This window comes from Sedimenticola sp., assembly GCF_050289425.1.
In the GTDB taxonomy this organism is placed as follows: domain Bacteria; phylum Pseudomonadota; class Gammaproteobacteria; order Chromatiales; family Chromatiaceae; genus Sedimenticola.
The window spans coordinates 5,199-62,869 of the sequence record NZ_JBNKFS010000016.1; the positions used below are offsets into that span (position 1 = coordinate 5,199).

The 57,671-nt window shown below is 58.5% G+C and carries 53 protein-coding genes (1 of these 53 only partly in view); 22 read left to right on the plus strand and 31 right to left on the minus strand.

Annotation, left to right across the window (positions count from 1 at the left end; translation table 11 throughout):
* Positions 1-244 (plus strand): SIMPL domain-containing protein (locus ACQY5R_RS12070; RefSeq protein ID WP_428608707.1); only part of this gene is annotated, 244 nt, incomplete at its 5' end.
* A gap of 84 nt (positions 245-328) precedes the next feature.
* The gene (locus tag ACQY5R_RS12075; protein WP_428608709.1) at positions 329-481 is read left to right on the plus strand and encodes a hypothetical protein; all 153 of its coding nucleotides are present in this window, start codon (positions 329-331) and stop codon (positions 479-481) included.
* A gap of 54 nt (positions 482-535) precedes the next feature.
* Here the strand turns inward: ACQY5R_RS12075 and msrA are convergent, their stop codons facing one another.
* Positions 536-1,111, minus strand: coding sequence for a peptide-methionine (S)-S-oxide reductase MsrA (gene msrA / locus ACQY5R_RS12080; RefSeq protein WP_428608712.1), 576 nt, complete (start codon positions 1,109-1,111; stop codon positions 536-538).
* Between the two features lie 92 nt (positions 1,112-1,203).
* Between msrA and ACQY5R_RS12085 the strand changes: the two genes are divergently transcribed.
* Complete coding sequence (locus ACQY5R_RS12085) at positions 1,204-2,502, plus strand: TAXI family TRAP transporter solute-binding subunit (RefSeq protein ID WP_428608715.1); 1,299 nt, start codon at positions 1,204-1,206, stop codon at positions 2,500-2,502.
* Between the two features lie 127 nt (positions 2,503-2,629).
* On the opposite strand, the gene ACQY5R_RS12090 is transcribed toward ACQY5R_RS12085, so the two are convergent.
* From ACQY5R_RS12090 to ACQY5R_RS12100, 3 genes are read right to left on the minus strand one after another with little or no spacing between them, the layout of a single operon-like run.
* Entirely contained in the window at positions 2,630-2,854 is a 225-nt protein-coding gene (locus ACQY5R_RS12090; RefSeq protein WP_428608718.1) for a hypothetical protein, read from the minus strand.
* Between the two features lie 36 nt (positions 2,855-2,890).
* On the minus strand, positions 2,891-3,247 hold the full coding sequence (locus ACQY5R_RS12095; RefSeq protein WP_428608720.1) for a TraR/DksA family transcriptional regulator: 357 nt from the start codon (positions 3,245-3,247) through the stop codon (positions 2,891-2,893).
* A complete protein-coding gene (locus ACQY5R_RS12100; RefSeq protein WP_428608723.1) occupies positions 3,234-4,109 on the minus strand; it encodes an HpcH/HpaI aldolase/citrate lyase family protein in 876 nt (291 codons plus the stop codon). Before ACQY5R_RS12100 ends, ACQY5R_RS12095 begins: the two co-directional genes overlap by 14 nt.
* 161 nt (positions 4,110-4,270) lie before the next feature.
* On the opposite strand from ACQY5R_RS12100, the gene ACQY5R_RS12105 reads away from it, so the two are divergent.
* The gene (locus ACQY5R_RS12105; RefSeq protein ID WP_428608726.1) at positions 4,271-5,248 is read left to right on the plus strand and encodes an ACP S-malonyltransferase; all 978 of its coding nucleotides are present in this window, start codon (positions 4,271-4,273) and stop codon (positions 5,246-5,248) included.
* Positions 5,249-5,550: 302 nt separating this feature from the next.
* Positions 5,551-7,302 carry an EAL domain-containing response regulator gene (locus ACQY5R_RS12110; RefSeq protein ID WP_428608729.1) on the plus strand — a complete coding sequence of 584 codons (1,752 nt, stop codon included), beginning with the start codon at positions 5,551-5,553 and terminating at the stop codon, positions 7,300-7,302.
* Between the two features lie 3 nt (positions 7,303-7,305).
* Here the strand turns inward: ACQY5R_RS12110 and ACQY5R_RS12115 are convergent, their stop codons facing one another.
* From ACQY5R_RS12115 to ACQY5R_RS12170, 12 genes are all read right to left on the minus strand, one after another.
* On the minus strand, positions 7,306-8,460 hold the full coding sequence (locus ACQY5R_RS12115; RefSeq protein WP_428608732.1) for an HD domain-containing phosphohydrolase: 1,155 nt from the start codon (positions 8,458-8,460) through the stop codon (positions 7,306-7,308).
* Complete coding sequence (locus tag ACQY5R_RS12120; protein WP_428608734.1) at positions 8,460-9,671, minus strand: HDOD domain-containing protein; 1,212 nt, start codon at positions 9,669-9,671, stop codon at positions 8,460-8,462. Before ACQY5R_RS12120 ends, ACQY5R_RS12115 begins: the two co-directional genes overlap by 1 nt.
* A 1-nt stretch (position 9,672) precedes the next feature.
* Positions 9,673-11,247, minus strand: coding sequence for a sensor histidine kinase (locus ACQY5R_RS12125; RefSeq protein ID WP_428608736.1), 1,575 nt, complete (start codon positions 11,245-11,247; stop codon positions 9,673-9,675).
* Between the two features lie 9 nt (positions 11,248-11,256).
* The gene (locus ACQY5R_RS12130; protein WP_428608738.1) at positions 11,257-13,440 is read right to left on the minus strand and encodes a PAS domain S-box protein; all 2,184 of its coding nucleotides are present in this window, start codon (positions 13,438-13,440) and stop codon (positions 11,257-11,259) included.
* A 254-nt stretch (positions 13,441-13,694) separates the two neighbouring features.
* The gene (locus ACQY5R_RS12135) at positions 13,695-14,141 is read right to left on the minus strand and encodes a YiiD C-terminal domain-containing protein (protein WP_428608740.1); all 447 of its coding nucleotides are present in this window, start codon (positions 14,139-14,141) and stop codon (positions 13,695-13,697) included.
* A gap of 12 nt (positions 14,142-14,153) precedes the next feature.
* Positions 14,154-14,792 carry a carbonate dehydratase gene (can, locus tag ACQY5R_RS12140; protein ID WP_428608742.1) on the minus strand — a complete coding sequence of 213 codons (639 nt, stop codon included), beginning with the start codon at positions 14,790-14,792 and terminating at the stop codon, positions 14,154-14,156.
* 78 nt (positions 14,793-14,870) lie between these two features.
* The gene (gene mce / locus ACQY5R_RS12145) at positions 14,871-15,269 is read right to left on the minus strand and encodes a methylmalonyl-CoA epimerase (RefSeq protein WP_428608745.1); all 399 of its coding nucleotides are present in this window, start codon (positions 15,267-15,269) and stop codon (positions 14,871-14,873) included.
* 80 nt (positions 15,270-15,349) lie between these two features.
* A complete protein-coding gene (meaB, locus tag ACQY5R_RS12150) occupies positions 15,350-16,342 on the minus strand; it encodes a methylmalonyl Co-A mutase-associated GTPase MeaB (RefSeq protein ID WP_428608747.1) in 993 nt (330 codons plus the stop codon).
* 221 nt (positions 16,343-16,563) lie between these two features.
* On the minus strand, positions 16,564-18,546 hold the full coding sequence (gene accC, locus ACQY5R_RS12155; RefSeq protein ID WP_428608749.1) for an acetyl-CoA carboxylase biotin carboxylase subunit: 1,983 nt from the start codon (positions 18,544-18,546) through the stop codon (positions 16,564-16,566).
* A 99-nt stretch (positions 18,547-18,645) separates the two neighbouring features.
* Positions 18,646-20,178 carry an acyl-CoA carboxylase subunit beta gene (locus tag ACQY5R_RS12160; protein ID WP_428608751.1) on the minus strand — a complete coding sequence of 511 codons (1,533 nt, stop codon included), beginning with the start codon at positions 20,176-20,178 and terminating at the stop codon, positions 18,646-18,648.
* Between the two features lie 81 nt (positions 20,179-20,259).
* Entirely contained in the window at positions 20,260-22,410 is a 2,151-nt protein-coding gene (gene scpA / locus ACQY5R_RS12165; RefSeq protein ID WP_428608754.1) for a methylmalonyl-CoA mutase, read from the minus strand.
* Between the two features lie 96 nt (positions 22,411-22,506).
* Complete coding sequence (locus tag ACQY5R_RS12170; protein ID WP_428608756.1) at positions 22,507-24,456, minus strand: propionyl-CoA synthetase; 1,950 nt, start codon at positions 24,454-24,456, stop codon at positions 22,507-22,509.
* A 311-nt stretch (positions 24,457-24,767) separates the two neighbouring features.
* On the opposite strand from ACQY5R_RS12170, the gene ACQY5R_RS12175 reads away from it, so the two are divergent.
* A complete protein-coding gene (locus ACQY5R_RS12175; protein WP_428608758.1) occupies positions 24,768-25,652 on the plus strand; it encodes an isocitrate lyase/PEP mutase family protein in 885 nt (294 codons plus the stop codon).
* Positions 25,653-25,721: 69 nt separating this feature from the next.
* Entirely contained in the window at positions 25,722-26,168 is a 447-nt protein-coding gene (locus tag ACQY5R_RS12180) for a hypothetical protein (protein WP_428608760.1), read from the plus strand.
* A gap of 12 nt (positions 26,169-26,180) precedes the next feature.
* Here ACQY5R_RS12180 and ACQY5R_RS12185 read toward each other — a convergent pair whose 3' ends face one another.
* Positions 26,181-26,921 (minus strand): OmpA family protein, encoded by a 741-nt coding sequence (locus tag ACQY5R_RS12185; protein ID WP_428608762.1) that lies wholly within the window; start codon positions 26,919-26,921, stop codon positions 26,181-26,183.
* A complete protein-coding gene (locus ACQY5R_RS12190) occupies positions 26,921-27,793 on the minus strand; it encodes a motility protein A (RefSeq protein WP_428608765.1) in 873 nt (290 codons plus the stop codon). The genes ACQY5R_RS12185 and ACQY5R_RS12190 overlap by 1 nt, the downstream gene beginning before the upstream one ends.
* A 307-nt stretch (positions 27,794-28,100) precedes the next feature.
* Here ACQY5R_RS12190 and ACQY5R_RS12195 point away from each other — a divergent pair, with 307 nt between their 5' ends.
* Together ACQY5R_RS12195 and ACQY5R_RS12200 are read left to right on the plus strand one after the other, a co-directional pair.
* The gene (locus ACQY5R_RS12195; protein WP_428608768.1) at positions 28,101-28,532 is read left to right on the plus strand and encodes a CBS domain-containing protein; all 432 of its coding nucleotides are present in this window, start codon (positions 28,101-28,103) and stop codon (positions 28,530-28,532) included.
* Between the two features lie 75 nt (positions 28,533-28,607).
* Entirely contained in the window at positions 28,608-29,285 is a 678-nt protein-coding gene (locus ACQY5R_RS12200) for an endonuclease I family protein (RefSeq protein ID WP_428608770.1), read from the plus strand.
* 85 nt (positions 29,286-29,370) lie between these two features.
* Here ACQY5R_RS12200 and ACQY5R_RS12205 read toward each other — a convergent pair whose 3' ends face one another.
* From ACQY5R_RS12205 to ACQY5R_RS12235, 7 genes are all read right to left on the minus strand, one after another.
* Positions 29,371-29,997 (minus strand): DsbA family protein, encoded by a 627-nt coding sequence (locus tag ACQY5R_RS12205; RefSeq protein ID WP_428608772.1) that lies wholly within the window; start codon positions 29,995-29,997, stop codon positions 29,371-29,373.
* Positions 29,998-30,027: 30 nt separating this feature from the next.
* Entirely contained in the window at positions 30,028-33,015 is a 2,988-nt protein-coding gene (locus ACQY5R_RS12210; protein WP_428608774.1) for a transporter substrate-binding domain-containing diguanylate cyclase, read from the minus strand.
* Positions 33,016-33,216: 201 nt separating this feature from the next.
* A complete protein-coding gene (locus tag ACQY5R_RS12215) occupies positions 33,217-34,521 on the minus strand; it encodes a hypothetical protein (RefSeq protein ID WP_428608776.1) in 1,305 nt (434 codons plus the stop codon).
* Between the two features lie 36 nt (positions 34,522-34,557).
* Complete coding sequence (locus tag ACQY5R_RS12220) at positions 34,558-35,664, minus strand: prephenate dehydrogenase/arogenate dehydrogenase family protein (protein WP_428608778.1); 1,107 nt, start codon at positions 35,662-35,664, stop codon at positions 34,558-34,560.
* Positions 35,665-35,762: 98 nt separating this feature from the next.
* Positions 35,763-36,377 carry a flavin reductase family protein gene (locus tag ACQY5R_RS12225; protein WP_428608781.1) on the minus strand — a complete coding sequence of 205 codons (615 nt, stop codon included), beginning with the start codon at positions 36,375-36,377 and terminating at the stop codon, positions 35,763-35,765.
* Positions 36,374-37,543, minus strand: a complete 1,170-nt coding sequence (locus tag ACQY5R_RS12230) for an alkaline phosphatase family protein (protein ID WP_428608784.1) — start codon at positions 37,541-37,543, stop codon at positions 36,374-36,376. Before ACQY5R_RS12230 ends, ACQY5R_RS12225 begins: the two co-directional genes overlap by 4 nt.
* Before the next feature lie 3 nt (positions 37,544-37,546).
* Positions 37,547-37,978: an FKBP-type peptidyl-prolyl cis-trans isomerase gene (locus tag ACQY5R_RS12235; RefSeq protein WP_428608787.1), complete on the minus strand. Its 432-nt coding sequence runs from the start codon at positions 37,976-37,978 to the stop codon at positions 37,547-37,549.
* Positions 37,979-38,169: 191 nt separating this feature from the next.
* Between ACQY5R_RS12235 and ACQY5R_RS12240 the strand changes: the two genes are divergently transcribed.
* On the plus strand, positions 38,170-38,772 hold the full coding sequence (locus tag ACQY5R_RS12240; RefSeq protein ID WP_428608789.1) for a TrmH family RNA methyltransferase: 603 nt from the start codon (positions 38,170-38,172) through the stop codon (positions 38,770-38,772).
* A 3-nt stretch (positions 38,773-38,775) separates the two neighbouring features.
* Here the strand turns inward: ACQY5R_RS12240 and ACQY5R_RS12245 are convergent, their stop codons facing one another.
* A complete protein-coding gene (locus ACQY5R_RS12245) occupies positions 38,776-40,374 on the minus strand; it encodes a PAS domain-containing protein (RefSeq protein ID WP_428608792.1) in 1,599 nt (532 codons plus the stop codon).
* Between the two features lie 243 nt (positions 40,375-40,617).
* Between ACQY5R_RS12245 and metH the strand changes: the two genes are divergently transcribed.
* Positions 40,618-44,319 (plus strand): methionine synthase, encoded by a 3,702-nt coding sequence (gene metH, locus ACQY5R_RS12250; protein ID WP_428608794.1) that lies wholly within the window; start codon positions 40,618-40,620, stop codon positions 44,317-44,319.
* 55 nt (positions 44,320-44,374) lie between these two features.
* On the opposite strand, the gene ACQY5R_RS12255 is transcribed toward metH, so the two are convergent.
* Complete coding sequence (locus ACQY5R_RS12255; protein ID WP_428608797.1) at positions 44,375-44,971, minus strand: cysteine hydrolase family protein; 597 nt, start codon at positions 44,969-44,971, stop codon at positions 44,375-44,377.
* Between the two features lie 94 nt (positions 44,972-45,065).
* Here ACQY5R_RS12255 and ACQY5R_RS12260 point away from each other — a divergent pair, with 94 nt between their 5' ends.
* Positions 45,066-45,935 carry a LysR family transcriptional regulator gene (locus ACQY5R_RS12260; protein ID WP_428608799.1) on the plus strand — a complete coding sequence of 290 codons (870 nt, stop codon included), beginning with the start codon at positions 45,066-45,068 and terminating at the stop codon, positions 45,933-45,935.
* Between the two features lie 159 nt (positions 45,936-46,094).
* Entirely contained in the window at positions 46,095-46,559 is a 465-nt protein-coding gene (locus tag ACQY5R_RS12265) for a peroxiredoxin (protein ID WP_428608801.1), read from the plus strand.
* Here the strand turns inward: ACQY5R_RS12265 and ACQY5R_RS12270 are convergent.
* On the minus strand, positions 46,542-47,243 hold the full coding sequence (locus ACQY5R_RS12270; RefSeq protein WP_428608803.1) for a pseudouridine synthase: 702 nt from the start codon (positions 47,241-47,243) through the stop codon (positions 46,542-46,544). The genes ACQY5R_RS12265 and ACQY5R_RS12270 overlap by 18 nt on opposite strands.
* Before the next feature lie 79 nt (positions 47,244-47,322).
* Here ACQY5R_RS12270 and ACQY5R_RS12275 point away from each other — a divergent pair, with 79 nt between their 5' ends.
* From ACQY5R_RS12275 to ACQY5R_RS12315, 9 genes are all read left to right on the plus strand, one after another.
* Positions 47,323-49,644 (plus strand): ATP-binding response regulator, encoded by a 2,322-nt coding sequence (locus ACQY5R_RS12275; protein WP_428608806.1) that lies wholly within the window; start codon positions 47,323-47,325, stop codon positions 49,642-49,644.
* Between the two features lie 64 nt (positions 49,645-49,708).
* A complete protein-coding gene (locus ACQY5R_RS12280; RefSeq protein WP_428608809.1) occupies positions 49,709-50,587 on the plus strand; it encodes a response regulator in 879 nt (292 codons plus the stop codon).
* Positions 50,588-50,606: 19 nt separating this feature from the next.
* Positions 50,607-50,948, plus strand: a complete 342-nt coding sequence (locus ACQY5R_RS12285) for an ArsR/SmtB family transcription factor (protein ID WP_428608811.1) — start codon at positions 50,607-50,609, stop codon at positions 50,946-50,948.
* Between the two features lie 54 nt (positions 50,949-51,002).
* Entirely contained in the window at positions 51,003-52,106 is a 1,104-nt protein-coding gene (zapE, locus tag ACQY5R_RS12290) for a cell division protein ZapE (RefSeq protein WP_428608814.1), read from the plus strand.
* Entirely contained in the window at positions 52,103-52,303 is a 201-nt protein-coding gene (locus ACQY5R_RS12295; RefSeq protein ID WP_428608816.1) for a SlyX family protein, read from the plus strand. Before zapE ends, ACQY5R_RS12295 begins: the two co-directional genes overlap by 4 nt.
* Positions 52,304-52,502: 199 nt before the next feature.
* The gene (locus ACQY5R_RS12300) at positions 52,503-52,724 is read left to right on the plus strand and encodes a hypothetical protein (RefSeq protein WP_428608818.1); all 222 of its coding nucleotides are present in this window, start codon (positions 52,503-52,505) and stop codon (positions 52,722-52,724) included.
* Between the two features lie 3 nt (positions 52,725-52,727).
* Positions 52,728-53,918 (plus strand): DUF2325 domain-containing protein, encoded by a 1,191-nt coding sequence (locus tag ACQY5R_RS12305; RefSeq protein WP_428608820.1) that lies wholly within the window; start codon positions 52,728-52,730, stop codon positions 53,916-53,918.
* 23 nt (positions 53,919-53,941) lie between these two features.
* Positions 53,942-54,082 carry a hypothetical protein gene (locus tag ACQY5R_RS12310; protein ID WP_428608823.1) on the plus strand — a complete coding sequence of 47 codons (141 nt, stop codon included), beginning with the start codon at positions 53,942-53,944 and terminating at the stop codon, positions 54,080-54,082.
* A 117-nt stretch (positions 54,083-54,199) separates the two neighbouring features.
* On the plus strand, positions 54,200-55,291 hold the full coding sequence (locus ACQY5R_RS12315; protein WP_428608825.1) for an Opr family porin: 1,092 nt from the start codon (positions 54,200-54,202) through the stop codon (positions 55,289-55,291).
* 324 nt (positions 55,292-55,615) lie between these two features.
* Here the strand turns inward: ACQY5R_RS12315 and hemE are convergent, their stop codons facing one another.
* From hemE to ACQY5R_RS12330, 3 genes are all read right to left on the minus strand, one after another.
* A complete protein-coding gene (gene hemE, locus ACQY5R_RS12320) occupies positions 55,616-56,713 on the minus strand; it encodes a uroporphyrinogen decarboxylase (protein ID WP_428608828.1) in 1,098 nt (365 codons plus the stop codon).
* A 151-nt stretch (positions 56,714-56,864) separates the two neighbouring features.
* Complete coding sequence (locus tag ACQY5R_RS12325; protein WP_428608831.1) at positions 56,865-57,389, minus strand: iron transporter; 525 nt, start codon at positions 57,387-57,389, stop codon at positions 56,865-56,867.
* An 84-nt stretch (positions 57,390-57,473) separates the two neighbouring features.
* Positions 57,474-57,671, minus strand: the end of a protein-coding gene (locus ACQY5R_RS12330) for a 4Fe-4S binding protein (protein ID WP_428608833.1). 1,239 nt of this gene lie beyond the right edge of the window; only the last 198 of its 1,437 coding nucleotides appear in the window; its start codon lies off the right edge, out of view; the stop codon is at positions 57,474-57,476.

Below are 57,671 nucleotides of genomic sequence, written 5' to 3' on the forward strand. Positions count from 1 at the left end.
GGAAAAACAGTTGATCCGCCAGGCCATTCAGCGATTCCAGGCACGGGCCGAGCTGGTGAGCAAAGAGATGGGGCAAAGCCGCTACCGACTGGTACAGATGAATATCAGCCATAACGGCGCGGCTCCGCCGCCCTATCCGATGCGGACGATGTCGCTACGCGCCGATACCGCCCCCGCCCTGGAGGCCGGCAGCCAGCGGCTGGAAGTGCAGATCAGCGGCACCATTGAGCTGCAAACCCCCTAAAATCTTGTTCACATTGTCTATGACAATCGACATCGTTCGGGCATCACAGACTCCGAGCCCTCTTCGCCTGACAAGCTGTGGACGTTGTATACCCAATACTTTTTCCAGGATGACATGACGCTGGCCCCGTTACGCCTGGCATTGCGTACCGTCGTGAGCGCCCTGCAGGATGAATTCAGGCGGGTCGACCAGTCACTCAATCTGGCCAAAAGCCGCGGCAGGAACCGCGTTGAATAAATTGAAGCAACGTAAGGGACGCACCAAGGCCTTCGCCACATAACGCACCCAATTTCAAACCACACCACTCGGGCAGGCCACGCCGGTTCCGCCCAATCCACAATAGCCGCCGGGATTTTTGGCCAGGTATTGCTGGTGGTACTCCTCGGCGTAGTAGAATGCCGGATCATCGACGATTTCGGTGGTAATTGGGCCATAGCCTCGTGCGGTAAGTGCCTGCTGGAAGGCGTCCCGCGACGCTTCAGCCTGCTGCCGCTGCGATGCACTGGTGACATAGATGCCGGAACGGTACTGGGTGCCGATATCGTTACCCTGACGCATACCCTGGGTCGGATCGTGACTCTCCCAGAACAGCTTCAGCAGCTCGGCATAACTGACCTGGGTCGGATCGAACAGCACCATCACCGCTTCCGCGTGCCCGGTGCTGCCACGACAAACTTGCTCATAGCTGGGATCAGCCAGGTGCCCGGCGGTATAACCGACTGCCGTGCTGTAGACCCCGGGCATCTCCCAGAAGCGCCGCTCTGCACCCCAGAAACAGCCCATAGCAAACAGGGCGCGTTCCAGTCCCGTCGGAAACGGCGGCAATAGCGGATGACCATTGACGAAGTGTTTGTTGGTGATCTGCATAGCGACCTCGGGAATCTGGGTTATAGTGAATAGCGCAAACTTTTTTGAGGCCTGACATCCGATCAGGCACGTCACTCTATCAGGATAGTGTCTTGGGTAAACAAAGCAAATCCAGTCAAGGCAAGGATCATCTGCATATTTTCGGCCCGGCGATCGTGTTGGTGATTCTCGGTTTCGTCCTCGCTTATCAATTCGTCAAACCGGCCCCACCCGATCATATCCGCTTGGCCACCGGCCAGCCGGATGGCGCCTACTATCTGTTTGGACAACAGTACCAAAAACGGCTGCAGGAGGAGCGAATCGATCTGGAGGTGATGACCACAGCCGGGTCGATCGACAATATCGGCCGGCTCATGCGCGGCGAGGCGGCCGCCGCTCTGGTACAGGGCGGCACAGCACAGAACGAAACCGGCCTGCTCTCTCTCGGCAGTCTCTACTTCGAACCGATCTGGGTATTTTTCCGCAAAGAGGCGCCGATCACCCGCTTGACCGACTTGCAGGACAAACGTACCGCTATCGGAACAGAGGGTAGTGGTACCCGGGCACTGGCGTTGCAACTGTTGGCGGACAACGACATCAATACCAGCAACAGCCCGCTGTTGGCGCTGGGTGGCCGCCAGGCGGCTGACGCGCTGCTCAGGGGTGAGATCGACAGCGCCTTCTTTGTCGCCTCCCCCATGTCGCCGGTGGTACGCGCCCTGCTGGATGCCGAACAAATCCAGCTGCTCAGTTTTGACCGGGCGGACGCCTATACCCGCACGCACCGCTTCCTCTCAGCGGTAAAGCTGCCGGAAGGGGTGATCAACCTGAAACGCAATCTACCCGATCGGCCAACCACCCTACTGGCCGCCAGCGCCAACCTTGTGGTACGAAATGACCTCCATCCGGCCTTGATGGATCTGCTGTTACAGGCGGCCCAGGGGGTGCACGGGAAGGGCGGCTGGTTTGAGGAGAGCGGACAGTTCCCATCCCCGACTTACCTGGTATACCCCCTCAGCAGCGCCGCCGAACGTTTCTACCAATACGGCCCACCGCTGTTGCAGCGCTACTTGCCGTTCTGGGCCGCCACCCTGGTGGATAGATTGAAAGTGATGCTGCTTCCGTTCCTGGCACTGATGATACCGCTGTCCAAGATCATGCCCCCGATCTATCGCTGGCGTATGCGTTCACGCATCTACCGCTGGTACCGCGAAGTACTGGCCATCGATCACCAACTGTTCAACACCGATGCCGACCTGGAGCCACTGCGGTCCGCCCTGGACAAGATCGAATACGATGTCTCCCATATCGATATCCCCCTCTCTTATGCCGAGGAGCTGTACGATCTGCGACTGCATATCAGCCTGATCCAGCAAAAACTAGAACGGCGTGCACGGGCGGATGCGCGCTGACGGTGGCGCAGGCGGGGAGTTAGGGGTACCCACGGGTTGCCCGGAGGCACTATTCGTCGAGAGGAAAGGGCAGGCACGGGGGCCTGCCCCTACAGTGGAACAATTGGGATCAGCTAACCCTGCCCGGTCAATCCAGTGCCGGTCCCAGGACAAAATCGAGGGCACGAAAACCGTGCGCCTCCAGGGCATCTTCGATATCGTCCCAGGTAAAATGGGGGTTCGCCTCTTCAGCCGCGGCAATGACGCCGGTGGCGTGCCGAAACGCCTCATGGGACTCCATATCCTCGGGAATCCGCACCAGCCGAATACCTCCCGGCTCCTTGCTGGGCAAAACCATCACATTGCAATTCATCAAACAGCGCTCCTCTGATTATCGGGTTAGCGGCGCTTAGTCACGCGGCTTTTCCTGTTCACTGGCACAACGGATACAAAGCGGAGCAGCCGGGTCGATCTCCAGCCGATTCTCGGCAATCTCCTCGTCGCACTCTACACAATATCCATAGGTCTGGTCCTTGATTCGGCTCAACGCCTGGACAATGCGTCTCAGTTCAAGGGCACGGCGACGCTGATTCTCCTGGGACATGGCTTGTTGCTGCAGGGCATCCATACGGGACAGCCGACCGACCCGGGTCTGATCCAGCTCCACGGTATCGGCCGCCTCCGCAGCCGTACCGGCCACCGCCATCAATTCGGCCTGCCTGGCCAACAGGCGCCGCCTGAAGCGTTCGCTGTCAGGAGCGGCCATGGATTGCCTCATGCATCGCCACCACACGCCGAGCTTCATCCACATGCAGGCTTTCCACCAGTCGGCCCTCCACCACGCAGACGCCACTGCCCACCTGCTGCGCTTGCTGCCAGGCGGCGATAATCTGCCGCGCCTGCTGCAAGGCGTCATCCGAGATACCGAACGCCCGGTTGGCCGCTTCGATCTGCTTGGGGTGGATCAGCGTCTTGCCGTCAAAACCCATATCCCGCCCCTGCTCACAAGCCGCCGCATAACCGCTGTCGTCTTGCAGGTCCAGATAGACGCCATCCAGAATATCCAGCCCCTGGGTACGGGCCGCCAACACACACAGGCCGAGGGCCGCCAACAATCCTTCGCGTCCCGGGGTATGCCGCACTCGCAACTCCTTGGCCAGGTCGGAGGTCCCCATCACAATCACTTGCAGACGTGGATGGGCGGCAACAATCCGCTGGATTTCCAGAATCCCACGCGGCGTCTCGGCCATGATCCAGAGCGGCAGGTCGCTTGGGGCACCCGCCTTATCCAGGGCGTCGCTGGCCCGCTTTACCATCTCCGGCGACTCCACCTTGGGCAGCAGAATGGCATCGACACCCCGCTGCGCCATCGCCTGTAAATCATCCTCGCCCCAGGCCGTGTCCAGCCCGTTGATGCGGACCACCCGCCAGCGATAGCCGTAGCCACCCTCAGACAACACCTGGGCCACGGTTTCCCGCGCGGTCGCCTTGGCATCGGGCGAAACGGCATCCTCCAGATCCAGAATCAAACCGTCGATCGGCAAGGTCCGGGCCTTTTCCAGCGCCCGTCGGTTGGAGCCGGGGGCATAGAGTACGGAACGAAGGGGGATATAGGGGCGCATGTTCATCGGTGATATCTGTCCGGTTGAAAAAAATCCCGCCGCCAGGAGGCCGGGAAAGAGGTTCTATCCTACCCGAACCCTTACCGGGAGCAAGGGCAATGCTTGTCCTGATTTGCAGAAATGTCTATCCTTCCCGCTCGCAATTTATCCCTATCAAGAGAAGCACCATGTCAGAAACCGCATCACGTCCCCTTTTTATATTCCCCGGCCAGGGCTCACAATACACCGGCATCGGTAGTGACCTGTGCGCCGAATACGCATCCGCCCGCCAGGTCTATGAACAGGCCAGCGATGTGCTCGGTTATGACATGGCCAAACTGTCGCTGGAAAACCCGGACGATCAGATCAACCTGACCCGCTACACCCAGCCGGTGTTGCTGACCCACCACATTGCCTGCCTGACGGTCTATCAGGAATTGGCGGCAACCCCGCTACAGCCCGTGGCGGCAGCCGGACACAGCTTGGGCGAATACAGCGCCCTGGTGGCGGCCGAGGCCCTCAGCTTCGAGGACGCCTTGAAACTGGTCGCCAAACGTGGCGAATTGATGGGCGATTTCGGTGAAGGTGAAATGGCCGCCCTCACGGTGGACCTGGAGACCGCCCGACCGCTGGCAGACAAGTATTTTTGCGGCATTGCCGGACTCAATCTGCCGGATCAGACAGTCGTGGGCGGCGCGGGCGCGGATCTGGATGCACTGGCCGCGGAGATGGCCGAACTGCTGCCGAAAAAGAAAGCGGTACGGCTGAAAACCGAAGGCGCCTTCCACACCTACTACATGGTGGAGGCGGCCCGCCGTTTCCGCGACGCCCTGGCCGAAGTGGCCTTTGCCCCCGCCAAGCTGAAGGTACTCTCCAACTATACCGGCGGCTTCCATGAAGCGGATGCCGAAACCATCAAATCCCGCCTCTTCTTCCAGCTGTTCCACCCGGTCAACTGGGTCGGCTGTATGCAGAGCGCACTGGATGACGGCATCGATCTGTTTGTTGAGTTCGGTGGCGGCATCGGCACCGGCGAGGGACCGGCCGAGAAGCGGCCTAATCTGGAGGGAATTATCAAGAAATTCACCCGCCGGGCCAGCCCACGTCCCGACTACATCCCGGCCATCAACCTGGCCTCGATCCGTACCGCCGCCGGCATTGAATAACGGCGCGCGTCGACTCATACACCCAAAGCCTCCCCCTTTCTGCTCGGCCGTCAAGCCGGGTAGAAGGGGGCACCACTCCCTCACACCACCGACCATCGGGCAATCTGCACCTATCGAGCCTTCCCCTCGGGCACAACAGGGAATTCCACCTATAATCTGGCCAGCACCAACAGCCGATACCGGGTGATCGGTGGGACACAGGTAGGCAAAACAGTAGTAAATTAAATCATTCAGCCGAGCTGCCGATATCACTCCATAGCTGGCTAATAAGATTGACATTTACCCGGGGAATGGAGAACCAAATGACTGAACGCATCCTGCTGGTAGACGATGAACCCTTTATCCTCTCCGGCTATCGTCGTGGCCTCGGCAAGCAATTCACCATCGATACCGCTACCAGTGGCACCGAAGCCCTGGAGATGTTTGGCCCGGAGGGCTCCAGTCCCTATGCGGTGGTGGTATCGGATATGCGTATGCCGGAAATGGACGGTGTGGAGCTGCTTGAGCGGTTGGCCGTCTCCCATCCCGAGGCCATACGCATCATGTTGACCGGCAACTCCGACCAACAGACCGCCATCAACGCGGTCAACCAGGGCCACGTCTTCAAATTCCTCTCCAAACCCTGCGCGGCGGCAGACCTTAAGGTGGCGCTGGAGGAGGCGTTGGAGCGGTATCGCAGCGAGCGGGAACGCGAGCGCATCGCCAAGCAGGATGCAGTCAAGGTTCAACACCTCAGCGCCAAGCTGATCCACCAGACCCGGCACGACATCCTCACCGGGCTGGCCAACCGACACGCCTTTGAACTGCGACTGAAAAACTCCCTGGAATCAGCCAAGCAGGAAGGGCGCCAGCACATCTTCTGTTTTATCGATATCGACCACTTTCACCGCATCAATGACGCCTGCGGCTACACCGCCGGCGACGAGCTGCTGCGCCAGCTGGGTGGACTGCTGTCACACCACCGACGCAGTGGGGATCTGGCAGCACGACTGGGCAGTGACCAGTTTGGCCTGATCCTGAGCGACTGTAACCTGCAGGATGGTCAGCAGATTATCCACACGCTGCATGAACAGATGAAACAGCATGTGTTTCACTGGGAAGAGAGCAGTTATGACCTGAGTGTCAGCATTGGCCTGGTGCCGGTCACCCGTGACAGCGACAGTGTTGCCGCCCTGTTCAGTGCCGCGGAAACCGCCTGCAATGTCGCCAAGGATGAAGGCCGCAACCAAGTGCATATCGGCGATGAGCAAGACTCACTGTTGACCCAGCGCTTGACCGAGATCCAGTGGATCAGCCGTATCAACAAGGCGCTGAAAGAGCACCGGTTCCGACTCTATTACCAGACCATCGAACCGATCAACCAGATCGACAACGAAGGGGAACACTACGAAATCCTGATCCGCATGCTGGGTGAAGAGGGGGAGATCATCCCGCCAGGCGAATTCCTGCCGGCTGCCGAACATTACCACCTCTCCCCACAGATCGACCGTTGGGTGATCCTCAACACCCTCGGCTGGCTCAACGACCACCCGGACCAACTGCAGGCGCTCTCGCTCTGCTCCATCAACCTCTCCGGCCTCTCCATCGGCGATAGAGAGATGCTGACATTCATACAGGAGACGCTGGAAAATTCGAACGTACCGCCCAGTAAGATCTGTCTTGAAGTCACGGAAACGGCCGCTATCGCCCACCTGGACGCCGCTGTAAAATTCATGCAGACCCTGAAGGCGATCGGTGTCCGCTTTTCCCTGGATGACTTCGGCACCGGACTCTCCTCATTTGCCTACCTGCGCACCCTGCCGGTGGATTTCCTCAAGATCGACGGTATGTTTGTACGGCACATCGCCCGCAATATTATCGACTGGACCCTAGTCAAGTCGATCAACGATATGGGGCAAATCATGGGTAAGCAGACCATTGCAGAATTTGTCGAAGACGAGGATATCTACAACCAACTGCATGAGATCGGCGCCAACTACGCCCAAGGTTACCTGTTGAGCAAGCCGAGCCCGTTGCTCGAGAAGGGAATATTACTGGTCGAGCAGGAGTCCTGAAGCTCAGCTTACCGGCATGGCTATCTTGATCGGTTCCTTGACCCGATGCACTTCGTGATAGTTCACCAACCGGTGGATCATGGTCTCCGTCAATTTCTGGCCGGCGGTGATCAGCGTATGCCCCTCCGCCGTCTCCACCGGATTGATCAGCACGGCGCCGGGTGTCAACGCCGCCACCATGACATGAATGGGAGGCAGCAGTTTCTCCTCCTCTTCCGCCGCCATAAAGAACCAGCCCACCGTCTGCAACACTTTGGGATCGTAGCGCCCCGGGTGTCCTGACATCTGCTTCAGTGCCGCACTGGTGGATACGCCGTTACTCTCCTGCATCTGCAGATCATGCAGTACCTTGAGAATGCGGCTCTCCAGGGGAATATCTTCACCGGCCAGCATGTCCTTGGGAAATCCGCTGCCATCAAAATTTTTACGTTGGTAGAGAATGATGCGTGCCACCTGTTCCAGGCGCGGAATATTGACCAACAGCTTGCCGCTGGTTTCCGGCAGTCGCTCAATAATCAGCTGCTCGGAAGGATCCAGCGGCTTTGAACCCCGCACCCGGGCCAGGGTCTGGGGGGGCAGCGTCACATAAGCAATTTTCGACAGCATGGCTGCCATCTCAATATCCCAGGTTGACATCAGGCGCATGGCGCGGGCGATCTCACGAGCGGTCTCGCGCAGTTCCGTTAGTTGGCCAAAGATCTCCGGCGCCACCATCGACAGAATATCGGTCAACAGCTTGATGGAACCGTTGACCGTGCCCTCCAACAGCTCTTTTTCGGACTTAATCAGTCGATACTGCTCTAACGCCGCATTAACGCTCTCCACCAATTGGGAGATCGGGCAGGGCTTATTCATAAAGCGGAATACCGCGCCCCGATTCACCGCATCGATGGCGGTCTGCTGATCCGCGTTACCGGTCAACATCAGGCGCACGCTGTGAGGGGATAACTCTTTGGCTTGGCGCAGAAACTCGATACCATCCATCTCCGGCATACGCATATCGGAGACGATTACCGCAAACTCGTCGCTGCCTTTTATCAGTTCCAGTGCCTCGGCACCGCTTAAAGCGGTCTCCACCGCATACTGCTTCCTGAACTGACGTTTGATCCCGCTCAGGATATTCTCTTCGTCATCAACAAACAGTACCCGCGCCGCCATCACACCGTCTCCGCTGTCAATCCACTGTACAATTCGCGCCACTGATCCAATCGATCCGACACACCGGATGCCTCCAGATAAGCCATATCCAGACCCGCCGGGATGACGGCTGAATCGGTAGAATCATTGGATGCCAGCGCATCCGCCACATGCACCGCCAGCAGGGGTGAAAAACCGTCATGCTCGGCCTGCTGCGGATCATGATGAAAGGCGACCGCCTCGACCATGTTATCCGCCAGAGCCCAGAGACCCAGCAGATAAGCACCGATTCGGCCATGGTCGACATGAAACACAGCACGTTCCGCTTCAATCAGTTCGCACTTGCAATCGTTAACCTTATTGAAAAATTGTTGATACTCATTTGGCAAACTCTGCACCAGTATCAGTTTGCCGATGTCATGTAGCAGCCCCGCCAGCAAACAATCCTCCACCACCGCCTTGCTCTCGCCCATCGACTCGGCAATCGCTTTGGCCAAACGGGAAACCAACAGACTGTGGCGGTGCAGTGACTCAAGGGTAAAACCCCCTATATTCAAGGACTGCGTGTCGAACTGCATAAAGATACCGGCCGACAACACCAATCCCCGTAGTGTCTCGGTACCTAACATAGTGGCCGCCTGCACCGGATTGGAGATGTGATGACCGATGCCAAAAAAGGCTGAATTCACCATCTGCAAGATTTTCGACACCATCGCGGGATCCTGCCCAATCACCTCTCCCACCTTTTGCACCGACACCCGATCCGCTCGCAGCAGTTCGGTCAACTCGATATAGAGCGCGGGCAGGGTCGGCAACGAGCGGATCTGCGACACCAACGACTGCATCTGACTGTCATTAACCAGCGCCCGCAACTTCAGAGAGCGGTTGATAACCTGAATAATCACCTCGGCGTCGCAGGGCTTGGATAGAAACTGGTGAGCGTAGGGCACCGCTTTCAGAATCAGTGCCTCATCCGAATGGCCGGACAACACCAGGCGGATCATATCGGGAAAATTTTCGGAGAGACGCGCCAGCAACTCGGCCCCATTCATGCCGGGCATCCGCATATCCGTGACCACCACATCGAACCGGGACTCAGCGGCCAGTCGGGCGGCCTCCTCCCCGGATGGCGCAAACACCATCTCCCAGGCATTGCGCTGGCTTCTCAAGGAGCGCCTGAGCCCATCCAAAAGGTGCTGTTCGTCATCTACAAAAAGTATCCGGCTTTTCATGCTACTGCTCCATGTTTGGGTCCTTCAGGGGCAAACGGATGGTGAAGGTCGTCCCCACACCAGGCTCACTCTCAACGGCAATCGTACCGCCATGCTTGTCCACAACCACCGAGTAGGCGATGGCCAGTCCTTGACCGCTGCCCTTACCCACCTCCTTGGTGGTAAAGAAAGGGTCAAACACCCGATTAATGATGCCCTTGGGTATACCGACACCGTTATCGCCAACCGTCACTTCCAGCCACTCACCCTGCCGCCGGGTACGGATATCAATCTTCCCCTTTGACCCGGCGGTTTCGTCCAGTCTTTCACCGATGGCGTGGGCAGCATTGACAATCATATTCAGAAATACCTGATTTAGGCCCTGAACGTAACCGGGAACACTGGGTAGGTCAGCGTCCAGATCGCATTCCAGATCGGCCACATATTTCCACTCATTGCGCGACACTTCCAGTGTCGTCGTAATCACTTTATTGACATCCACCAGCCCTTTATCGCGGCTGCCCGGATGGGAAAACTCCTTCATGGCCGAGATAATCCGGGCGATACGGGTTAATCCTTCCTCGGACTGCTTAAGTGACTTCGGGATCTCCTCCATCAGGTAGTCCAGGTCATACTCCTGCTCCAGCGCTGTCAGCCGTGCCAAATCGACCTGCCCCTCCGGCGACCTCTCTCTGAGTTGTTGTTCAGCTTGATACAGGGCGGCCATATCGGCAAACGCCTCTTGCAAAAACCGGTTGTTGTCGCCCACAAACTGAACCGGCGTATTGATTTCATGGGCAATACCCGCCGCCAACTGTCCGATCGATTCCAGTTTCTGCGCCTGCCGTAACTGCACCTCCATGGATTTTCTGGCTTTCTCAGCCAGCTGCCGTTTAATCAGCGCTTCCTCCAGGTCCAGGGAGCGAACCTCCAGTGCCGAACGATCCAACTGCGCCTCCAGGTACTCCGCCACCAGCCGCAGTCCCTGCACGCCCACCAGAACGGGGAAGGCTACCGCCAGCATGGCGAACAACAGCACCTCCGTCTCCTTGTGGATGCCGGCAACCAGTGCCGCGCTGGCCGCGATAGGCGTCCACATCATGGCGAGAAAATCGAGCCACTGACGCTTCTCCTGGGTCTGGGTGCCAACCGAAATGCTGGTCGCCGCCACCGTGCAGAGAAACACCAGCATGGAGACCGGGTTTCCTTCATGCGTCAAGATGATCAGACCGGTAAACATCCCCCAACTCAACGCGCTGATCAGGCTTAGAGAGTGGTACCACCATTTCAGGTTATCAATCGCCTCATCGGCGGCCACGGACAACTGGCGCGCCACATAAAATTCGGCCGAGCCCGACAGCATCAGCGTCAACGCCGGCAGCCAAAGCCAATCCAAGTGTTCCCGGATGTCGACGCTGATTACAATCATGATCAACACCACGATCGGATAGCCCAACGGTGCAATGCCGGAGCGCTGCCCCATATCCCGGGCAATCCGGCCACACACCTGCTTCTGTTGTTGGGCGGGCAATTGCCGCAACTCTTCATTTAACTGAAACCAGTCGCGCTCTCCATGTTCGGCAACCTGTTGCAACATAGCGTCCCTCTATTCAAGCCCTTCCAGTTGGGAGATGTCCTCACTTTGATCTGCCTTTGCCTCTTGATTAAGTGGCAACTCCACGACAAAGACCGCACCTCCCTGCGGATTATCTTCCAGACGAAGTCTACCTCCATGCTGATCCACGACTGTGGTATAGGCGATACAGAGCCCCTGTCCTGTTCCTTTCCCCACCTCTTTGGTAGTAAAGAAAGGATCGAAGATGCGTCCCTTGATATCCTCCGGCACCCCGGTTCCACTGTCACTGACGCGAATCTCGAGATAATCATTCAAGAGCCGCGTGGAAATCCCGATCACGCCCATCTGGGCACTGCCGGCCGCTTTAACATCGGTAATGGCATGGGCCGCATTGACCACCAGGTTCAGAAACACCTGGTTAATCTGATCCGGCACACAGAGAATCTTTGGCAGATCCTCGGCCAAGTCGAGAGCGATCTCCGCCACATATTTCCATTCGTTGCGCGACACATCCAGGGTAGTCTGGATTGCCCGGTTGATATCGGTCTCCACCTTCCCCACCACACCAGGATGGGAAAACTCTTTCATCGCCCGAACAATCTTGCTAATTCTTCCCACACCCTCGATAGTCTGATCGATCGCTCTGGGTATCTCTTCATTCAGGAAACCCAAGTCGATCTCTTCCTCCTTATCGCGTACCTGTTGGATAAGTCCCGTCAGATCGCCACCCGATTCAATCCCCTCGACCAGTTGCTGGTACTGATTGATCAACGCTTCCAGGTCGGCGATGGCTTCTTTCAGAAACTGGGTGTTATCGCCGACGAATTGAGTTGGCGTATTGATTTCATGGGAGATACCGGCCGCCAGTTGTCCGATCGACTCCAACTTTTGGGCCTGGCGTAGTTGCACTTCCATCAACTGCCGCTCTTGCTCGGCTTTTTTGCGCTCCGAGATATCGCGGATAATGCCGATCGCTTGCCACTGCCCCTTCAGTTTCAACGAAGAGACGGACAGCTCAATGGGGAAGGGTTCACCACCCTTTCTCAAAGCCGTCAGTTCAACCGTCTTGCCGGCCGACCGCCCCCGGCCCGGCTTGGTCAGTTCCGCCACCAGACGGGCAAACTCATCACGACTGTCACCCGGTTGAATCCAGTCATCCAGTCGCTGACCGACAATATCCTCCACCTGGAAACCGAACATCGTCTCGGAAGCCATATTCCAGAAGATGACCTCTTCGTCCTGATTCACCATCACAATGGCGTCCTGAGCGGAATTGGCCATGGCGGAGAACTTCTCCTCACTCTCCTTCAGCGCCGCCTGGGACCGCTTCTCTTCCGAGTTGTCCCAGTACATCCCGAACACCCCGATAGTGGTTCCCTGTGAGTTACGCAATGGTGCCTTCAAAATATGATAGGAAGACTCCTTCTCCTGATAGGTGCGAATCACATCCTGTTCCAGGGTCTCGCCTGTCTCCATGACATAGCTGTCTTCCCGACGGAACTGTTCGGCCATCTCCTCGGGATAGAAATCGGTATCGAAGCGTCCGCTGATATCGCCCGGCTGGATACCAATATCCTTGGCGTACAGCGTATTGCAGGAGACGTAGCGTGAATCGAGATCTTTGTAGAACAGTCGCTGGGGCAGATTTTCGATCAAGCTTTGGTAGTGGCTCTCCTGCTGCTCTTCGAGGCGCTTGCGCTCAATGATCCCGGCCATCACCAGCGCCGCCGCCTCCAGAAAACGCTCTTCCTCTTCATTCCGTTCGTGGCCATGCGGCAGGTAGAGCACCATAACGCCCAACACCTTGTCTCCTGACTTAATCGGGACATTGTAGTGGCCGTGGGGTTCCATCCCGTCAAACACGATTTCATGGCGCCCATCGACACAGGCAGCATGCACAATCCGCCCCTCCCGAGCGGCCTGGCCGCAGAGGCAACGGCCGAAGGGAATTCGTTTGCACAGCTTCTTCAGCGGCTCGGCCAGATTCCGCTCCACCAGCAGTTCCAGTTCGTTCGACTCTTTGTTCGCCAGGAAAATGGCCCCGGAAGGTTGCAACGCCGAGAAGGGAGCGGTCAAAATTATGATCAGCGCATCCCGCAAGCAGTCACGCAGTGGCCGGTTGGAGAGCTGAATCTGCAGCAACAGAACCAATACCAGATGCAGGCCACTCTCTCTGGCCGCCTTTTCCCAGTCGGTGTACTGTTCTTCGCTCATCGGTTCAATCCTTCGTCCCTGTAAACCGGGACAAGCCCAACCCGAACATCCACTTTAACTACGCTGGACCTGGAGTCCTTAAAGTACTATCGGCAGTCTACGCGTTTTCTTAACCGGTAACCCAGCCACTCAGCAAGCCCGAGATTGGGGTTAAACCAAAATTGAATTAACTATAGGTGGAAATTGGCAGCCTATATGGTCAATACAGAGGCGAAAAGGGAAGGGAGGGGCTTTAAGATGTGGGGATAGGGGGGTTAGCAGGTGGCGGAATAGCTGCCGGTAAAACGCACGGCGACCCCCCGATCGACCAGTATTTCAGCCGTCAACTCAATACGGCTGCGCTTACCGGCCCGGAGACTCTCGATAAAGGCTTCGTAGCTGCCATCCTCAGGCAATCGGCAACGCGCCTTGATCTCGCCCGTTACCGGCAAACGATAACTGATTTTGGCATCGCCCAGGACACTGTGGGCATCCAGCCCTTCATCCTCATATTTCAGGTGCAGTATGCCCCAACAAACCACCGCACAGATGCTGTAGAGACTGCCGCCAAAGGCGGTGCCATGGATATTCACGTTGGGTTCGAAATCGGCCAGGAACAGCAACTCTCGGCCGTCATGCTCCTCCACCCGGACACCCATGGTGCGGGTCAGGGGCACCTCGCGGTGCAGCGTCTCTTCCAGTAGTGCCAGTCGTTGCTTCATGGTTCTAAGTGCTCACTCTGTCGGCGCATGCCGATAGACGTCGGGGAGCTGTCCCGCCGCATCGCAGCTGACCCCAAGATCTCGCAGGATGCCGTCGCGGATACTGTAGATCCAGCCGTGTACCGAGAGCGACTGCCCCCGGCTCCAGGCATCCTGGACGATGGTGGTGTGGGAAAGATTCGCCACCTGCTCGATTACATTCAGCTCGCACAGGATATCCACCCGCTCCTCCTGGTCGATACACTGCTCAAAGCGCTCGGTATAGCGATGGTAGACATCCTTGATATTGCGAATCCAGTTATCGATCAAGCCGAGCGGACGATTCTGCAATGCCGCGGCGACACCGCCACAACCGTAGTGTCCACAGACGATAATGTGTTTGACCTTCAGTACCTCCACCGCATACTGCACCACCGAGAGGCAGTTCAGATCGGTATGCACCACCATATTGGCGACATTGCGATGCACGAAGATCTCGCCCGGCAGCAGACCGGTGATCTGGTTGGCCGGCACCCGGCTATCGGAACAACCGATCCAGAGGTATTCCGGTGACTGCTGCTTTGACAGCTTGTCAAAAAAGGTCGGATCCTCCGCCTTGATCCTGGCAGCCCACTCGGCGTTGTAGTCAAAAAGCTGTTCGATCTTAGGCATTGTCAAAATCTGGCGCGGCAATAAAAAGTCTGCGCAAGTATCAACCACATTAGTTTGAGTGACAACCGGCGTCTGAAATTACGCCTGCTCCAACTCCACCAGGGTACCGCAGAAATCCTTCGGATGTAGGAACAGCACCGGCTTGTTATGGGCACCGATCTTGATCTCACCCAATACGCGGGCACCGGCCGCCTCCATCTTCGCCGCCGCCGCCTGGATATCCTCCACCTCATAACAGACGTGGTGTATACCGCCACCGGGGTTCTTCTCCAGATACTTGGCAATGGGGGAGTGCTCGCCCAGCGGATAGAGCAACTCGATCTTGGTATTGGGCAGTTCGACAAAGACCGTCACCACACCGTGCTCGGGCAACTCCAGCGGTTCCGAGACCCGGGCGCCCAGGGTATCGCGATAGACAGCCGTCCCGGCCGCCAGGTCTGGCACCACAATCGCCACGTGATTCAGTTTTCCGATCATTGCTTTTCACCTCTGAGAAATAATGGTCTCGCGTATGCGTTCCCACGCGGAGTATCAGCGCATACAACGGGCCGGTCGCATCACTCAGGCAACCGGTTATTGCGCAAGAAAGTCGATAGCAGCTGGGCCGCCGCCAGGGTAGGGGGCAAACTGCCGTCGATCACCGCCCGCTCCAATTGCGGAATCAACTGCGCCACCTGCTTATCTTCACGTAGCGCGGTTAACAGATTCTCCGCCGTCTCGGTCCACATCCAGGACTTCGCCTGTTGCGCCCGACGCTGGGCCAGCTCGCCACTGGCGCTCAACACTTCACGATATCGGCAGACCGTTTGCCACGCCTCGGCAATCCCCCGCCGCTCCAGGGCAGAACAGGTCTTGACCGGTACCCGCCAGTTGCGGGTTCGCGGATGCAGCAGTTTCAGGGCGTGAATATAGTCGCTGGCGGAGTGATTAGCGGTAGCGGCCATGTCACCGTCCGCCTTGTTGACCAAAACCAGGTCGGCCAACTCCATGATGCCGCGCTTGATACCCTGCAGGTCGTCACCACCGCCCGGCAGCAACAGCAGCAGGAACATATCGGTCATATCCGCTACGGAGGTCTCCGATTGGCCAACACCGACCGTCTCCACGATCACCACATCGAAACCGGCCGCTTCACACAACAGCATGGTCTCCCGGGTACGACGGGTCACGCCGCCCAGGGTCTTGCCCGCCGGCGAAGGGCGGATAAAGGCCTCCCGATGGCGGCACAACTCCTCCATGCGGGTCTTGTCACCCAGGATGGAGCCACCGCTGATGGCGGAGGAGGGATCCACCGCCAGCACCGCCAGCCGATGCCCCTGCTCCAGGATGTGCAGACCCGCCGCCTCAATGAAGGTGGACTTGCCGGCGCCCGGCACGCCGGTGATACCGATACGGATGGAGTTGCCGGCATGGGGCGTCAACCGCTGCAACAGGGCATTGGCCTGCACCCGGTGATCGGCCCGGGTGGACTCCACCAGGGTGATGGCCCGGGAGAGGGCACGCCGGTTGCCCGCCAACAGCTGTCCGGCCAATTGTTCCGTGTCCGTCATTTGAAATCCACTGCTTGAAATCACTGAGTATTTAGCCGCGAATGCACGCGAATAAACGCAAATAGAGATTCTTTTGCACCCTCCCCAAGATCGAGATTCATCCCCTTACGGAGGTCCAACTGCAAACTAGATCATCCTCAGACCCGGGAACCATCAAGCAATCACATCATTCACGTTAATTTGCGTTCATTCGCGGCTTATAACCCTGCCCTTTTAAAGACTCACTCGAACTCGATAATAACCTGATCCACTTTCAGACTATCACCGGCCTCAGCCTGGATACTGGCCACCACGCCATCTTGCCCGGCACGCAATACATTCTCCATCTTCATCGCCTCGATCACCGCCAGCTCTTCACCGGCCTTCACCTCTTGCCCCACTTCCACCGACACTTTGACCAACAGGCCGGGCATGGGGGAGAGCAGGAATTTGGAGAGATCAGGCGCCTCCTTCTCCGGCATCAGGGCGTGCAGCTCGGCCGCACGCGGCGTCATCACTAAGGCGTCCGTCTGGTTACCGCGATGGAACAATCTCAGCCAGAGCCCCTTACGTTCCACCTGGAAACAGACGGTTTGTCCATTGATGGTGCCGTGAAGCAGGGGCTGCCCGAACTCCCACTCGGTGGTCACATCGTAGCTGTTTCCGGCATACTCCACCCGGCAACCGCCATCGGCCGGGACGGCGCTGACCGCATGGTGTTCGCCATTGATGACCACCACCCAATCATCATTCACCTTACGTTCGTGACCGCGTAACTGACCGCTCAAACAGGCGGCGCGATCCATATATTGACGATGAATCATCGCCGCAATCGCCACCACCTTGGCCGGATCATCCTGGGGAACGTAGGAGGCATCGAAGCCATCCGGGAACTCCTCGGCGATAAAGTTGGTGGTCAGCCGACCTTCGATGAAACGCGGATGCACCATCAAGGCGTTGAGGAAACTGATATTGTGCTGCACACCGCGGATACAGTAGGCATCCAGGGCATCCTGCATACGGTGAATCGCCTCGTTGCGATCCGCACCGTAGGTGATCAGCTTGGCGATCATCGGGTCGTAGAACATGGATACTTCGCCACCCTCGTAGACACCGGTATCCACCCGCACGTTGTCACCCACAGGCGGCTCGTACTTCACCAGCCGCCCGATGGAGGGGAGGAAGTTGCGGAATGGATCCTCGGCATAGACTCGGGACTCCATCGCCCAACCGGTCAGCTTCACATCCTCCTGCTTGAGCGGCAGCGCCTCGCCGTTGGCCACCCGGATCATCAGCTCCACCAGATCCTGGCCGGTCACCAGCTCGGTGACCGGATGCTCCACCTGCAGACGGGTATTCATCTCCAGGAAATAGAAGTTGCGGTTGGCATCGACGATAAATTCAACCGTACCGGCAGAGCGGTACTCCACCGCTTTGGCCAGTTGCACCGCCTGCTCACCCATCTGCTTGCGGGTCGCCTCATCGATAAACGGGGAAGGGGCCTCTTCGATCACCTTCTGGTGACGTCGCTGGATGGAGCACTCGCGCTCGCCCAGGTAGATGACATTGCCGTGGGTATCGGCCATCACCTGGATCTCAATGTGGCGCGGCTCTTCGATAAATTTCTCGATAAACACCCGCTCGTCGCCAAAACTGGACCGGGCCTCGTTGGTGGCACGCTCAAAGCCATCGCGACACTCCGCCTCGTTCCAGGCCACCCGCATACCCTTGCCGCCACCGCCGGCAGACGCCTTAAGCATCACCGGATAACCGATATCGTTGGAGATCTCCACCGCGTGATCGGCATCCCGCACCACATCGGTATAACCGGGAATCACGTTGACCCCGGCCTTTTCCGCCAGGTTCTTGGAGGTAATCTTGTCGCCCATGCTGTTGATGGCCAAGGTGGCCGGCCCGATAAAGGCGATCCCCTCTTTTTCCAGCGCCTCGCAAAAACTGGAATTTTCCGACAGGAAACCGTAGCCCGGATGCACCGCCTGAGCCCCTGTATCACGGCACGCCTGGATGATACGCTCCATCACCAGGTAGCTCTCGGACGAGGCTGAAGGACCGATGTGCACCGCTTCGTCCGCCATCTTCACATGTAGCGCCTCACGATCGGCATCGGAGTAGACCGCTACGGTCTTGATGCCCATCTTGCGGGCGCTCTTGATCACCCGGCAGGCAATCTCACCACGGTTAGCTATCAATATTTTTTCAAACATATTTTATGTCTCTGTTTGTTAGCCGCGAATGCATGCATTCGCGACTCGCCATGGTATGTAGGGTGGACACGTCGCCTCTGCCCACGCGGCGTCTGCCCCTTAAAGCGGGATGTTGCCATGCTTGCGCCAAGGGTTTTCCAGCTGTTTGTCCTTCAGCATGGCCAGCGAGCGACAGATTCGTTTACGGGTACTGTGCGGCATGATCACGTCATCGATGAACCCGCGGCTGCCGGCGACAAAGGGATTGGCGAATTTTTGCCGATACTCTTCGGTACGGGCGTCGATCTTCTCCTGGTTACCCAAATCCTGGCGGAAGATGATCTCCACCGCCCCCTTCGGCCCCATCACTGCGATCTCCGCCGTCGGCCAGGCCAGGTTCACGTCACCGCGCAGGTGTTTGGAAGCCATCACATCGTACGCGCCGCCATAGGCCTTACGGGTAATCACCGTGATCTTCGGCACGGTCGCCTCGGCATAGGCGTAGAGCAGTTTGGCACCGTGTTTGATGATGCCGCCGTATTCCTGGCTGGTACCCGGCAGGAAGCCCGGCACATCCACCAGGGTGACCACCGGGATATTGAAGGCATCACAGAAACGGACAAAACGCGCCGCCTTTTTTGACGAATCGATATCCAGACAGCCGGCCAGCACCATCGGCTGATTGGCGACGACACCGACAGTGGCGCCCTGCATACGGCCAAAGCCAGTGATGATATTGGCGGCGTAGTCGGGCTGGATCTCGAAGAAGTCGTTGTCGTCGACCATCTTGGTAATCAGCTCCATCATGTCGTACGGCTTGTTGGGATCAGCCGGCACCAGGGTATCCAGCGAGGAGATCTTGCGATCGGCCGGATCGTTGGTCGGCCACACCGGCGGCAGCTCCTTGTTGTTGGCCGGCAGGAAATTAACAAAGCGGCGCAGCATCAGCAGTGCTTCCACATCATTCTCAAAGGCCAGGTCGGCGACGCCGGATTTGCTGGTGTGGGTCACCGCTCCGCCCAGCTGTTCCGCGGTCACGCTCTCATGGGTCACGGTCTTGACCACATCGGGACCGGTCACGAACATGTAGGAGGTATCCTTGACCATGAAAATAAAGTCGGTCATGGAGGGTGAATAGACCGCACCACCGGCACAAGGCCCCATAATCATGGAGATCTGCGGCACCACGCCGGAGGCCAGCACATTGCGCTGGAACACATCGGCATAACCGGCCAACGACTCCACGCCTTCCTGGATACGGGCACCACCCGAATCGTTCAGGCCGATTACCGGCGCACCTACTTTCATGGCGTGATCCATAATCTTGCAGATCTTCTGCGCGTGGGCGCCGGAGAGGGAACCGCCAAACACAGTAAAGTCCTGACTGAATACAAACACCAGGCGCCCACTGACGGTGCCATACCCGGTCACCACGCCATCACCGGGGATCTTCTGTTTTTCCATGCCGAATTCGGTACAGCCGTGCTCGACGAACATATCCCACTCTTCGAACGAATCGGGATCCAGGAACAGTTCGATACGCTCACGCGCGGTCAGTTTGCCCTTGGCATGTTGGCTTTCGATGCGTCTCTGGCCACCGCCATTTACCGCGGCGGCACGCTTTTCATCGAGCCGGCTAATCATATCTTGCATGAAACTCTCCTCAAGCTTGAACGGTGACCATGGCCACCTGACACCTGCCCCGGTCAGGGGGAGGGGTTTTTTCTTGTCGCCTCAACCGCCTTGACGGCGGCGAATCAAAGCCAGCATTTCCGCCGCCGAAGCGGGAATATGGGTACCCGGCCCATATACCGCCGCGACCCCCATCTCCAGTAGCACCGGGTAATCCTTCGGGGGAATCACTCCACCACAAACCACCAGAATATCCTCGGCACCCTCATCTTGCAGCGCCCGGATCAGGGCCGGCACCAACGTCTTGTGGCCCGCCGCCAGGGATGAGACGCCGACAACATGCACATCGTTTTCCGCTGCCTGGCGCGCCGCCTCTTGCGGCGTCTGAAACATGGGACCGATATCGACGTCAAAACCAAGATCGGCATAGGCGGTGGCGATCACCTTGGCGCCACGATCATGCCCGTCCTGGCCCATCTTGACCACCAGCATGCGCGGCCGGCGCCCCTGCTCCTCGGCAAAGGCGTCTATCTCCTGTTTGATCTTGTCGAAGCCCTCATCACCCTCATAGGCGGAACCGTAAACACCAGAGACCGAACGGGTGATCGCCTTGTGGCGGTTATACACCGACTCCAGGGCATCGGAGATTTCACCCACCGTAGCGCGGGCGCGGGCCGCATCCACCGCCAGGGCCAATAGATTGCCACTGCCATCCTGCGCAGCCGCCGTCAGGGCATCCAGTGCCGCCTGATGGGCCGCTGCATCCCGATTGGCCCGAATCGTCTGCAGACGCGCCACCTGGGCTTCGCGTACCGCCGTATTGTCGATATCCAGCACATCGATCTCCGGCTCCTGTGCCAACTGGTATTTGTTGACACCAACGATCACCTCTTCACCGCGGTCGATGCGCGCCTGGCGCAGGGCCGCCGCCTCCTCGATACGCAGTTTGGGCATGCCCGACTCCACCGCCTTGGTCATGCCGCCCAGCGCCTCCACTTCGTCGATCAGCTGGCGCGCCTCATCCACCATGGATTGGGTCAGGCTCTCCACGTAATAGGAGCCGGCCAGCGGATCCACCACCTTGGTGATGCCGGTCTCTTCCTGGATCACCAGCTGGGTATTGCGGGCGATGCGCGCCGAATTGTCGGTCGGCAGGGCCAGTGCTTCATCGAAGGCGTTGGTGTGTAGCGACTGGGTACCGCCCAGCACCGCGGCCATCGCCTCGATGGTGGTACGCATGACGTTGTTGTAGGGATCCTTGGCGGTCAGGCTCACGCCGGAAGTCTGGCAGTGGGTGCGCAGCATCTTGGAGCGCTCATCCTTGGGCTGGAAGTGCTTTTCCATCAGTTCCGACCAGAGCAGGCGGGCAGCACGCAGCTTGGCAGCCTCCATGAAGAAGTTCATGCCGATGGCGAAGAAGAAGGAGAGGCGTGGCGCGAACTGATCCACATCCAGCCCCTTGGCGATGGCCGCCCGCACATACTCCAACCCATCAGCGATGGTAAACGCCAACTCCTGCACCAGGGTCGAACCGGCCTCCTGCATGTGGTAACCGGAGATGGAGATGGAGTTGAACTTGGGCATGTACTGCGCGGTGTAACCGATGATATCGGCGACGATACGCATCGACGGCTCGGGCGGGTAGATGTAGGTATTGCGCACCATGAACTCCTTGAGGATATCGTTCTGCAGCGTACCGGCCAGCTTCTCCGGCGGCACGCCCTGCTCCTCGGCGGCGACAATATAGCTGGCCATCACCGGCAGCACCGCACCGTTCATGGTCATGGAGACCGATACCCGGTCCAGCGGGATGCTGTCGAACAGGATCTTCATGTCCTCCACCGAGTCGATCGCCACGCCGGCCTTGCCCACATCGCCCACCACCCGGGGATGGTCGGAGTCGTAACCGCGGTGGGTCGCCAAATCAAACGCTACCGACAACCCCTGCTGGCCGGCAGCCAGATTGCGTTTATAAAAGGCGTTGGACTCCTCCGCCGTGGAGAAACCGGCATACTGGCGCACTGTCCAGGGGCGCCCGGCATACATGGTGGCACGGGGACCACGCAGGAACGGGGCAAAACCCGGCAGACTGTCCACATTCTCCAAACCCTGAAGATCGGCCGCGGTATACAGCGGCTTGATCTCGATCCCCTCCGGGGTATGCCAGTTCAGCGCTTCCAGTGGACGGCCGCGCAGCTCTTTTTCCGCCTGTTGCTTCCAGTCATCCAGGGTGGGTTTCGGCTTTTTTGCCATGACGAATAACTCCTGAACAGTGGCGCAACGCGCCACCGTTTCATTAACATCCGGCGGCAAATGCCGCCGGTCTCTAGTCACACGATACGACTGAAATCAGTGCTTCTGGGCATAACCGATGCGAATCAGCGCCTCGGTGATTTCATCCAGGATGGCGGGATCATCAATGGTGGCCGGCATCTTGTACGCTTCACCATCGGCGATCTTCTTCATGGTGCCGCGCAGGATCTTGCCCGAGCGGGTCTTGGGCAGGCGATCCACCACCACCACCTTCTTGAAAGCGGCTACCGGGCCGATCTTTTGCCGTACCAGCGCCACCAATTCGGCGACCACCTCCTCCTCGGACCGGTTGGCGCCGGCCTTCAGCACCACCAGGCCGACCGGCAGTTCACCCTTCAGCTGATCGGCGGCACCAATCACGCCGCACTCCGCCACATCGGGATGGGAGGCCAACACCTCTTCCATGCCACCGGTGGAGAGACGATGACCCGCCACGTTGATGATGTCGTCGATACGGCTCATGATCCAGAGATAGCCGTCAGCATCCTTGTAGCCGGCGTCACCGGTCAGGTAATAACCTTCCGTGGCGCTCAGGTAAGAGTCGACAAACCGCTGGTCGTTCTGCCACAGAGTCGGCAGACAGCCCGGCGGCATCGGCAGCTTAACCATGATGCGTCCGATCTCGCCGGCCGCCTCTTCATTGCCGTTCTCGTCCAGGATGCGTACGTCATAGCCCGGCACACAGACGGTGGGGGAACCGGGTTTTACCGGCAGTTCCTCGATACCGAGACAGTTGGCGGCGATACCCCAGCCGGTCTCGGTCTGCCACCAGTGATCGATCACCGGAACCGCCAATTGCTTTTGCGCCCACGCCAGGGTGTCGGGATCGCAACGTTCACCCGCCAGGAACAGCGCTTCAAAACAGGACAAGTCGTACTTTTTCAGGTACTCCGCCTCCGGATCTTCGCGACGGATGGCACGAAACGCCGTGGGCGCGGTAAACAGGGCCTTCACCTTATGCTCAGAGATGACCCGCCAAAAGGCACCGGGATCCGGCGTACCGATCGGCTTGCCTTCGTAGAGGATGGTAGTGGCTCCGTGCAGCAGAGGCGCATAGACGATGTAGGAGTGACCCACGACCCAGCCCACATCGGAAGCGGCCCAGAACACGTCGCCCGGATCGACGTTATAGATATTCTTCATGCTCCACTGCATGGCCACGGCATGGCCACCGTTATCGCGCACCACACCCTTTGGCACACCGGTGGTACCGGAGGTGTAGAGGATATAGAGCGGGTCGGTAGCGGCGACCGGCACACAATCGGCCGGCGTTGCTGCCGCAGCGGCCGAGGCCCAATCCACATCCCGGCCTTCCTGCATAGCGGCGGCGGCCTGAGGACGTTGATAGATCACGGTGTGATCCGGCTTATGACTGGAAAGCTCAATCGCTTCATCCAACAGCGGCTTGTACTCGATGACCCGGCTACCCTCAATACCGCAGGAGGCTGAGATGATCACCTTCGGCTTGGCGTCGTCGATACGGGTGGCCAGCTCTTTGGAAGCGAATCCACCAAACACCACCGAGTGGATGGCGCCGAGGCGGGCACAGGCCAACATGGCGATGGCGGCCTCGGGGATCATCGGCATATAGACAATCACCCGATCACCCTTGGTTACCCCCTGATCACGCAGCACGCCGGCAAATTGCGCTACGGCATCGCGCAGCTCACGGTAGGTATAACGCTGCTGGGAATGAGTGACCGGGCTGTCGTAGATCAAGGCGTCTTGGTCGGCACGACCTTTTTCAACATGCCGGTCGAGGGCGTTGTAACAGGTGTTCAGCTCGGCACCGGCAAACCAGCGATAAAACGGCTTGCGACTCTCATCAAGCACCCGGTCCCACGGTTTGTACCAGTCAATGGCCGCCGCCTGCTCTCCCCAAAAACCCTCAGGATCTTCCATCGAACGCGCATAGATCTCTTCGTAGCTCATAAGTCTCTTCCGCTGTTGGTGGTAAATGCCCGGCCTGAGGCAGCCCCAGACCATACCCTTGTGTTAATTGCTTCGCATAGATTACGTTTGCGTAAAGGAAAAATAAACCGCTAAATGCTTATTTAGCTGGATTTTTTTGAAAAAAACCAGTTCTTTTATGGTAATCCCTAATAATTGCAAATTAGTTTGCAATGGGTGTTTTTCACTGTAAACCGAGAGAAGGGAAAAATCGGCACCAGTTTCCCAGCAGACCGTTTTTTCAACTGGCAGCACCTGCCGTTACACCGCTTGTTCTGTGGAAATATAGCAAAGATAATCTCCACCTGAACCTTTTTCACCCGCTCAGCCACCTTGGGATTATCGCCATGCAGAGACCCGCCTCTCCCGCCGACCAACTGCGCCGGTTGTTGCAGCAACCGGGACTGATCAGTATGCCCTGTTGCTTTGACGGCCTCAGCGCCCGGCTGATCGAGCAGGCCGGCTTTCCACTCACCTTCATGAGCGGTTTCGCCACCGCCGCCGCCCGACTCGGTGCGCCGGATACCGGACTGATCTCCTACGGAGAGATGCTCGATCAGGGTCGAAACATCTGCAACGCGGTATCGATTCCGGTGATCGGCGATGCCGATACCGGCTACGGCAACCCGATGAATGTACGCCGAACCGTTAGCGGATATGCCGCAGCGGGCTTTGCCTGCGCCATGATCGAGGACCAGGAGAGTCCAAAGCGTTGCGGCCACACCCGTGGCAAACGGGTGGTCGGTCGACAGGAGGCGGTCAATCGAATCCGGGCGGCGATAGACCAGCGTGAGGCGGGTAGCGACATCCTGATCATGGCGCGCACCGACGCCCGCCACAGCCTCGGCATGGAAGAGGCGCTCTGGCGCTGCCAGGCCTTTGCCGATCTCGGCGCCGACATCATCTTTTTGGAAGCCCCTCACAACCGGGCAGAAATGGAACAGTTTTGCCACGCTATTCCCGGCCCGAAGATGGCCAACATGGTGGAGCAGGGCGACACCCCGTTGCTGAGCGCAAAGGAACTTGAAGCGATCGGCTACAAGATAGCGGCCTATCCGTTAACCCTGGTCAGCAGCGCCGTACGTGCCATGCAGGAAGCCTTGGTGACGCTGCAACGGGGGGAACACCCGCAACAGTTGCTCCCATTCGCCCGTCTGCGATCGCTGGTTGGATTCGATGATTATGACCGTGAGCTCGCACACTACCCAACCGATGACGACAGTGACAGCTGAAGCCTATCGGTACCGTCGCACTAAGCCGGGTGTTATGCTGGGAGGGTCGGACCTTTGAAGGAGCAATCTATGCCACAACCGCCCATCACGCGCCTCATTCTCGGCGCACTCGTCATCCTTTTTACCTTCCCCCTCACGGGCCAGGCCCGTGATAATGATACCTTGATCAGCGGTATTTTTACCGCCCTTGAAAAGCGTACCATCGAAGAGTACTACCATGGACGCTACGGCAAGAGCGAATCGGAAGAGCGAAAATCGGGCAAAAAATCGAGGCACAAAAAAGGACTGCCACCGGGACTGGCCAAGCGTGATTCGCTACCGCCAGGTTTGGAGAAACAGTTACAACGCAATGGCCATTTGCCCCCCGGACTGGAAAAACGGGAACTCCCGGATGGGCTTTCCCGCCTGCTGCCGAAACGACAACCCGGCTATGAACGGGTCGTGGTCGACAATGATGTACTGCTGATAGAGACCGCCACCGGATTGATCATGGATATTCTGGCGGACGTCTTTTAACCAACGCCGTTACTACTCCTCCGCGCGCTGCAGAATCAGCGCCACGCGGCGATTGCGTGCCCGGCCCTCGGCGGTGGCGTTGTCAGCCAGCGGCCGGGTGTCGGCGTGGCCGACCGCACGCATGCGAGAGGCCGCCACCCCCTGGGTCAGCAAAAACCGTAATACGCCGGTTGCCCGTTGCGCCGACAATTCCCAGTTGGAGGGAAATTGGGCATTGGCGATGGGGGTCGGGTCGGTATGACCTTCGATCGACAGGGTATAGTCACTGGCGGCCGTCAACATCGGCACCAGCCTCACCAACACGTCGCGCCCTTCGCCGGTCAGCTCCGCCTGACCCAGCTCAAACAGGATACGCTCACTGATCTGTAAATTGACCTGATTGGCCGAGACGGTGACTTCAATCGACTCCTGTAGCCCCTGACTCAGCAAAGCGCTCCGGAAACGTTCCTGCAGCTGTTTCGCCTCCACGTCGGTCGGTTTATCGATACTCGCCTCCTGCTCCTGGCGCTGCAGGCGGGGCTCGATCGGTGCCTCCACCGGGCCCTGCACGGCCACCGGATTGGAGAGGGTCTTGGTCAGCGCCTTGTACTCTTCGGTTGAGTAACTGGAGTAGGCGAGCAACACTACAAACAGGCAGAGCATCAGGGTCATCACATCCAGATAGATGATCAGCCAACCGCCATCCGTATCATCGGGCTGCGGTTCATCCTCCCACTGGGGTGGTGGTGGCAGGTGAGCTCGCCGACGCTCCATCAACGCATTCCCCCGCCTTCATTTGCAGCCACCTCGGTTTCCGCCTCAACCCGCTGCTCAATCTCTTCCAGAGAGGGAGAGTGGATCTCATCTTCGTACTGCGCCACAAAAGAATTCAAGGTTTCGCGGATAAAGCTGGGATTGCGTTTCTGTCCCAGCATACTGATCCCCTCCAACACCATATACATCAGCATCACCCGCTGCTCGGTGCGCCGCTCCAATTTGATGGCCACCGGCTTGAAAAGCAGATTGGCCAGGATGATGCCGTACAGGGTAGTAGTTAGGGCAATACCCAGATTCAACCCCACCACCTTGAAATCGGCACCGTCCATGGCCTGCAACATATTGACCAGTCCCAACAGGGTGCCGGCCATGCCGAAGGCCGGAGCAAAATTGGCCATGGAACGAAACACCTGCGCCTCGCCCCACTCCTGGCGGCGCAACTTGAAGATGCGCCACTTCAACAGGGCGTCGATATCGCTGGTAGGCACCCGGTCGATCACCAACTGGATACCGGTGCGCAGAAAGGGGTTGTGGACCCGGGTCATGGCATCTTCGATGGCCGAGAGTCTGCCGTGCCCCAGCAGGATAGAGACCCGGACAATCTCTTCGATCTCCCGATCCACCGGCAACTCCTGATGCCGCCAGATCAGGCGGAAACTGCGATAAACCTGGCGTAACTCTTTCATCGGGTAGCTGATGAACGTGGCGGCAATGGTGCCGCCAACGACAATCAACAGCCCCGGCAAATTGAGGAATATCCCCGGCTCCTCGGCCGACAGTAGCACCGATAGCACGATCAGCAACATGCCGGAGATAATGCCCACCAGCGTCGAGCTGTTCAGATCCTTGCGCGGCGGTAGTAACGCCATTGACTTACTCCCTCGGTAACCACCCAGCTAAAATATTCGGGATGGCGGACCTGCACCCTGATCGACGCATTAAAAGACGCCTGTCCCCACCCTTTTCAGCATCCGATGCCGGCTTATAATCCCTATTTTATTCCAATAATTACAGCGCGTTAGACAACTATAGCGCCATTTCTACACGGATACCACGCGCAACCCGTATCGCACAGTTGGGGGATTTCTGTTTTACTTAAGTTAATTGTCCCATCCATACCGGCCCGCCGGTCAGTAACGGGACGATTGCACTCATAGGCCAAAGGAGGATGCAGTCATGACATTGAATGATGTATTACAAAAAAAGCCGGGCGGCGTAATCACGATTCCAGCCACCATGGATCTGCTGGAAGCGATCAACACCATGTGTGATCACAAGGTAGGCGCGCTGCTGGTCAAGGCCGAAGACGGCTCCTTGCAGGGCATCGCCACCGAGCGGGATATCCTCCGTTTCTGTTCCACCAGCAAGGGCAACCTGAAAGGCGCCGTCGTGAACGATGCCATGACGCGCAAACTGATCGTGGTCACCCCGTCCACCAGCGTGGACGAGGCGATGACCCTGATGACCGAGCACCGCTTCAGACATCTACCGGTACTGGAAAACAACGTACCGATCGGCATGATCTCCATCGGTGACCTGGTCAAGGCCCAACTGACCGATATCACGGTAGAAGCCAGCTATCTGCGGGAATACATCAGCTACTCCTGAGCCATTTGATCATCTGTGGCGAGCGTGACAGGCGCACGCTCGCCACACTGCCAATCCGCCGGACCCGTTGCCAAGATGACACTCTATCTGAAATCCCGAATCGGCCCCGCGCTGTTCTGTCTGTTCACCCTCTCCCCGATCCACACCGGCCAAGCCGCCGAGCAGCAGGTGTTCCATGCCTACCTGGATGCGCTACCGGTATTTTGGCAGCGCATCTATCCGGAAGGTGGACGGACCCTCTACTGCGACGAAAAATTCGCTGCGTATCATGGCCACAGTATCAATATTGAGCACGTCTTTCCGATGGCCTGGGCGATGCGCGATGAGGGGTGCCGCAGCCGGAAACTTTGTCGGGAGGTCAGTGAACGTTTCAACCGGATCGAGGCCGACATGCACAACCTGTATCCCGCCCGATCCGATATCAACAAGATCCGCCGCAGTTTTCCCTATGCCGAAATCGCCGGTGAAAAACGCGAATTCGGCCGCTGCGACTTTGAGTTCCACCCGCGGCAACGGGTGGTGGAACCGCGCCCGGCCAGCCGCGGCAATATTGCCCGCGCCCTACTCTATATGCATGACGCCTACGGATTGACCCTCTTCCGGCGACAGGGCGAGTTGATGAAAAAGTGGAACCGGGATGATCCGCCGGACGCCGAGGAACGACGGCGCAATGAGCTGATCGCCCAATACCAGGGAACCCGCAACCGCTTTATCGACAATCCCGCGGCCGCTGAGGCGCTGGTTTTTAAATAGCAGGGTCATCACCGGCCATCCCGTCGGCTGCCCAAATGCTCTTGGCGCCGTTACAGGGCAGACAAACGGCCTTCGTCTTTTACACTCAGGCCCCGTGCTCCCAGCCATTCAGTTGCGCCAGCAGCGGCTGCGGATCCTGATATTCATAATTCAGACGGTGATACTGTCCGCGGTGCTCCAGTATCAGGGAGGGAAACCCCTCGGCACCGATCGACTGACCGAACCGGATCTCCTGCTCAAGCTGTTGCTGGGTGGCGGGATCGTTCAGTGCCGATGCAAAGCGCGTACTATCCAGGCCGATCTCTTCGGCGAGGGTGATCAGGGTCGCGTCATCCGAAGGATTCATGGCGCGCAGATAATAGGCTTGCTGTATCGCCAGTATCATTGCTGGCTCATACGCCTCTCCCTGCTGACGTGCCGCGATCACCGCGCGACAGGCTGGATAGGTCGAGCGGCGTGGTTGACAGCGGGTCCAAAAATCAAAATTAAATGCGGTACCCGGCACCCGCCTCTGGATGGTACGCCAAGTGGCCTGCAGATACTCCTGTAACTGCCGCGGCATCGGCTCATCACTATCCGGTGCCAGACCACCCAACAGGCGCACCAGCGATACCCCGGCCGGCAGAGATTCCAGGACTTGCTCAAATACCGGGCGATAGGCCCAGCACCAGGAACACATGGGGTCGTGCACATAATACAGTTTGCTGCTCATGGTCTGATTTTCGCTCCGCTCCACCGGCATTCATTCATCATACGCCTCGACCCGGTTTTTCCCCGCACGTTTGGCCCGGTAAAGGGCCACATCGGCCCGTTTCACCATATCGTGCTCCTGCTCCCCTTCACGATAAACGGCTATACCGAAACTGGCCGTCAGATGGCCGACTTCCGGAAAACTGTGCTGATCAATCCGGGCACGCAGGGACTCGGCCAGATGCAGCGCGCCCGTGGCATCGGCCTGCGGGCAGATAATGAAAAACTCTTCGCCCCCCCAACGCCCCACCGTATCGGTCTGGCGGATACCGCTTAACAGCAGGTTGGCCATCTCCACCAACACCTGATCCCCAACCGGATGGCCGAACCGATCGTTGACCTGTTTGAAATCATCCACATCCAACATAATGACGGCAAAAGGCTGGCCATAGCGATCCGCCCGCCGCAGCTCCTGATTAAACACTTCATCCAGCTTGATGCGGTTATAGATGCGCGTCAGCCGATCGGTAATGGAAAGACGCTCCAGCTCCCGCTGCTTCTCCAGCAGCAGTTCATTCTTTAGCGCAGCCTGTTCATTGGCGAGGCGGATTTGCCGGTTATAACGGGCAAGCCGGCGATTCTGGTAGATAAAAAAGCCCAGTATCAACAGCACACCCAACAGAATCTGCCCAATGAGCAGATAATCCACCCCGGAAACATACTCGACGTTGATCCATTTCGAATAGATCTGTTGCCGCTCTTCCGGTGTGGTTGCGCGCACCGCCTTGTCGATCACCGAAAAGAGCAGTGGATCGTCGCTACGTACCGCCATGCTGAGCTCACGCATAAATTCCGTTTTACCGGCAATCTTCACATCCGGATACCCCAGTTGACGAATGGCATAACCGATCGTGGGCGCCGCATCCACCAGTCCGTATATCTCCCTGGAACGGACACGCCGCAAGCCATCCTGGACACTCGCCACCTCCACCAGTTGCAGATTCGGATAGCGGCGGCGTATCGTCTTACCGATGGCATAATCTTTCACCACACCCAGGCGCCGGTCCTTTACCTGGCGGATATTCTCCACAAACAGCTCCTCGTTGCGGGTGGCGATAACCGAAGGAAAGCTCACATAGGGGGTAGTAAAACGTAGAAAGGATTCACGCTGGGGATTGGCTGCCGCGAGGGTAATGACATCGCATACCCGATCCTTGGCTCGCTGCAGGGTTTCGCCCCAGGTACGGGTCGGCACCAGCTCCCACGGAGTCCCCAGGCGCCCTTCCAGCAATTTGACAAAATCGGCCGTCATGCCGATCAGCCTGCCCTGCTCATCAATAGACTCATAGGGCATCCAGTCCGGCGTAACACACATGCGGATACGCTTGCGTTGTTTCAGATATTCACGCTCCTTATCGGTAAACGAAACGTCCGAGAAAGCTTCCCCCTGCAATTGGACGTCCCACTTCTGCTTCAACCGGTTGAGCTCTTCCGTCGTCACCTGGGAAATCGCCCTATCCAGCAGATTTTTCAGCATTGGCCAGTCATTGCGAACAGCGATGGCCTCCTGGGATCGCTTCAGCTCACTGTCGTCCTGAACCGGCGCCGTGGCCAGGTCACTGAAAAAATTCTTCTGTATCAGGTAGCGCATCACCGGATGCGACATCACAGCGGCATCCACCTCGCCCAACGAAACCGCTTCCAGCGCTGCCTGGTGACCGGGATAGTTCAGCAACTGCATCTCCGGGAAGCGTTTTTTCAACTGTGTGGCGTAAGGGTAACCGGTGACAGTGGCCACCCGTTTCTGCCTGAGCGCCTCCAAGGTCGATAGGTTGCGCTGCTCCTTGCGGTAGGCGACGCCCGTATAGGTAGTGAGGTAAGGCCGGGTAAAATCGGCATACTGACGATGCACCGGGCCCTCTTCCATGGCCAGGATCAGATCCACCTGCCGCCCCACCAACGCCGCCACCGCCTCTTCCCGGCGGCGCTCATTGGTGAAGAAGATCTCCATACCGATCTTTTCCGCCAACAGCTGAGCGTAATCCACCACATAACCGGTTGCCCGTCCGTCCTGCATGTAGAGAAACGGGCTGTAGTCCTTCTCCACATGCGCCCTGACCACCGGGTGCCGGTCGACAAACTGGCGCTCCTCCTTGCTCAATGCCATGCTCGGCCCCGCGCGACGCTCCCCCCAGCGCCGTTGAATCGCCACCAGCTCCTGTTCGGTGACCAGGTTCATCGCCTTCTGCAGGATATCCCGCAGCATCGGATTATCCTTGTTGACCGCGATATGCATCGCACTGGCGAAGCGGGTATCTTTTACCTGTGCCGCCAACACCAGGTTGGGAATGAAGTTTTTTTGCAGCAGATAGTCCAACACACCCACCATACCGACCGTGGCATCGGCACGCCCGAAAGCGACAGCTTCCAGGCACTCCAGACTGTCCCGCAACAACAACAAGCGCACTTTCGGGTAGTAGCGCTGCAGTAACTCCTGCCAGAAAAAACCCTTTGGAATCGCCACGGTTTTGCCCTGCAACGCCTCCAGGCCGGCTACCGGCTGGTCCCCCTTGCGGATATAGATACTGGCGGCTGCGACCAGGTAGGCATCGGTAAAGGTGAGGAATTCGCGTCGTTCTGGTGTGTTGACGATATTCAACATCACATCAATCTGCTTAGAGCGAATCATCTGCATGAATTCGTCCCAGCTTGGACCGGTGACATATTCGATGCGGAAGCCGCTCTTTTCCGCCAGCAGATTCATGTAATCGATGGAGTAACCCGACGGGCGACCGTTTTCGTTGAAATTGAACGGCGGCCAATCGGTTTCATTGTGTACCCGCAGCACCGGATGGGCGTCGATAAAAGCCCGCTCCACCGGGGTAAAAGGGTCGGTATAGGTGGTTTCGGTCGACAATGGCGCGACCCCGGTGACGCTATCCGCCACCGCCCACAAAGACCAACAGAGTAGCGGCCATCCTAGCCAAGCAAGCCACTTAGCACTTAACGCCGAGCGGCGCCGTACAGCTGCACTATCCATATCCTGTAACCCTATCAACTGTCGGCGGATAAGCTGTGAACCGCTACACCTTATGCCGATCCCGTTCCCTTGGATTGTCGATGCCCTCCCTGCGCGGGAGGATCTTTTTTTATCTGTTTTGTATCCGCTTGCGCGTCACCGCCAGGCGCCCCCTAGAGCATAGATCAGATAACCGGACCGGGTAACAGGCATCCCGATCGCTTACTCCTCCCGCCGGAAGACTTCGGCCCGCCTGATCTTATTCAGCGGAATATAGAGCGTCATCTTTCCTCCATACAGGCGCTGCTCCAGTTCCAACTGCTGATCACGCAGGCCGATCAATATACCCTGCTGAGGCTCCGTCCGGTCACTGCTGAATAGGCGCACATCACGCCCGACATAGCGGGTCAACTCCGCCAACGGGGTGGCGAGAAAACGGACACGGGGCGGCTTTGCCGGCGCAGCGGATGCCGCGGCAGCTTGACCCGGCACATCTGCGCCGTCAGGCGCCGCCTCCTCTAGCAGATCCGCCAACGCCTCATGACCGCCGGGCAGTTTGAAACTCAAATCGCTCACCGGTTGATCATTGACACTTAATTGAATACCCAGCCGCTCGATCATCTCCGGTACCTTGAACTGTTGCAACTGGGCAGGATTGATCTGGCTGTCCGGTCGCGCGGTGATCAGCAATTCGCCCGGTTGACTGACCAGGCGCCGCAACGCCGACAATAGCCCATCGCCCGGGATAAAGCCGAGATTCTTGGCGAAATAGGCCTCATCCTGGGCGAACAGTTGATCGATAAAAGCCGCCTTATCCAATCCCGCCTCGCCGGCACAATAGGCAATCGCGTTTTGCATATAGTCCGGATCCAGCCGATAGTGTAGCGAGAAACGGCCCAGACTCGGCAACGCGCCCGCCATCATCGCCTGGGGCCGTCCGACATGGTTCATTACCAACTCCATGCTCAGAGACGACAACCCCTCCATGGCGTAATCTGTCAGCAGGGTAAACTCTTCCGACAACAGGTTAAGGTCATAACGCAGGCGGGTATCCACTATCCGCTGGCGAAAACCCAGCTTTTCGAGTTCGGTCTGACCTAACAAGCCACCCAAGGAACAGAGCGCCGGCGTTTCAGCCGTTGCCCCGTTGCTAAAATAGTCCAGGTAGGTGCTGCCCAACGGCACGCGCATCCGCTTGATCGAGACGCGCAAACGCTGTGGAGGCTGGTCCGTATCAAAGCCTATCAACAGCCCCAGCAAAAAACGCGTCCCCTCACCCTGCAACTCGACCCGCTCGATCTGAATAGCCACCGGCGCCTGGGCCGGCATCACGCTGACCCCGGTCACCGACACGCTACCCTTCAGGTCCGACTCAATCCCGTCATATTTGAGCGCGGCAAAAGGTGCCGCCATGGCAACGACCTTATCCAGCTCCGTCTTCACCTTGTAATAGACCGCGCCCTTGACCGCCGCATAAGTCGCCACGCCGATTACCACCGTGATCAATAACGCCTTTTTCACTCTCACCCTTCATCTCCCGTCATGGCATCCGTTCGCCTTCGGTCACGGCCGATCCTCGGGGCGTCGGGCCAGGAATGCCTTGCCCTGTTCCATCAAGGCGACAAAACCCGATTCATCCCCATCCAACACCCGCCCGGCTACCTGGGTTACCGCGTTCAACAGGTTTACCAACGCACGCGGACTGTGGGCATTGAGGGACTGGATCTCAAAATAGAGGTAGGGGTTCTCCTCTGCCACCCGGCTGGCGACATCCATCTGGGCATCGAACGTGCTGCTGGAGAGGGTCGCCAACGCCTCCGCCTCTTCACCACTCTGGGACAAGGCGTTGAAAAAGGCGATATTGACGGCATGGGAGAGACCCAACACATACGCCATCGCCCGGTCGTGCCCATCCAGCGACATGTTCACCTGTTCCGCCATGGTGGAGTCGAACAGCTCCTGCACGACCGCGGTGGCCTGCGTATCGCCCAGGTCATCGATAAACACTACATTACGTCCGGAGAGCAGCTCCGTATCCGGACCGAACATGGGATGTATGGAGGTAACATGGCAGCCCGCTGCACGCAGTTTTTGCAACCCTTCAGCCAATGGCCCCTTGAGCGAACTGATATCGAAAATGACACCGCCAGGCCGACGTTCGACCAGGATTTCCAGCAGTTGGGCCGTCTGGTTGATCGGGGCAGCGATAACCAGCAGATCCTGGGACAGATCGGTCTCTTCCAGCGAGGCAAAGCGAGTATGTCCGGAGGGGGCCGGTAACGGGTCACAAATCTCCACCGCGTAGCCCTGGGCATCGAGAAAACGCACAAACCACTGTCCCATCTGACCGGAGCCGCCGATCACCAGCGCCCGTTTTCCACTGCCGGTACCCTGGGAGGTGACCTTATCCAACTCTTGTGCCGCCAGCGAGGCGCGGATCAACAGGCGAAACATCTCTTCACCGATATCCGCATCCAGTCCCACCCGCTGTGCGGTGCGCCGGGCCAGGTCCAGCACATCCTTTTCCCGCGCATAGTCCCGCGTCCCCCGCCCGGCAGAGGACTTGACCCGGCCGATCTCGGCCACGATCTCCTGGCGGCGCGCCACCATCTCCAACAACTCAACGTCCAGCCGGGAGAGCTTCTCTCTCAGCGCCTGCAGATCTTTCATCTTGCCCATACCTAATGTGGAATCAGCGGATAGCGGCCCGGTCGGAATCCGCTTCACTCTATTACTGTATCGTCATCTATCCGGTTTTCTGCAACCGTTCACGCCGGCCTGACCAGGGTGATCACCTCGCCGCCGGTGAAATACTCCCTGGCTCCGAGACGCCCCAACGGATTAAGACGGTCCGCATGGATCTTTAAGCGACCCTTGTGATCCTGGTCCGCCACCTGATCATCAATATAGAGGTGGGTAAGTCGACCGAAAATCAATGCCTGTTGAGCCGGACCCAGCTCTTTCACTTCATAGAATTCACAGGCCATGGCCAGTCGACAATCGGCCAGGCGGGGCAGCGGCGAACCGGGAAATTCAGCCAGTTCAAGCCCCAACTGCTCGATTTCCGATACGCCGGCAGGGAGAGTGGCCGAGCTCTCATTCAGTTGATGGATCTGCTCGCAACTGGCGATGTGTATCACAAAGTGGTGTCGCGCCTCGATATTGACCCGGGTATCCTTGGGGCTGCCGTCAGGCTTCTTACCCAGCGAAATCATGATCAGTGGCGGGTCGCTGCAAACCGCATTGAAGTAGGAAAACGGGGCCAGGTTGTAATCACCCGCGCTGTTTTCGGACAACACCCAGGCAATGGGCCGCGGAATAATCGCCTGGGTCATGGCGAAATAGGTTTCGGTACTGCTCAAGTCATCAAGATCGATAATCATTCGGTCAAATCCAGGCTGATCAAGGGAACATACATCTCTTCGGACGAGAGACCGCCGTGTACGCCAATATGGTTCAACGGCCACTCACCGGGTAACTCACTGGTGATGATATAGTTTTTTTTCATTATCAGGGCATAATGACCAATGCGGTCGGCCAGTCGCCCATGTGCTTCGCCAAGACCGAAGCGCCCTTCCTGCAGCAGTTGGGCACTCGGATAGAGGGTTACCGATTCACTAAGTTGTTCATTGACATAATGCTCAAAACGCTCGCGGCGATCCGGATGTACATAGCAGAATGCAAATCGCGGTTCGCCACAGAGCGGCATCATCAGGGTTTGCGCCAACTCGGGATGATGTGACAACCGCAGCGTACGCTCCGGCGTGGTGTCGATAAATCCGTGATCCGCTGTCACCAACAGTTGGGTATCGGTGCCGCGGAGCCGCTCCAGCAACTCGGCAAAACCCTTGTCCAGCTCGTCCAGGTGCCGTGCCACCTCGCCACTGGCAACGCCATACTCGTGGGACAGCGAGTCAAACTCCGGCCAGTAGGCATAGATAAAATTCCGCCCCTTGCCCGCATTCACCGCGCTCTGGATACCCTTGAACATCCCCGACATGCCGCCCCGATAGGGGCGCGGCGTAGCTCGACCGGAAAACGCCCGGTTAAAGCTGGTGCTGGCAATCCAGTCCGGGACCACCAGATGGCTCTGCGCCTCGATCCGATCATAAATCGGCAACACTCCGCTCAGTTGGCGCGGACTCAGTAGTCGCTCATCGATCGGCATACGGCCTAACCGCGTACAGTACGGGAGTACCGTGACGATACACCCCAGCTCGGCAAAATAAGTGAACCAGCCGGTCAAGCCGTGCTGTTGCGGTGGCAGACCGGTCAAGAAGGTCGGAATTGCCGTAGCCGTGGTGGAGGGGCAGACCGAGGTGAGTGAATCGACACAGTGGCTGAACAGCACACTGTCTGGCGCCTGCTCTTTGAGGTACCGGTAACCGAGCCCGTCCACCACCAGTAAGACCAGGTTGCGCACTTCACGCAAACGTTCGCCATTTAACTGACTGAGCGGTGGATAGCCGGTCTCCCAGCCCCCCATCGCCTGGGCGATGGAGGACATGAGATTGGCAATACTGCCGCCATGATAGTCAGGAAACAGCATAAATCAGGCGGCGATCTCCACCAGTTCCAGCTCAAAGGTGAGCGCCTTCCCGGCCAGCGGATGATTGCCGTCCAGGGTGACACTGGTTTCCGCCAATTCAGTGACGACCAGGCGGAACACCTGGCCCTCTGGTCCCTGGGCCTGCAACTGCACGCCGATGGCCAATTCGATCTCTGCCGGAATCTGCGCCCGCTCCACCTGCTGCACCAGTTCCGGCTGGTGCTCGCCGTAAGCCTGGTCAGCCGGGATATGTACAGTCTTGGTTTCACCCACCTGCATCTCCGCTAGCGCCTGCTCAAACCCAGGTATCACCTGCCCCTCCCCCAAAGTAAATTCCAGCGGGTCCCGCCCGGACGACGAATCAAACTGGGTGCCATCTTCGAGGGTACCGGTGTAATGGACTTTGACCGTCTGGCCTGGTTGAGGTGTAGACATCGATTGTCTCCTTGTATTTGCGTGTTTGGAATGGCAGCCCGGTACACCCCAGGCCGCCTTGAATGATTGCAACCACGCACAAGTACACGGCTAACAACCGGCGGGAACCGATCAGCCCCCATCCCGCCAAAGGGGGACAAAGCTTTTTTATCATGGCATGATTCCAACCCCATTGCCCACCCACAACGCCGATGCCACTACGAAAATCGAAAAAATCCTCACGTAACCAGGCCATCCTTCGCTACAAAAAGCAGCGCCAGCGAAATCGGTTGGCCAACCCTGGCCTGCATCGCTTCATACTGGTCCTGGACCACCTCAAAGCCGGCTTCAACGTACCGAAGATCTTTCGCAGCGCGGAAGCCTTTGGTGCCCGCGAGGTCCATTTGGTCGATATCGGCATGTTCGATCCGGCACCGGGAAAGGGGTCGTTCAAGAAGGTACCGGCACGCTTTTACGAGACATTCGAACAGAGCTACGCCGAACTCAAGGCACGCGGCTATAGTCTGTTCATCCTGGAGGCCGGTAGCGGGGAGTCGCTTTACCAGGCCCAACTGCCGGAGAAGTGCGCGTTTGTACTGGGGCATGAAGAGCGGGGGATCAGCTTCGACCCGGACACCTATCCGGATATCCAGCGCCTGAGCATTCCCCAGTTCGGGCAGGTGGAGAGCCTCAACGTGAGCATTGCCGCCTCCATTGTCATGTATGAGTTTGTCCGCCAGCAGGGCGATCTGACGGCCGCCATCACCCCTCCGGAACGGGAGGAAAAACTACGCCGAAAGGAAAGCGACAAATAACGTTCAGCCGGTACGGGCCAGCCGAAAAATGACCACCGCGCCCGGCAGTTCGCCATTGGCGATCGGATAGGCGGAGTACTCCACCGTCACGGCAGCCCCATCAGCATGCCAGAACACCCCTGACTCCACATGGGCCCGCTGGCCTTGGCGGTAAGCTTGATAGAGTGGCGACTCCTCTTCGGTGGAGGGTGACTCGTCTTCCCGGGTGTGCTGCACCCGATCATGGAACTTGCTGCCGATCAGCTCGTCCCGGGTATAGCCCAGCATCTCCAACGCCGCCGGATTGGCAAACGTACAGCGCCCCATACCGTTGAGGCCGCAGATACCGTCTCCCGCGGACTCCAATAGCAGTTGCAACTGGTGGTGCAGATGGCTCAACTCCCGGGCCGTTTCCTTCTGTGCCGTCACATCCAACCCGATACCGCCCACCATCTCGGTCTCGCCGGAGAGCCCGGTTATAGGAAAGCGGATCATCTGCCAATGGCTGGGTCGATCGCCCCAGGGGTGTATCTCGGTACTCTCCACCACCTCTCCTGCCTCCAGCACCTTGCGCTCCTCTTGCTCCCGCGCCTGCAGATCGCGCTCCGGCCAGATATCTTCGGCACTGCGACCCAGCACCGCCTCTTCCGTCAGGTGGTTGGTCCGCTCCCAAACCGGATTGACGAACAGATAACGACCGGCTGCCGATTTCATGTAGGCGATACCCGGGAGATGCTTCATGAAGGCGGCAAAACGGGCATTCATTTCGCGGATCTCGCCGGTCTGTATCCTGACCTGACGCCGCAACACCATCACACCCACCACCAACGACAACATCAGCAGGAACAGGAACAGGAGTACCCAGCGCAGCCACTCGGGAATCTCCAGTGGAGCCGTATCGCCAAACCAGCGCTCCTGCAACTGATAAAAGGGAGATTCCCGATCTCCCTTAAGACGTGTCAGGTGGTAGTCCAGGCGCTGGATACGCTTGGCATTGGGAATTTGGCCGTTCAGCGGGGAGAGTGCGACGCGGATCTCCGCTGGATTGAATATCACCGAGGACTTGATCAGCGGATACTGGCGAAAGCCGGCCAAATCGAAAGAGCGGGGCACCAGACCCGCATCCACCGGACCGTGATCGACCCAGGCCAGGACCGACTCGTAATCACTCACTTCCAGGAAGCGCACGTTGATATCGAAGCGCGCCGCCAGCTCCTTGAGATCGGAAAAGTGAGGATCGCTGGAGAGCGCCACCACGGTCTTGCCCGCCAGATCCAGAGGCGACTTGATCGCATCCTTGCCCGCCATGACAATCTGGCCCCAGTTTACGTAGAGACTCTCCCGGTTGTAGTCGAGACGGCGCTGTTTCGCTTCACTTAAGGAGATCGGCGTCAGCATCTCCACTTCGCCCAGGGCCAACAGCTGATTACACTTATCCCAACTGCAGGGCACATACTCCAGCTTCCAGCCCTCTTCGGTGGCGATCAGATTGAGTAGATCGACCACAAAGCCCCGCGCGACCCCCCTATCATCCACCAATGACAGCGGTGGATTGGCATGCACGCCGACCCGGACGGTCCCCGCCAGCGCTGCGCTGACAACAGCCGCCCACAGCAGCCACAACGTCAACCCCTTGCAGAATAAGGTTTTTTTGTTTTGTTTAGCCAACCTACCCATGTAAAAAGTGTATCCTTTTCCTGGCTAAAAATGGATCGTTTTCTTAGCGACGATCAATTATAACCATCCATGGCAGCGACTTTTTCCTGTCACAACAACCATTAACCACCCGCCGGTCAAGCCGTTTCCCCTTCTGCCCCGCCACACTCTATAATAGGCCGTTCTGTCTCCCACTATTTGAGTAGATTCATGAACCGCCCCGAAGACCGTACCGCAGAACTCATCTCCCTGTTGCAACAGCGTATCCTACTCCTGGATGGCGCCATGGGCACCATGATTCAGCGACACAAGCTGGTTGAGGCGGACTATCGGGGCGAGCGCTTCGCCGACTGGCCCTGCGACCTGAAGGGCAACAATGACTTGCTCTCCATTACCCGGCCGGAACTGATCGGCGATATTCACCGGGCCTATCTGGAGGCCGGTGCCGATATCCTGGAGACCAACACCTTCGGCGCCAACCGCATCTCCATGGCGGATTACCAGATGGAGACACTGAGCCACGAGATGAACCTCGCCTCGGCCCAACTGGCGCGGCAAGTGGCCGACGACGCCAGCACGCCGGAGCGCCCACGCTTTGTCGCCGGGGTATTGGGCCCGACCAACCGCACCTGCTCGCTGTCACCCGATGTGAATGATCCCGGCTTTCGCAACATCACCTTTGACGATCTGGTGCTCGCCTACGCCGAAGCAACCCGGGGGCTGATCGAGGGCGGCAGCGACCTGATCCTGATCGAGACCATCTTCGACACCCTGAACGCCAAGGCGGCCATCTTCGCTGTGGAACAGGTGTACGAAGAGCTGGGGTTGCGCCTACCGGTGATGATCTCCGGCACCATCACCGACGCCTCCGGCCGCACCCTGTCGGGACAGACCACCGAAGCGTTCTACAATGCCCTGCGCCACGCCCGGCCGATCTCAATCGGCCTCAACTGCGCCCTCGGCCCCGACCAGCTGCGCCAGTACGTGGAAGAGCTGTCGCGTATCGCCGAAACGCATGTTTCGGCCCACCCCAACGCCGGCCTGCCCAACGAGTTCGGTCAATATGACCTGGACCCGGCGGCGATGGCGAAGCAGATCCGCGAGTGGGCGAGTAGCGGTTTCCTGAATATCGTCGGCGGTTGCTGTGGCACCACGCCGGAGCATATCCGCGCCATCGCCGAAGCCGTATCCGGCGTGTCTCCACGGCAACTGCCGGAGATCGAGCGTGCCTGCCGCCTGTCCGGGCTGGAGCCCCAGACCATCACCCGCGACAGCCTGTTCGTCAATGTCGGCGAGCGCGCCAACGTCACCGGCTCGATCAAGTTCAAACGCCTGATCATGGAGGAGCAGTTCGACGAAGCGCTGGATATCTGCCGCCAACAGGTGGAAAACGGCGCCCAGATCATCGACATCAACATGGACGAGGCGATGCTTGACTCCAAGGCAGCCATGATCCGCTTCCTCAACCTGATCGCCACCGAACCCGACATCGCCAAGGTGCCGGTGATGGTGGACTCCTCCAAGTGGGAAGTCCTGGAAGCCGGGCTTAAGTGCATCCAGGGCAAGGGGGTGGTCAACTCGATCTCCATGAAGGAGGGCGAGGCGAACTTCCTGCGCCAGGCCACCCTGATCCGCCGCTACGGCGCCGCCGCGGTAGTCATGGCCTTCGATGAAGCGGGACAGGCCGACACGCTGGAACGCAAGGTGGCCATCTGCAGCCGCGCCTACCGGCTGCTGACCGAGCAGGTGGGCTTCCCGCCGGAAGATATCATCTTTGACCCCAATGTCTTTGCCGTCGCCACCGGTATTGAGGAGCACAACAACTACGGCGTCGACTTTATCGAAGCGACCCGCCAGATCACCGGGAACCTGCCTTATGCCCTGGTCTCCGGCGGCATCTCCAACGTCTCCTTCTCGTTCCGCGGCAACAATCCGGTGCGCGAGGCGATCCATGCGGTGTTTCTCTACCACGCCATCCAGGCCGGTCTGACCATGGGCATCGTCAACGCCGGCCAGTTGGCGATTTACGACGACCTGCCGGCGGAGCTGCGCGAGCGGGTGGAAGACGTGATCCTCAACCGCCGCCCAGAAGGCACTGAACGGTTGCTGGAGATCGCCGAGAAATACCGCGGCGACGGCGCCGCGGCGGAGCAGAAGGAAGACCTGGCCTGGCGCGCCTGGCCGGTAGCACAGCGCCTGGAGCATGCCCTGGTGAAGGGCATCACCGAATACATCGAAGCGGATACCGAGGCGGCCCGCCAAAGCGTAGAGCGCTCACTGGAGGTGATCGAAGGCCCGCTGATGGACGGCATGAACCGGGTCGGTGATCTGTTTGGCGCCGGCAAGATGTTCCTGCCCCAGGTGGTGAAATCGGCCCGGGTCATGAAGCGGGCCGTCGCCTATCTGGAACCCTTTATCCAGGCCGAGAAGAGCGTCGGCAACAGCCAGCCCAATGGCAAGATCCTGCTCGCCACGGTGAAGGGTGACGTGCACGATATCGGCAAGAATATCGTCGGTGTGGTCCTGCAGTGCAACAGCTATGAAGTGATCGACCTGGGCGTGATGGTACCGGCCGAGACCATTCTGCAGAAAGCGGCCGAGCATAAGGTGGATATCATCGGCCTGTCCGGCCTGATCACCCCCTCACTGGAGGAGATGGTGCATATCGCCCGGGAGATGGAGCGACTGGAGATGCGCATTCCGCTGCTGATCGGCGGCGCCACCACTTCGCTGATCCACACGGCGGTCAAGATCCACCCCGGCTACAGCGGCCCAGCGGTCTATGTACCGGACGCTTCGCGGGCCGTCGGCGTGGCCAGCAGCCTGCTCTCGGCTGACCGGCGTGATGCGTACATCAGCCAGATCAAGGCCGAGTACGCCGATGCCAAGGCACGTCGCGCCAGTCAGCAAGAGAGCCGCAAGCTGATTCCGCTGGCCGAGGCACAGGCCAACCGGGAGCCCATCGACTGGCAAAACTACCAGCCGCCGGCACCGCTCAATCCTGGCATCCACGTGCTGGAAGATATCGATCTCACCAGCCTGCTACCGCTGATCGACTGGACCTTCTTCTTCCACGCCTGGGAGTTGCGCGGCAGTTACCCGAAGATCCTGCAGGATGCGGAAAAAGGAGAAGAGGCGCAGAAGCTGTTCAATGACGCTCAGGCGATGCTGGCGCAGGTCATCGAACACAAGTGGCTACGCGCCAATGCGGTGATCGGCATCCTGCCGGCCAACAGTCAGGGCGATGATGTCACGGTCTATCGCGATGAAGCCCGGACGGAAATCGCCACCCGCTTCCACTTTCTGCGCAAGCAGGGCAAGCAACCGGCCGGCCGTTACAACGATTGCCTGGCCGACTTCATCGCACCGGAAGCAAGCGGGGTAAAGGATTACATCGGTGGTTTCGCCTGCAGTGCCGGTATCGGTATCGATGCAAAGGTGGCGGAGTTCGAGGCCCAACACGATGACTACAGCGCCATCATGCTGAAGGCCCTGGCGGATCGACTGGCGGAGGCACTGGCGGAACAACTGCACCTGCAGGTGCGCCGCGAGCTTTGGGGTTACGCCGCCGAGGAGGAGTTGGACATCCGCGCGTTGCTCAAGGAGCAGTACCAGGGCATCCGCCCGGCCATCGGCTATCCGGCCACCCCCGACCACACGGAGAAAAGCATCCTCTGGGATCTGCTGGACGTAGAAGCCCAAACCGGTATCTGGCTGACCGATGCCATGGCGATGGTACCGACCGCCGCCGTCAGCGGCCTCTACTTCAGCCACCCCGATGCCCGTTACTTTGCGGTCGGGAAATTGGCCCATGATCAGGTTGCAGACTACGCGGAACGCAAGCAGATGAGCCTGGCCGAGACGGAACGCTGGTTGGCACCCAATCTGGGCTACGACCCCGAACCCCGTTAGTCGCGTTAAGCCGGCGGCGTGCAATCGACACGCCACCGGCGCTTTCCCTTTCGAGCTACAACCACTCCCGCGACTTGTCGACCCAGGCAAAGCGATCCGCCAAGCCCGCCAGCGAGGACGCCTGCAACTGCCGGGCGCTAATGACGCCATCGCCGGTGGCGGCGGGCAGATCACGCGTGGCACAGGCATCACTCGCCAGGTGACTGATATAACCCAGATCCAGTGCCGCCCTGACGGTCGAGCTCACACACATATGGGTCATGAAACCGATCACCAGCAGCTGGCGTATATCCCGTTGCTTCAGGTAGCTATCGAGCTCGGTATCGGCAAAGGCGTTGGGCAAGCCCTTTTCAATGATCCGCTCACCCGGTACAGGGGTCACCTCGGGCGCAAAGAGAAAACCGTCAGCGGCCGGATCAAACGCACCACCCGGCCGGCCGCGATGGGCGACGTGCACTACGGCCATACCCACCTCCCGGGCTCGATCCAGCAGGTAACGCGCCCGCTCGAGGGCGGGCGCTGCGTCGGGCAGCGGCAACCTCCCCGTTACGTATTCCCGTTGCATATCGATCAGTAACAGGGCACTGCAATCAGGTTCCAGGGTGGGTCGGGTGGCGCCCGCCATGGTCAACAGGGTCTGGGGCTGTGACATCGTGATCATCTCCGGTTTTGGATAAGTTACCGATGAGCGTATCATCAACAAAACTGGTCCGATATAACTCAAACTGAACAATACATATTCATTTATGAATGACTTTAACTGGAACGATCTGCGCTACTTTCTCGCCGCTGTGGAGTCGGGCACCCTGTCTGGAGCCAGTCGGCAACTGCACACCAATCAACCCACTACCGGGCGCCGCATCGACCGCCTGGAGCAGGCACTCGGACTCAAACTGTTTCAGCGTCACCCCCTGGGGCTGACCCTGACCCAGGACGGTGAGCGTCTCTATCCCGCCGCCCAGAAAATGGCCCATGCCGCCATCCTGTTGGCGCAATCCGCGCAGGTCGCGACACCACAGCTCACCGGCACCGTGCGCATTGCCGCCACCGAAGGGATCTGCGCCGAGCTGATCGCCCCACACCTTCCCGCCCTGCAACGCCAGCACCCCGACCTGCAGTTTGTCCTGATCGCCTCCAATGCCAGCGCCAACCTGACCCGCGGTGAAGCGGATATCGCCCTGCGACTCTACCGTCCCGATGCCAATGATCTGGTGATTCGGCAAGTCGGTCACATCGCCTTTGCACTATACGCCTCCGACGACTACCTGCAGCACCATCCGCCGATCACCCAACTGGCGGATCTAGCCGATCACATGCATATTGGCTACGGCGATGGACTCAGCGAAGTACCGGAGCAACGCTGGCTGGTACGACAACTCCCGAACCTACATTGGGTGTTGCGCAGCGACAGCACGCTTACCACCGCCCAGGCAGCCGTTGCCGGGGTCGGTATCGGCCTGCTGCCCAGACTGATCGCCGCCAGACACCCGCAACTCCATGAGCTGCTACCCGGCCTGGAAATCCCCTCCCGGGCGGTCTGGTCGGTCATTCACCAGGATCTGCGACAGGTAGAACGCTATCGGGTCACCCTGGATTTTCTCTCCAGCCTGTTTTAATTTTTCCTCTGCTCAGCCACGAAATAAACCCGCCACGGATCGGTTGACCCGATTATTCTGTGCCACTATTACAGTAACAAACCAGAGGTTGACGCGCCGTTGCAACGGCAATAGATTCAACACTCATAACAAGAGCGTCGCGACACCTGAGGAGGAGTCATGCTGAAAGTCGGTGATCAAGCGCCGGATTTTGCCTTGCCTAATGCAGACCTGGAAAAGTCCGAGCTCAGTGACTATCTGGGCAAGCGCAACTTGGTGCTCTATTTCTACCCCAAGGACAACACGCCGGGCTGTACCATCGAGGCGCTGGAGTTCTCCGACCTGATGGATGACTTTCAGGCCGTGGAGACCGATGTACTCGGCGTCAGCATGGACAACTGCCTCAGCCACGGCGATTTTCGTGACAAGAATGGTCTCACCATTGGCCTGCTGGCCGACATCGACGGCACCCTGTGCCAAGATTATTACGTGTGGAAAGAGAAAGAGGCGCATGGCGAAAAGCGTATGGGTATCCAGCGCTCCACCTTCGTCATCGATAAACAGGGCATCATCCGCCACGCCCTCTATGACGTAAAACCGAAAGGTCATGCCCAGGCGGTGCTGGAGTTAGTCAAGGCCCTTTGACGCCCACCCCAGCCGCGCAAACAGCCCAACCATCTCCTCATCCGGCGGCGCCTCAATAGAGAGCGGGACACCGCTGTAGGGGTGAACAAAGCGCAGGTTCGTCGCCATCAGCAGGAGACGCCGTATCCCAAACTGCTCCCTGAACAGATGGTTGTGCTTGCCATCGCCGTGGGTCGTGTCGCCCACGATTGGATGAAAGATGTGCTTCATGTGTTTGCGAATCTGGTGCATACGGCCGGTCTGCGGCTGCACCTCCAACAGGGAGTAGCGGGCCGTGGCGTAACGGCCGACGGCTAACGGCAGTTCCACGGCGGCCAGCCGGCGATAGTCGGTGACCGCCTGTTGCAGCGACTTGCCGGCCTCCTCCTGCAGCGGATAATCGATGCGCGCCGCATCGGCGGCATAACCCCGAACCACCGCCAGGTAGCGCTTCTCAACCTGCCGCTGCTCAAAGCGCTGGACCAGCCGGCGCGCCGCATCCGAATCCAGTGCAAAAACCAACAGCCCGGAGGTCGGCCTATCCAAGCGATGTACCGGATAAACACGTTGGCCGATCTGGTCGCGCAACTGCTGCAGCAAAAAGCGTCGATCTTCGGAAATTCGGGTTCGATGTACCAATAATCCGGCCGGCTTATCAACAGCAATATAGTGTTCGTCCCGGTAGAGGATTGCCAGTTCTTGCATGAGCGCATCATGACATACTTTGCGGATAAGCATGGCTTGGGTTAATGTGCCAGTCACCGGCAGCCTAAAACAACATGTTGTGAAACTCCGCACCCAGATACTGCTGTTCTTCTTTGCCTTCGCCCTCACCCCGCTGATGATCGCGGTAGTGATCAATTTGCCGTTGGTCCTGGAACGGATGGATCTGTTTTATCAGAAGGCCCATCTGCAAAACCTGCGTGCCGATTTCCGCGACCTGGATGAGCACTTGGCCAGTCGCCATGAGATGGTCCGGCTGCTGGCCAAGCTGCCGGAACCGGGAGCGGTACTGGGCGATAAGAACGCGACTGAAAGTAAAAACATCGACCTGGCCCGCACCCGCTATATCCAGTGGATTAATCAGATCCTGCATGAGCAGTTGGATATCGTGCAGATCGTGTTTCTCGACTCACAGGGAGAGGAGCAGTTCTGGCTGGACCGGGACCGGGAGGATCAATCCTGGCAACCGACCGTCACACGGCCGGGCAAAGCGCCCGAGGCGCTGGTCAGTGCGGCGTTCAAGGCGGAGCCGGGGCGGGTACTGGTGAGTGCGCTCAGCCTCAACCCCCAGGCCGGAGCCCTGGACCCGCGCCACTTCATGACCCTGAGGCTGATCACCCCCATCTTTACCCGCGAGAGTACCACCCCCATCGGGGCGGTGATGTTGAATATTGATGTCGGCGGCATCGCCCGCTTTTACCGCAATACGCTGTGGGTCAATAACGACGGCCGCTTCCTGCAGATACCCATCCCCGACGCCCCTTCAGGCAATGCCTTTGCACGCTACCCGGGACTGGACCGGCTGTTTGCCGAGGAGAAGCCGGCACTCTGGAAAGGGCCCCATGAACAGATCATGTGGGTACCGATGTTCCGCACCGAAAAGGCCGACGCCCTCTGGGTGGGGCGTCTGGTGGACCCGTCACCCATCGCCGAATTTCGCAACGCCCTCACCCTGAGGGTACTGAGCATTGTGTTCCTGTTAATGCTGGCCACCTGGGTCGCCTCCCGCTGGCTGGCAAAACGGGCAGAGCGTCTCAGCCGGGAGCTGATCGACGGCATACAACAGATCCTGGAAAATGAAACGCCCGTTACCTTTGACTGGAAAGGCCCACAAGAGTTAAAGCGGTTGGGTATGAACCTCTCCCGGCTGGCGGAGGAGCATGGTCGTACTTCACGCAATCTGCGCGCCCATGCCCGCGAGCTGGAAGCGTCCAACCGTTATAAGTCCCAGTTTCTGGCCAACATCAGTCACGAGCTGAAGACACCGCTCAACTCGATCCTGCTGCTTTCCAAACTGCTGGCCAACTCAAAACAGGGATTGACCAAGGATCAACTGAAGCAAGCCCGAGTTATCCACGAGGCCGGCAGCGATCTGCAGGCATTGATCGATAATATCCTCGATCTCTCGCGCATCGAGGCACAGCGCATCCCCCTTCATCGGGAAACCGTCGAACTCACCCCACTGCTGGAAGGCTTGGTGGAACTGGTACAACCCCAATTCGACGCCAAGGGACTGACCTTGAATCTGGTAATGGAAGAAGATGCCCCCCAAAAGATTCTCAGCGACCCGGACAAACTGCGCCAGATCATCAAGAACTTCCTCTCCAACGCAGTGAAATTTACCGAAGCGGGGGTGGTGGAAATCCGCCTGGCCTCCACCACGCCGACCGCATCCAACGCTTACGCCCTGGCCATCAGCGTCAGCGATAGCGGCATCGGCATCGCCGAAGAGAAGCACCAAGAGATCTTCGAGGCATTCAAGCAGGCCGATGGCGCCACCAACCGCCGTTATGGCGGTACCGGACTGGGCCTCACGATCAGCCGCCAGCTGGCCCGGTTACTGGGTGGGGATATCGTACTGTCCAGCCGCCCGGGGCAGGGCAGCCGGTTTAGTCTGTTGTTACCGGCCGAGATAGGTGCCGACCCGGCCGAATCGGATCCCCCCGAACAAACGACAACAGCACAGCCGGAACAGGTGACGGAAGCGTTGGCGACACCTTACCTGGGCAGCCATTCACTACTGGTGGTGGATGCCAATCTACACAACCTGTTGCAATTGACGCCGCTGCTGGAACAGGCCGGGCTCAAGGTGACGGCGGCGGCAGATGTTGCCGAAGCGATTGAGGCGATGGCCGATGAATCATTCGCCCTTGTGTTGATTGACGTCATACTACCCACGGATAGCGGCTGTGATACGATCAAAAGCATAAAGCAGGCACAATCGATACCGGTAATCGCCATGATCCCGGCAACGAACCCCGAGATGGAAACGGCTTGTCTGGCCGCCGGCGCCGATACGCTGATCCACCGACCGATCGACCCCGGGGATTTGTACAACGGATTGGCGCCCTATCTTCCAGCACAAGCAGTAGACACTGAATAATGAAAAATTGGCAGGAGAGACAAGTTTTACGGCCGCTGGTCGCCCGCCAGGGTGCGGTACAGATATGAACCGCTACAGTGGATTTACCCTCTTGGCGGTTGACGACCACGAGCACAATCTCTTCACCCTGCGCAGTTTGCTGCAGCAGTATATGGACGTCAGCATTCTGGAAGCGACCTCCGGGCAGCAAGCGCTGGATATCGCACTCGGCGACGCCCACATCGACTTGATCATTCTCGATGTGCAGATGCCGGAGATGGACGGCTTCCAGACCGCCTCCATGTTGAAGATCCGCAAGAAAACCCGTGACATTCCGATCATCTTCCTGACCGCCGCCTTCAAAACCCAGGAGTTTCAGCAAAAGGGCTACGAAGTGGGCGCCGTGGATTACCTGTTGAAGCCGATCGACGACAACCAACTGATCAACAAGATCAGCACCTATTTCAGGTTGATTGAAAAAGAGCGCAACCTCAATATTATCCTGGAGCAGAAGGTCGCCGAACGCACCGCCGAACTGGCACAGGCCAAACAGCACCTGGAGAACATCGTCACCTATATGGGCGAAGCACTACTGGTGTTGAGCCCTGACGGCAAGATACGGGAAGTCAACCCTGCCCTGCGGCAGATGCTGGGATACAGCGACGAAGAGCTGCTGGGAATGGGAATCGGTGATATCTTTGAAGAGGAGGGGGACGAACAGGCCGGCGCCTTTATGGGGACCTGGCTGGAAGCCCTGATTCGGGTCGGTGCACTGAGCCAGATTGAAGCCCGCTTCATCACCCATGACGGAAGGCGCATTCCGATCCTCTTCTCGCGTACCGCGGTTACGGATACAGAGGGCGAAATCAGCGACATTTTGTGTATTGCCAAGGATATGAGTGGCTACATCAGACAAGATGTCCCTGCCGCCAACGAAACATCTGAAGCGGATAGGCCCTCTTGAGTTGGAACAGGAGTAAATTATGAGTGATCAAAGCCAACCCCCCCGGGAACAAGAAGACACCACTCTTACCGCCAATGCACTCAAGGCCATGGCCCACCCTTTGCGCTGGAAAATACTCTGCTCACTGGGTGACGACGAACTGTCAGTCGGCGAGATTGTGGAGCGGACCGGTACCTCCCAAAGCAATATTTCGCAACACCTGGAACAGCTGCGAAACAAGAACATTGTCGTCTCAAGGAAAGAGGCCAACCGCATCTATTACCGTATTCGCAACGGTCAGCTACTGACCTTGATCGGCACCATGCGTACCGTCCTCTGCCCGGCCAATCTGGACGAACGCTATCCCCAGGACAAGGAGTAAGCCCCGACCACCGGGACGAGGCAATTTCCGGCGGATTCCGGTATTCTTGCCCGGATGACACCCGAGCAATTTTATCAACAACAGCTGCAACGCAACGAAGTGGTGGCAGACCCGGACCAGGCGGCCGTGGTCGCTGAACTTCAGGCACTCTACGCGCGGTTGATCCAACCGAAAACACCGTCTGCCGAACCGGATCTGCTCAGCCGTCTGCTGAAACGTAAAACCCAGCCGGAGCAAACCCCGATCAAGGGGGTATATCTGTGGGGCGGTGTCGGTCGAGGCAAGACCTGGCTCGTGGACATCTTTTACAACCGACTCCCCTTTAACGACAAGTTACGCATCCATTTTCACCACTTTATGCGTGACACCCACGAGTCCCTGAACCGCCTCAAAGGGGTGAAAAACCCGCTCGAACGCGTGGCCGAATCGTTGGCGAGTCAGACCCGCATACTCTGTCTGGACGAGTTTATCGTCACCGACATTGGTGATGCGATGATCCTCGCCCAACTGTTAAAGGCGTTGTTCCAACGCGGCGTGACCCTGGTTACCACCTCCAATACCGAACCGGACAATCTATATAAAAACGGCCTACAGCGGGCCAGCTTCATCCCCGCCATCGAACTGCTCAAACAGCATACCCGAGTGATCCGTCTCGACAACGGCACCGATTACCGGCTGCGCTATCTGGAGCAGGCCACTGTCTACCATACCCCCCTCTCCACGACCGTCACCGAGCACCTTCACGAAGAGTTCGAACGGCTGGCACCTGAAATGGGGCAGAGCGGGGGCGCTATCTCATTATATGGGCGCGACATTGCCGTTAAACGCCTGGCCGACGATCTGGCTTGGTTCGATTTTTTTGCCATCTGTGGACCACCGCGCAGCCAGGCTGATTATCTGGAACTGGCACGCTGTTACCACACCGTGATCATATCCGATATCCCGCTGCTCACCGGTGAGTTGGACGATGCGGCACGCCGCTTTGTCTTCCTGGTGGATGAGTTCTACGATCGGGGTGTAAAACTGATTATCAGTGCAGCAGCCGGCCCTTTGGAGCTTTACCGGGGTGAACGCCTGACGGCTGAATTCGAACGAGCCGTAAGCCGTCTGCAAGAGATGCAGTCGATCGACTATCTGTCACGGGAGCATAAGGCATGAATCACGAAATTATCGATCTACAGAGCCGTATTGCATTCCAGGAAGACGCTATCCATCAGCTCAACCTGACCGTCGCCCAACTGCAGAATCAGCTTGCCACCCTGCAACTGGCCCTCAAGGAGCTGCGTCAACAGATGCAAAGCCTCGCACCCTCGGAAGGGTCTGGAAACGGCACCGAAATCCCACCACACTATTGATACGCAAGCCACCCTTATCGGCTGCTCCCTATCGTTGAATAACAAACGCCCGGCTTGGTCGGACGCACACTGAGCTGGCCGCTATCCAGTACAGCTGAAGTTTGATTGTGCGCCTCGGGTCAAAAGATATGCCCGCTCGTCCTCTTGACATGCGAATGATAATGATTATCATTGTTGTTAATAGCGAGGAGCTGAAACGATGCGATGTATCATAGATGCTTGGCTGGAGCGCCCAAACCCCTGCCTAAGACTACTGGATGCCGAGACGGGCCAAGAGATCCTGCGCTGCGGTGCCGGTTGGATAATCCCGCTGCTGGAGAGCGGCCAGCTGACCCTGGATGATATCCAGGATGAAGGACTCAGCTACGCCGAGCGCCTGGGTTTTGCCGCGGCCGAATCACCCACATTGGCAGCATTCTGATCGATGTGCAATTTGACCAAAAAACGCTTTGAGCCGCCCCGCTCGGCGCCATCGCGTCGCCTGCGGATCTGGGAAGTGGAACGGCGATTCCACTGCGCTATCCTCGGCACCTGCCTGACCCTGCATGAATTGCACAAGGTGATTCGTCAAGCCGGCATCATCCTGGACCCAAAGCATACCGACTATGATGCCCACAATGCCCTGGTCGCCAGCGCCGGGCAGGAGGGTCGTGCCGCCCGGCTGCTGAGCCGATTACTCGACAGAAAATATCGAACCCCGATCAGCCGACTGCCAAAGGGCGACAGCCAGGCACTCAGCCACTATTGGCACCAGGCCCTGCAGTCAGGCGATGTCGCCGGTCCTTTCTGGGCATTGGTCACCCATCCCAACCACCCCTCCACGCTGATGCAGCAGATTTATGGCGATGTACATATGCTGTCACACTTGACCGGAGCCGCCAATCGTGCGGACCTGAAGCGCCTGACCAGCCTGGAAGCCAACGTAGCCGAATTAAGGGAAGCCGCCGCCCATACCACACAGCAACATCATCAACAGCTGGCGCAAAAAGAGCAGCTGATCCGCGAATTGGAGGCGCAGTTGCTACGCCAACTCTCCCGGCACAGGGTAGCCACCCCTTCCGGCGATAGCGAGTTGGGTGCACAACTCGCCGCCACACGCCGGGAGTTGACCCAGTCGCTACGACAACTGGAAAGAAGCCAGCGGCGCGTCACCAGCCTGAAGCGACGCAACGAGTATTTACAGCAGCAGCTGGATTCTGCCCAAACGGCACGGCAAGCGGCGGAGGCGGAACAGCAGGCCAGCGAGCTGGTACTGCATCAGCTGCTGACTGCTGATGCGACGCCCGGCCAGCCCGCGACCGATCTCTGTGGCCGACAGATCGTCTATGTCGGCGGACGAACCTCATTGTCACCTCACTTCCGCGCGCTGGTGGAGAGATGTCGCGGTCGCTTTGAGCACCATGACGGCGGCATGGAAGAGAGCCGGGCTAACCTGCACGGCCTGTTGAGTAAGGCGGATATGGTGTTTTGTCCCATCGACTGCATCAGCCACGACGCCTGTCTGAAAGTGAAACGCTTCTGTAAACAGCATGCCAAGGCGTTCATACCCCTGCGCAGCTCCGGACTGTCGGCCTTTGCCAAAGAGTTGTCGCAGTTAAACCGGACCGATACTTAAGCAACATCACTATCGGAAAGGAAATGTCATCGAATATCAGCATAAAGGCATCCGAACGCCCGCGTCGAAGCTGGGCACTTAGTGGCATCTCCACCGGGCTGCTTTGGGCAACCACCCTGGCCGCCCTGATGCTGGCCGGACTCAGCGGCTTCGCAGGGGATTAGAACAGCAGCACAGAGCAACAACTCAACTGATCCCTCGGAGCACCCACCCAATTGGCATGCCACACGCAGGGAACGACACAGATCCAATCAACTATCCGTTACATAGAAGGAAACAAAGTGAAAAAAAGCTATCTTGGTGTGGCGATACTGTCGCTACTGGGTATCCAAAGCGCACAGGCCGACAGCCTGTCTGACGCGTTTAAAAACGGCACCGTCAGCGGTGACCTGAATCTGTTCTACAAAGGAATCGATAACCGAAGCGCCGCCGATAGCGGCTACGGCACCGGTTTTCTCGGACTGAAATACAAGACGGCACCGCTGAACGGCTTGCAACTGGGTCTGGCGGTTCGCCACGGCAGCGAAGTGAACGAGGACAACCCCGGCGACTCCGATGAAGGTGTCGGCACCCTGGTGACCGAAGCCTATCTCAGCTACCAGGCCGACGGCTTCGGCGCCGTGCTGGGCCGCCAAGCCATTGATCTGGAGTGGGTCGGGGATTATCACGAGGCGGTGACCCTGACCAGCGATGCCCTGCCCAATACCGAACTCACCGCCGGCTATAGCCGCAGCCTGGCCGTGGCGGATGAAGATGACCTGCAACACAGTTTTAGCGATATCGGTGATGACGGCGCTTGGTTCCTGGATGCCAAAGTCATGCCGGCCGAGGGACTGGTGCTCAACCCCTATTACATCCATGAGGATGAGGTGTTCGACGGACTGGGTCTGAAGGCCGACTATGAGCACGCCTCCGGTCTGGGCGTTACCGCCCATTACGCCACCTCTGACGTCGATGTGGCGGGCGAGTCGGATGGTGCCATCCTGCACCTGGAACTGCGCGGCACCCTGGGTGGCCTTACTCTGGCAGCCGGGTACATCGACACCGACAAACAGGGCGGCGTAGGGCATCTGGACGATCTGGGCGAAAACATCAACCCACTGGAGGAGGGCAATCAGGTCTACGGGGCCGACGCTCAAACCTGGTATCTGGGTGCCGAGTACAGCATGGGCCGCGCCACCCTCGGATTGCTGGTGGGTAACAGCGACTATGCCGGCAACAGCGAAGAACGCGAGATTGATCTAACCCTCGGCTACGACCTGGCGGACATCGCCGAGAACCTGAGTGTGAACCTGGTCTATGCCGATATCGATACCAACGCCAGCAGCGATGATTACGAGAAGCTGACACTGATGCTGAGTTACGGATTCTAGCCATGGCCAGTCAGGTAACCTAAAACCGGCACCCGGCCCGTAGGGGCAGACCCCTGTGTCTGCCCGTAGTAGAAGCACCCGACGAGTGCGGGCAACCACAGGGGGTTGCCCCTACACAAATCCCCGGAGGCCTCCGCAGCATAAGTCCATCCCCGACAACGCCGCTCTCGGCCCTCCATGGCCTCCGCGGCATAAGTCCATCCCTGACAACGCCGCTCTCGGCCCTCCATGGCCTCCGCGGCATAAGTCCATCCCTGGACAAAAAACCCCGGCCGGTTTCCCGGTCGGGGTTCTCTTTGTTCCGCTATTCAGTGGCTTAGCTAATCAATCGCTGCCCCAGCTTTTCCCCTTCACACCGGGACTGTGGTAAGCCTGACTCAATTCATGCACCGCCTCGACCAACACCCCGGCATGTTCCGGGTTTACATCCGGATGGATACCGTGTCCGAGATTGAACACATGACCGGGACCGTGACCGTAACTGGCCAGCACTCGGCCCACTTCTTCTCGGATGCGCTCCGGCGCAGCATAGAGAATGCTCGGGTCCACATTACCCTGCAGCGCCACCCGATCCTTGACCTGGATACGGGCATCGGCTAAATCGGTGGTCCAATCCACACCCAGGGCATCACAGCCGGTGCGGGACATGGCATCCAACCATTGGCCGCCACCCTTGGTAAACAGGATCACCGGCACCTTGCGGCCCTCGCTCTCCCGTACCAGTCCCTGCACAATACGCTCCATATAGGCCAGCGAAAACAGCTGGTAATCCCGAGGACTCAGCACACCACCCCAGGTATCAAACACCATCACCGCCTGAGCGCCGGCGGCGATCTGGGCGTTCAGATAGCCGATCACCGATTCCGCCACCTTACCCAGCAAGCTGTGCATCAGGTCGGGGCGATCGAACATCATCTCCTTTACCTTGGCGAAGTTCTTGGTGCTGCTGCCCTCCACCATGTAGGTAGCCAGGGTCCAGGGGCTGCCGGAGAAGCCAATCAGCGGAACCCGTCCATCCAACTCACGACGGATCGTGCGCACCGCATCCATGACATAACCCAGGTCATCTTCCGGGTCCGGTACGCCGAGCGCCGCCACCGCCGCTTCGTCCTGCACCGGCTTTTTGAACTTCGGCCCCTCACCCTCGGTGAAATAGAGCCCCAAACCCATGGCATCCGGAATGGTGAGGATGTCGGAAAACAGGATGGCCGCATCCAGCGGAAAACGCTCCAGCGGTTGCAGGGTCACTTCGCAGGCGAGCTCCGGGTTCATACAAAGATCCATGAAACTGCCCGCCTTGGCCCGTGTGGCCCTGTACTCCGGCAGATAACGGCCTGCCTGGCGCATCATCCAGACCGGCGTCATATCTACAGGTTCACGAAGCAGGGCACGAAGAAATCGATCGTTTTTCAAGCTGGACACAGCATGTTTCCTTTGTTGGCAACCAGAAGCAACCGGCCTGCGTCGCCGGTGAGAGGGCGAGTTTACACCGAAATAGCCCATGACACACGGCGCCATTGGCAATCAATGGCGCCGTATCACCGGGTTCAGTTGTCAAATTGTCGACTGAAGATCAGTAGTCGCCCTTCTTACCCACACCGACAAAGGCAAAATCCCACTCCAGATCGAACGGGGCCCACCAGGCGCCGACACCGGTCTCCTTGTCGGTGTGACGGAAGAAACCGTTATAGGCCGGCGGTTTGATGTGGTATTTCAAGTGGTATTTGCCGGGACCGTTCAACTTGATGTTGTCCGCATAGTGGGGGCCGTCGGAAGCCACCATGGGCATGAAGTTGCCGGTAGTGGCCCAGTCGCCACCCTGCTTGGTGATGGTGTAACTGATATCCAGGTAGGGCATCCATTCACCTTCACCAAAACCGTTCTGATTGCCCTTGCTGGCATGGATATCCGCCTCCAAATGGATATCGGCGCTGCCCATGCCTGGCAACATCGGCTCCATCTTGGTCGGTTGCAGATAAACCGCCGCGATCTCCATGCCATTCAACTCCACGGGATCGCCAATCGGCTGTTCACCGGCGACGACCATCCCACTTCCCAGTATTCCTGCCAGGAACAGACTCAATGTACTTCTCTTCATATCAATCTCCACTATCGTTAATACGACTCATTCGTGTTAAAGGGTCAAAAAAAACCCGCCCGGTAACGCCCTGACGGAACAGATCTAGATACCAAACACGGCCGGCCACCAAGCGAGCCCAACCGCTATGCTGCCGATAACCCCCGGCAGCAGAGGCAGCCACAAGCGGGCGCCCTGCAGGCCCTGGTTGCTCAAAATCCGGCGTCCGAGATAGAGACTCCAGAGCAACCCCAGGGTGAACAACCCTCCCTTCACCAGGCCCACCATCTCGGCCGACAAACC

What these genes read in the sequence shown, in the direction of transcription:
- msrA (WP_428608712.1), bottom strand. Translation starts at nt 1,111, where the DNA reads ATGCAGATCACCAACAAACACTTCGTCAATGGTCATCCGCTATTGCCG.
- ACQY5R_RS12090 (WP_428608718.1), bottom strand. Translation starts at nt 2,854, where the DNA reads ATGAATTGCAATGTGATGGTTTTGCCCAGCAAGGAGCCGGGAGGTATT.
- ACQY5R_RS12095 (WP_428608720.1), bottom strand. Translation starts at nt 3,247, where the DNA reads ATGGCCGCTCCTGACAGCGAACGCTTCAGGCGGCGCCTGTTGGCCAGG.
- ACQY5R_RS12100 (WP_428608723.1), bottom strand. Translation starts at nt 4,109, where the DNA reads ATGAACATGCGCCCCTATATCCCCCTTCGTTCCGTACTCTATGCCCCC.
- ACQY5R_RS12105 (WP_428608726.1), top strand. Translation starts at nt 4,271, where the DNA reads ATGTCAGAAACCGCATCACGTCCCCTTTTTATATTCCCCGGCCAGGGC.
- ACQY5R_RS12110 (WP_428608729.1), top strand. Translation starts at nt 5,551, where the DNA reads ATGACTGAACGCATCCTGCTGGTAGACGATGAACCCTTTATCCTCTCC.
- ACQY5R_RS12115 (WP_428608732.1), bottom strand. Translation starts at nt 8,460, where the DNA reads ATGGCGGCGCGGGTACTGTTTGTTGATGACGAAGAGAATATCCTGAGC.
- ACQY5R_RS12120 (WP_428608734.1), bottom strand. Translation starts at nt 9,671, where the DNA reads ATGAAAAGCCGGATACTTTTTGTAGATGACGAACAGCACCTTTTGGAT.
- ACQY5R_RS12125 (WP_428608736.1), bottom strand. Translation starts at nt 11,247, where the DNA reads ATGTTGCAACAGGTTGCCGAACATGGAGAGCGCGACTGGTTTCAGTTA.
- ACQY5R_RS12130 (WP_428608738.1), bottom strand. Translation starts at nt 13,440, where the DNA reads ATGAGCGAAGAACAGTACACCGACTGGGAAAAGGCGGCCAGAGAGAGT.
- ACQY5R_RS12135 (WP_428608740.1), bottom strand. Translation starts at nt 14,141, where the DNA reads ATGAAGCAACGACTGGCACTACTGGAAGAGACGCTGCACCGCGAGGTG.
- can (WP_428608742.1), bottom strand. Translation starts at nt 14,792, where the DNA reads ATGCCTAAGATCGAACAGCTTTTTGACTACAACGCCGAGTGGGCTGCC.
- mce (WP_428608745.1), bottom strand. Translation starts at nt 15,269, where the DNA reads ATGATCGGAAAACTGAATCACGTGGCGATTGTGGTGCCAGACCTGGCG.
- meaB (WP_428608747.1), bottom strand. Translation starts at nt 16,342, where the DNA reads ATGACGGACACGGAACAATTGGCCGGACAGCTGTTGGCGGGCAACCGG.
- accC (WP_428608749.1), bottom strand. Translation starts at nt 18,546, where the DNA reads ATGTTTGAAAAAATATTGATAGCTAACCGTGGTGAGATTGCCTGCCGG.
- ACQY5R_RS12160 (WP_428608751.1), bottom strand. Translation starts at nt 20,178, where the DNA reads ATGCAAGATATGATTAGCCGGCTCGATGAAAAGCGTGCCGCCGCGGTA.
- scpA (WP_428608754.1), bottom strand. Translation starts at nt 22,410, where the DNA reads ATGGCAAAAAAGCCGAAACCCACCCTGGATGACTGGAAGCAACAGGCG.
- ACQY5R_RS12170 (WP_428608756.1), bottom strand. Translation starts at nt 24,456, where the DNA reads ATGGTCTGGGGCTGCCTCAGGCCGGGCATTTACCACCAACAGCGGAAG.
- ACQY5R_RS12175 (WP_428608758.1), top strand. Translation starts at nt 24,768, where the DNA reads ATGCAGAGACCCGCCTCTCCCGCCGACCAACTGCGCCGGTTGTTGCAG.
- ACQY5R_RS12180 (WP_428608760.1), top strand. Translation starts at nt 25,722, where the DNA reads ATGCCACAACCGCCCATCACGCGCCTCATTCTCGGCGCACTCGTCATC.
- ACQY5R_RS12185 (WP_428608762.1), bottom strand. Translation starts at nt 26,921, where the DNA reads ATGGAGCGTCGGCGAGCTCACCTGCCACCACCACCCCAGTGGGAGGAT.
- ACQY5R_RS12190 (WP_428608765.1), bottom strand. Translation starts at nt 27,793, where the DNA reads ATGGCGTTACTACCGCCGCGCAAGGATCTGAACAGCTCGACGCTGGTG.
- ACQY5R_RS12195 (WP_428608768.1), top strand. Translation starts at nt 28,101, where the DNA reads ATGACATTGAATGATGTATTACAAAAAAAGCCGGGCGGCGTAATCACG.
- ACQY5R_RS12200 (WP_428608770.1), top strand. Translation starts at nt 28,608, where the DNA reads ATGACACTCTATCTGAAATCCCGAATCGGCCCCGCGCTGTTCTGTCTG.
- ACQY5R_RS12205 (WP_428608772.1), bottom strand. Translation starts at nt 29,997, where the DNA reads ATGAGCAGCAAACTGTATTATGTGCACGACCCCATGTGTTCCTGGTGC.
- ACQY5R_RS12210 (WP_428608774.1), bottom strand. Translation starts at nt 33,015, where the DNA reads ATGGATAGTGCAGCTGTACGGCGCCGCTCGGCGTTAAGTGCTAAGTGG.
- ACQY5R_RS12220 (WP_428608778.1), bottom strand. Translation starts at nt 35,664, where the DNA reads ATGAAAGATCTGCAGGCGCTGAGAGAGAAGCTCTCCCGGCTGGACGTT.
- ACQY5R_RS12225 (WP_428608781.1), bottom strand. Translation starts at nt 36,377, where the DNA reads ATGATTATCGATCTTGATGACTTGAGCAGTACCGAAACCTATTTCGCC.
- ACQY5R_RS12230 (WP_428608784.1), bottom strand. Translation starts at nt 37,543, where the DNA reads ATGCTGTTTCCTGACTATCATGGCGGCAGTATTGCCAATCTCATGTCC.
- ACQY5R_RS12235 (WP_428608787.1), bottom strand. Translation starts at nt 37,978, where the DNA reads ATGTCTACACCTCAACCAGGCCAGACGGTCAAAGTCCATTACACCGGT.
- ACQY5R_RS12240 (WP_428608789.1), top strand. Translation starts at nt 38,170, where the DNA reads ATGCCACTACGAAAATCGAAAAAATCCTCACGTAACCAGGCCATCCTT.
- metH (WP_428608794.1), top strand. Translation starts at nt 40,618, where the DNA reads ATGAACCGCCCCGAAGACCGTACCGCAGAACTCATCTCCCTGTTGCAA.
- ACQY5R_RS12255 (WP_428608797.1), bottom strand. Translation starts at nt 44,971, where the DNA reads ATGTCACAGCCCCAGACCCTGTTGACCATGGCGGGCGCCACCCGACCC.
- ACQY5R_RS12260 (WP_428608799.1), top strand. Translation starts at nt 45,066, where the DNA reads ATGAATGACTTTAACTGGAACGATCTGCGCTACTTTCTCGCCGCTGTG.
- ACQY5R_RS12265 (WP_428608801.1), top strand. Translation starts at nt 46,095, where the DNA reads ATGCTGAAAGTCGGTGATCAAGCGCCGGATTTTGCCTTGCCTAATGCA.
- ACQY5R_RS12270 (WP_428608803.1), bottom strand. Translation starts at nt 47,243, where the DNA reads ATGCAAGAACTGGCAATCCTCTACCGGGACGAACACTATATTGCTGTT.
- ACQY5R_RS12280 (WP_428608809.1), top strand. Translation starts at nt 49,709, where the DNA reads ATGAACCGCTACAGTGGATTTACCCTCTTGGCGGTTGACGACCACGAG.
- ACQY5R_RS12285 (WP_428608811.1), top strand. Translation starts at nt 50,607, where the DNA reads ATGAGTGATCAAAGCCAACCCCCCCGGGAACAAGAAGACACCACTCTT.
- zapE (WP_428608814.1), top strand. Translation starts at nt 51,003, where the DNA reads ATGACACCCGAGCAATTTTATCAACAACAGCTGCAACGCAACGAAGTG.
- ACQY5R_RS12295 (WP_428608816.1), top strand. Translation starts at nt 52,103, where the DNA reads ATGAATCACGAAATTATCGATCTACAGAGCCGTATTGCATTCCAGGAA.
- ACQY5R_RS12300 (WP_428608818.1), top strand. Translation starts at nt 52,503, where the DNA reads ATGCGATGTATCATAGATGCTTGGCTGGAGCGCCCAAACCCCTGCCTA.
- ACQY5R_RS12305 (WP_428608820.1), top strand. Translation starts at nt 52,728, where the DNA reads ATGTGCAATTTGACCAAAAAACGCTTTGAGCCGCCCCGCTCGGCGCCA.
- ACQY5R_RS12310 (WP_428608823.1), top strand. Translation starts at nt 53,942, where the DNA reads ATGTCATCGAATATCAGCATAAAGGCATCCGAACGCCCGCGTCGAAGC.
- ACQY5R_RS12325 (WP_428608831.1), bottom strand. Translation starts at nt 57,389, where the DNA reads ATGAAGAGAAGTACATTGAGTCTGTTCCTGGCAGGAATACTGGGAAGT.